Below are 54091 nucleotides of genomic sequence, written 5' to 3' on the forward strand. Positions count from 1 at the left end.
TCAACGGCATTTTCTTCCACGTGCAGGACGAAGGGACGCCGGTCCTCAAGGCGGCGGCGACCGATGGCCATCGTCTTGCCCGCGTCACCATCGCCCGCCCCGACGGCGCGGAGGCGATGCCCGACATCATCATCCCGCGCAAATGCATCGGCGAGCTGCGCAAGCTGCTCGACGAGGTTGACGGTTCGGTCGACGTGTCGCTGTCGTCGACCAAGATCCGTTTTGGCCTGGGTACCGCGATCCTGACCTCCAAGCTGATCGACGGCACCTTCCCCGATTATAACCGGGTGATCCCGACCGCGAACGACAAGCTGCTCAAGATCGATCCGAAGAGCTTCATGGAAGGCGTCGATCGCGTCGCCACCATCGCCTCGGAAAAGACCCGCGCGGTGAAGATGGCGCTCGACCGCGACAAGATCACGCTGTCGGTCACCAGCCCCGAAAACGGCACCGCCGCCGAGGAAGTCCCCGGTGACTATACCGCCTCGGGCTTCGAGATCGGCTTCAACGCGCGCTATCTGCTCGACATCCTCGGGCAGATCGACGGCGACATGGTCGAGGTCCACCTCGCCGATGCCGCCGCGCCGACGCTGATCCGCGAGAATGACAAGGCGCCCGCCTTGTATGTTCTGATGCCGATGCGCGTCTGAGGGCTATCCTCCGCTAGTTCTTGCCGTCATGCTGAACTTGGCTCAGCATCCACCCCGCCACAAGAGCGGCAGAGCAGGTGGAAGAGTGGATCCTGAAACAAGTTCAGGATGACGGTTTGGTGGGGTACCAGACTGGGGGTTTAGACATGCCGGTAACCGCCGCTCCCGATCTTCAGGCTCTTGTCGACCGGATCTGCGCGGAGATGTCGGCGATCGAGGCACGCGGCAAGGTCGCCGACTATATCCCCGGCCTCGCGCGGGTCGACCCGAAGCATTTCGGGATCGCGATCACCACCCATGACGGGCAGATGTTCGCGGCGGGCGACGCCGACACCAGCTTCTCGATCCAGTCGGTGTCGAAGGTCTTCGCGCTGACCATGGCGCTGGGCAAGGTGGGTGACGCGCTGTGGAAGCGGGTGGGACGCGAGCCGTCGGGCAATGCGTTCAATTCGATCGTCCAGCTCGAGGCCGAGCAGGGGATTCCGCGCAATCCCTTCATCAACGCGGGTGCGATCGTCGTGTCCGACGTCGTCCTGGCCGGGCACGAGCCCAAGGAGGCGATCGGCGAGATATTGCGCTTCATGCGCGAGGTGGCCGGCGACGACGGCATCACTATCGACAATGAGGTGGCGCAGGGCGAGGCCGACACCGGTTTCCGCAACACCGCGCTGGCCAATTACATGCGCGCCTTCGGCAATATCCATCACCCGGTCGAGCAGGTGCTGGGCGTCTATTTCCACCAATGCGCGCTGGCGATGAACTGCCGACAGCTCGCCCGCGCGGGGCGCTACCTGATGCTCGAGGGGCAGCATCCCGACACCGGCTTCAACATCGTCTCGCCGATGCGCGCGCGGCGCATCAACGCGCTGATGATGCTGTGCGGCCATTATGACGGATCGGGCGAGTTCGCCTTTCGCGTCGGCATTCCCGGCAAGTCCGGGGTGGGCGGCGGCATCCTCTGCGTCGTCCCCGGCATCGCCTCGATCGCGGTGTGGTCCCCCGGGCTCAACGAGCGCGGCAATTCGACGCTCGGCTCGCTCGCGCTGGAACGGATCGCGGTCGCGACCGGATGGTCGGTCTTCAACCAGCGCGAGCCTGGGTGATAAAGATCCGCTCATCCTGAGGAGCCACTGAGCTCGGCGAAGTGGCGTCTCGAAGGACGCGCCGGACCCTTCGAGACGGGTCCCTTCGACTGCCTGCCAAGGCAGGCGCTCAGGACATGCTTCGCCACGCTCAGCCCCTCCTCAGGATGAGCGGACATTGCTCACTTCGTATAGGGCACGAACCGGCCCAGCCCGCAGGCGCCGTAGGTGATCGGCGAGCTCGGCTCGGCGATGGTCAGCAGGTCGTTGCTGCACAGCTGGCCGGTGCTGGTGGTGGTGACGAGCATGCGGTTTGGCCGCAGCAGGGTGCAGCGGCCATTGTCCGGCTGGTTCACATACCAGAGCCGGGCCGATTGCTTGTAGATCACCGCCGTCGCGTCGACGATGCGGGTCGCGCCGATCCGGCGAAGCTGGACGCAGGAGACCGGCGCGCCGGCGGTCCGCCCGCTCAGCTCCTTCTGCGCTTTGGCCGACAGCGGAACGGGCGCGTCGGTGGCAGCGACGGCGGGAACGCAAAGCAAGGCGACAGCGGCGGCGAGGGGGCTGAAGCGCATGGCACGACTCTCCTGTTGTGGAGTGCGTATAGCCTGTTTCAGCCGCGGAACACATCCTTGGCCGCGCGGCGCTCGGCGAGCTGTTCGACGCTGGCGGCTCGCAGGAAGGGGTTGGTGGCGCGTTCGAGCGCGATCGTGGTCGGGACGGTCGGTTCGCCCTGCGCGCGCGCGGCGTCGACCGCCGCCATCCGATCGCGGATCGCGGCATTTTCGGGCTCGGCAACCAGCGCATAGCGGCCATTGCTCTGGGTATATTCATGCGCGCAATAGACGCGGGTCTCGGGCGGAAGCGCGCCCAGCCGCTGCATATTGGCGAACATCTGCGCCGGCGTCCCCTCGAACAGCCGGCCGCAACCCATCGCGAACAGCGTGTCGCCGACGAAGACGACATCCTCCTGCGGAAGGTGAATCGCGATATGCCCGGCGGTGTGGGCGGGAACCTCGATCACCCGGCCCTCGATCGCGCCGAGGCGGACGGTATCGCCTTCGGCCAGCGCGACGTCGAGCGAGGGGATTTTCGCGGCCTCGGCGGCGGGGGCGCTGACCACCGCCCCGGTCGCCGCCTTGATCGCGTCGTTGCCGCCGATATGGTCGGGGTGCCAGTGGGTGTTCCAGATCTGGCCGATCGTCCAGCCGCGCGCTGCCGCGGCGTCGAGCACCGGCTGCGCCTCGGCCGGATCGATCACCGCGGTCTCGCCCGAGGCGGGATCGTGCGCGAGCCAGATATAATTGTCGCTGAGCGCCGGGATGCGGACGATCTCGACGCTCACCTCACCACACCCCGGTGTTGGGCATCGACGCCCAGGGCTCGGCGGGGTCGAGGCGGCCGTCCTGAAGCAGCTCGACCGAGATATTGTCGGGGCTGCGGACGAAGGCCATGTGCCCGTCGCGCGGGGGCCGGTTGATCGTCACCCCGGCGTCCATAAGCCGCTGGCAGGTCTCGTAGATATTGTCGACGCGATAGGCGAGATGGCCGAAATTGCGCCCGCCGTCATAGCCGCCCTCATGATCCCAATTGTAGGTGAGCTCGACCTGGGCGTCCTCGTCCCCCGGGGCGGCGAGGAAGATCAGGGTGAAGCGGCCCGCCTCATTGTCCATCCGCTCGATCTCGCGGAGGCCGAGCAGTTCGAAGAAGCGGACGGTGGCGGCCGGATCGGCGACGCGGATCATGGTGTGGAGATATTTCATGGGGCGAGATGTAGGGGGCTGGCGCTCCACTCTCAACCTCCTACGTCACCCCGGACGTGATCCGGGGTCCCGCTTCTTTGCGGGCTCTGGCTGAAGAAAAGCGGGATCCCGGGTCAAGCCCGGGAGGACGATATTGGAGAAGGCCCTCAGATCTGGAAGATCAGGGTTCTGGAGCTTCCCCGCCCTTCAGCGCCAGCGCCGCCGCCTGGCCTGCCGGGCTGTCCGGAGCGGCCTGCGCCGCGCGGGTCCACGCTGCCCTGGCGTCGTCCATATTGCCCGAGGCCGCGGCGATATTGCCCGCTTCATAGGCGATCGAGGCATCACCGGGGGACAGCTTGGCCGCCTCGCGGATCGAGGCGAAGGCGGTGGGCAGATCCTTGGATTTCCGGGCGAGATTGGCGCGGAGCAGCCAGCCGAGCGGATCGCGCGGGACCAGCGTCGTCGCCCGATCGAGATCGGCGCGCGCCGCGGCACTGTCGCCGAGCGCGACCGAGGCGCGGGCGCGGTCGAGATGGACCTCGCCCTCCATCTCCTTCGACAGGCCGGGCAGCGCCAGCGCGCGATCGAAATTGCCGCGCGCACGCGACGCCTCGTCCCCCGCCAGCGCGGCGTTGCCCGCCTGCATCCACAGCACCACCGCCATCGGGTCCTGCGCGATCTGCGCCTCCTTGGCGGCGGCTTCGAAGGTGGTGGCCGACGCCGCCCATTGTTCGAGACCCGACTGGGCGATGCCGAGGCATTGCCGCGCCGCCATCCCGCCATTAGCGGCAAGCCAGGCGCGCGCCTCGGCTTCGGCCTTGGCCGGATCGCGATCGGCCAGCGCCGCACATTTCGCGCCGCGCGCGCTATGCTCGGCCTGCGAGAGGGCGGGCGGCGGGGGTGACGCGACGGCGACGGCGGCGGCGGCGGCGGCGAGAAGGACGAACATCAGGACTCCATCAACGCGGCGACGGTGCCGATTAGCAGGGCGATGTCGCCAGGCCGCGACAGCCGGTGGTCGCCGTCCTTGACGAGGATCGTCTGCACATCGGCTGAACGAAGCGCGCGGCCGAGGCGCATCGCCACCGACACCGGAACCGTCTCGTCGCGCTGGCCCTGCAGCAGCCGCACCGGCCCGTCGAAGGCGATCTCGCCGTCGAGCAGGAGGTTCGCCTGCCCCGATTCCCAGAAAGCGAGCGTGGTGAGATAGGGCTCGTCCGAATAGTCGCTCGGCGCCTCGATCCTGCCCTCGCGGCGGAGCAGGGCGACGACATCGTCCGAAAAGCCCCAGGCGGTGAAATCGGGCGCGGCGGCGATGCCGACGATCGCCTCCACCCGCCCGGGCAGCGCCAGCGCGACGAGCAGCGCGAGCCAGCCGCCCATCGACGAGCCGACCAGCAGCAGCGGGCCGCCAGCGGCAAAGGCGTCGATCGCGGCGAGCACGTCGTCACGCCAGTCGGCGAGGGTGAAATCGGCGAAGTCGCCCTCGCTCGCGCCGCAGCCGGAATAGTCGAGCCGCAGCATCGCCCGCCCCTCGCGCCCCGCCCAGGCATCGAGCGCGGTCGCCTTCTCGCCCTCCATGTCGGAGCGGTAGCCGGGCAGGAAGACGATCACCGGTCCGCGCCCGGGACGATAGCGATAGGCGAGGGCGGGCTTGTCGGGGCGGGTCAGATAGGCGGTCATGCGGTCTCTATAGCCGAGGTCGCCGCCGGGGCCATGGCGGTTATGCGCGGTGGCGGTGGATCGTCTTTCCAGCGCCTAATGCGTCCAGTCGAGGGTCAGTGTCGCGAAGTGCCATCGCAGCTGCTCCGGAGACGCGCCATCGACGTCGTTGACCCGCCGCAGCGTCGCGGTGCCCTCCATCCGTACCGGGCGGCCGTCACGATCATCGGCGGTGATGGTGACCGGCGCGGTGTAGTAGAGCGAGCCTGCGGCCCCTTCGGCCGTTCCGTCGGGGATCGCGACGCTGACCTGGCCAAGGCCGTCGAACATCGCGGCAAAGGCCGGCCTGCTCCACTTCTCCCGATCGGCTGCGCTGAGCAATGCCCACGCCTCGCCATATCGCTTCCGCTCGATCGCGCGGGCAAAGCTCAGCAGGACGTCGCGCGCGCCTTCTATTCCGTGGGCGGCCTCGTCGGTAAGACGGGGCGGCGCTTCGGCCGCGGGGATCCTGTCGGGTGCGCGGCGCGTCCCGGACATGGGGGCCACCGCGGACGTAGCCGAGTTCGCCTGTCTGCCTGGCTCTTGCGGCTGGCCGCATCCGACGAGCAGCAGGGCAGGCGCCAATGCGGCATATAGAGCTGGTCTGACCATGGTTTCGAAACTCGGAAGCCAGGCGGTACGTTCCCGCGCCCAACCGTGAACGGCCTTACGCGCCGTCCTTCGCTTTCGCATTGCGGCACATGGCGCGCACCGCCGCCCAGCCCGCCGGATCGAGCGCGGGGGCCGGATGTAGCACCCGCTTCACCGCGGCCTCGAAGCGTTTCCTGCGGTCGGCGGAAGGCGGGTGGCTCGCCATATAGGCGAAGACTCCGGGCATCCCCGCCTCGTCGCGGCCGAAGCGGGCGAACATCGCCGCGGTCGGCGCGGTGCTGATCCCGGCGCGGACGAGATGGTCGATCGAATAATCGTCGGCCTCGCTCTCGGCGGCGCGGCTGTAGCGCGATTCGACGAGTGCCTGGCCATATTCGGCGGCGCTGCCCCCCGATCCGATCAACAGGCCGATGCCGAAGCGGCGCAGCAGTGCGGTCAGGACATGGCGATGCTCGACATGGCCGATCTCATGCGCGAGCACGCCGGCGACCTCGTCGGGCGACTTCGCTTCGTCGATCAGCCCCCGGAAGATCAGGATGCGCCCGCCCGGCAGCGCGACCGCGTTGACCACAGGCAGGTTGACCACCCCGACCCGCATCGGCCGCCCCGCCGGCGACAGCCGCCGCGCGAGGCCATCGAGCGCCTTCTGCCCCGCCGGGCCACGGCAGGCATGCTCGCCGAAATCGCCGCTGATCGCGTCGCCGAGCTTCTGTTCCCAGCTATAGGGAATGGCGCGCGCGACGAGATCGACACCCTTGATCATGCCGACGATCACGACCGCCGACAGGACGGCTGCAATCGCCGCCGCGCCCCACATCCCGATCCGGTCGATCGGCCCGCCATAGCGGGCGGCGGCAGGGAGCTGCCACAGGATCGGGCCGGGGGGCTCGACGTCGAAGCCGAGCCGCCAGCCGGGGATGTCCTTGCGGCCGAAGATAATCGCCGACGAGTCCAGCCGCCGCAGCCGATCGACCGGTACCGGCGCAAATCCCTCGATCGTCAGCGCGCCGCTCTCAAGCGCGACGCTTACCTCATGGCGGACCGCGCTTTGCCCGTCGTGCAGCCAGGCCGCGGCGCGCGGCGGCGGATCAGAAGGCGCCGACATCGAACGTATCGAGCAGTCCCTCGCCCTGGCGCGGTACCTCGGTGGTCGACTGGGTGAGCGTGGCGAGCTCGACCTCACCGGTCGCCTCGAGATGGCGGATGAAGAAGGACCAGTTGCGATAGCCGATGAAGATGAAGCCGACGCCCAGCGTGACGAGGAGGAGTGCGATATGGCCGAGGATCAGCATGATCCAGTCGGTCGTGCGCGCGGTGAAATCGAACCCGATCTTGTTGAGCCGGAGCGATCCGATCGCCTCGCGCAGGAAGGCGGCATAATAGACGATGGCGATCAGACCCATAGCGGCGTAGGCGGCGATCGCGCCGAGAATGAAGGTGCCGAAGGCCGCCGGGCTAGGCGGCCTGCCGTCCGCCATGCTGCCCGCGACCAGCCCTATTCCGCCGACGCAGCCGACGACCGGCAGCAGGTAGAAGAGCAGGAAGTGTCCGATGACCCGCCGCCAGTCGGCATCGGCCTCGAAGCGATGGCTGCCGAAGCTCAGCCGGCCCCAGCGGTCGTTCCACAGGCTGGTCATCGACCAGGGGATGAAGATGCCGAGGACAAACGCGCCGATCGCCGTCTTCCACAGCGCGGTCAGCGCATAGCCCCAGCCCTTGTCGTCGCTGCCGCCCCTTATGCCGTGCCAGAAGGTGCGGCTGAGCCGATAGCGCAACCCCCGGTAGCGGGCGAGGCCGTAAAGATAGAGCAGTGCGGCATAGGCCGTGATGATGAGCAGGATTGCGCCGCCGATATGGCCCCGCACCATCAGGCCCTGGGCCACGAACTGCAGCGCGAACAGCGGCAGGCCGAGGAAGATCAGGACGAGGATGAAGCCGATCAGCAGCTCAAGCCCGGTGCCGGTCCATTCGAGCGGCGCGCCGATGAAGCGGGTGCGATCCCACAGATAGCGGCGCGCCCGCGCCGTCGCCCAGAAGCGGTAGATTCCCAGCGTGACGATCATCAGCAGGAGGTTGGTGAAGGCGATCGGCGCGAATTCGCGCCAGCTTCCCTCGAAACGAAACGCGCTGCCCGCCTGACCGCCCGTCATGCTTGCCCCCCAAACTTTCCCGGCGGCAACGGACTATGGCGCGCCTCGCGGGTCAAGCGAATATCGGTCCGAAGTGACGGCCAAGCGCCTCTGCCGGAATGACGAAGGAGGGCATGACCGCAACGCTTGCCCCGCGCCCCTCTTCGCGGGCATAAGCCGCGCTCCGCAAATACAAGGATTTCGTCTTTCCCATGTCCGATCTTCTCACCATCACGCTTCCCGACGGCTCGGTGCGCGAAGTGAAGACGGGCACTACCCCCTATGAGATCGCCGCGGCGATCGGGCCGGGGCTGGCCAAGGCGGCGCTCGCGGCGCGGGTCGATGGCGAGCTGCGCGACCTGGGCCGCCCGCTGACGCAGGATTCGACGCTCGCGCTGGTGACCGCGCGCGACGAGGCCGATGCGCTCGATCTCGCCCGGCACGATTACGCCCATATCCTCGCCGAGGCGGTGCAGAGCCTGTTCCCGGGAACGCAGATCACCTTCGGGCCGTCGACCGACGACGGCTTCTATTATGATTTCGCGCCCAAGGATCGCCCCTTCACCGAGGAGGACCTGCCCGCGATCGAGGCCGAGATGCGCAGGATCATAGCCGCCGACAAGCCTCTGCGCCGCGAGGAGTGGAGCCGCGAGCAGCTCATCTCGCGCTGGAAACAGCAGGGCGAGAGCTTCAAGGCCGAATGGGCCGCCGAGCTGCCCGGTGACGAGGCGCTGACGGTCTACTGGTCGGGCGACGACTGGCTCGACATGTGCCGGGGTCCGCATCTGCCCTCGACCGGCAAGCTCGATCCGCAAGCCTTCAAGCTGACCCGCGTGTCGGGCGCCTATTGGCGCGGCGACCAGAACAACGCGATGCTCAGCCGCATCTACGGTACCGGCTGGCTCAACAAGAAGCAGCTCGATGCGCATCTGACCCGGCTGGAGGAGGCCGCCAAGCGCGACCATCGCCGCATCGGCCAGGACATGGACCTGTTCCACCTCCAGCCCGAGGCACAGGGCTCGGTGTTCTGGCATCCCAAGGGCTTCCGCCTGTGGCGCGAACTCGAGGCCTATATGCGCCGCAAGCTCGACGCCGCCGACTATGTCGAGGTGAAGACCCCGCAGCTGATGGACGCGCGCCAGTGGGAGCAGTCGGGCCATTGGGGCAAATATCGCGAGAATATGTTCGTCGTTCCCGACGAGATCCCCAACACAGAGGAGGAAGGCCCGGTCCTGACCGGCGAGGGCGACCTGATGGCGCTCAAGCCGATGAACTGCCCGGCGCATGTCCTGATCTTCCGCCAGGGGATCAAGAGCTATCGCGACCTGCCGATCCGCATGGCCGAGTTCGGCTGCTGCCATCGCAACGAGGCGCACGGCGCGCTGCACGGCATCATGCGCGTCCGCCAGTTCACCCAGGACGATGCGCATATCTTCGTGCGTGAGGACCAGCTGATCGGGGAGGTGCGCGACTTCTGCGAGCTGCTCGACAGCGTCTATCGCGATCTCGGCTTCGAGGATTATGCCGTCAAGCTCGCGCTGCGCCCCGACAAGCGCTTCGGCTCCGACGAGACGTGGGACAAGGCCGAGAGCGAACTGCGCGAGGCGGTGCTGAGCTCGCAGCTCAGCGACACGATCAAGGCGAAGTTCGAGGAATTGCCCGGCGAGGGGGCCTTCTACGCGCCCAAGCTCGAATTCCACCTGACCGATGCGATCGGCCGCACCTGGCAGGTCGGCACGATCCAGTCGGACCGGGTGCTGCCCGACCGGCTCGACGCCTCCTATGTCGGCGAGGATGGCGAACGGCACCGCCCGGTGATGCTCCACCGCGCGATCCTCGGCACCTTCGAGCGCTTCATCGGCATATTGATCGAGCATCATGCCGGCCGTTTCCCGCTCTGGCTGGCGCCGGTGCAGGCGGTGGTCGCGACGATCGTGTCGGACGCCGACGACTATGCTCACAACGTCGAGAAGAAGCTCGCCGCCGCCGGGCTGCGCGCCGAGAGCGACCTGCGCAACGAGAAGATCAACTACAAGGTCCGCGAGCATAGCCTGGCCAAGGTCCCGGCGCTGCTGGTCGTCGGCAAGCGCGAGGCCGAGGAGGGCACCGTCGCGATCCGCCGCCTGGGCGAGCAGGCGCAGACCGTGCTGCCGCTCGACGAGGCGATCGCCGCGCTGGTGGCGGAGGCGACCCCGCCCGACCTGCGCCGCTGATCGCGCCGCGGCGGGCCGGCGATGTGCAACGAAGTCTCCCGCCGCGTCGATCTCGATCTGCTCCGCATCGCCTATGAGCAAGCGGCAATCGGCCTCGTCTTTCCCGAGGGGCTGCCCAACATGGCCTCGCTGGAAAGCGTGCGGATCACCGATCCGACGGTGATCGTCCGCGCTGCCGCTGGTGTGCCGTCCGAGGCCGAGTTCGGCGCGCAAAGTGCCCCCAGCACTTTGCTGACCGCCGAACTGGTGACCCGCCGCTGGAGCTGGCCGGGGCCGTCGGGCAAGCCGGTCTATAATTACCGCAGCGAGGGGCGCGACTTCCGCAATTCGGCGAAGCAGGGCCGCTGCCTGATTCCGGTCGACGGCTTCTACGAGTTCACGCCGCCCGCCGATCCGGCCAAGAAGCGCAAGGACAAATGGCGCTTCGGCTGGGCGGGCGAGGACGTCTTCATGATCGCCGGATTGTGGAAGCGCGACGAAGCGGCGATTCCCGACACGCGTCACGAGGCCTTCACCCTGCTGACCTGCGCGCCGGGGCCGGACATCGCACCCTATCACAGCCGCCAGGTAGTGCTGATGCCGCGCGCGAACTGGGCGGCGTGGCTCGATGGCTCGGTGCCGGCGCGGGATCTGATCGGTCCGGCTCCGGCAGGGACGCTGACGGTGGAGCAGGTGGGATGATCGCTCCATTTTGGCACTGACCAATATTGCGACGAGGCAGGCCCGGTCTATGACTTGGGCAAAGGGGACGGGCCAATGCGTCGATCACTACCAACGGTAGCCATTCTGGCGTTGGCGCTGGCCGTCCCTTCCGGTTTTGTCCGCGCCGAATCGTTGATCCCGGCGCTGGCAAAGCTCGCCGCTTCGCCCTGGGCCTTCCCTGCCCCATCGACCGCGCCACCGACCCGGGAGCAGGTGATGGCGCGCATCTCCGCTTGTGGGTTGCGGCCGCCGCGTGCATCGATCGGCAAGGACCCGGGCATGGGGGGCGAGGATGTCGTGCGGATCGGCCGCGGCCCCGCCATCTCGCTCCGGCAACGGGTGTGCCTCGTGAAGGCTTCGGCGGATATGATCACCTTCGTGATGTTCGACGATCCCGACGAACAGCGCGCCTTCGTCAAACTGGAAGCGGAGAAGCAGGCGAAGCGGGAGCCGCGCGAGGCCCGCAGGCGGCTGCGGCAGGCGGGCCTGCTGGACAAGCTGCCCCGCTACGATCCCCACCGGCAGACGCTCGAAAGCTATATGCGATCCTTGGAAGCGCTGTGCGGCGTCACGTCGGGCAGCGTAGTGGAATCCTTCCACAACCCCCGCAAGCCGAGCCTGCTCACGCCCCAGCCGACGTCCCTCGACCTCAGCCCCGGAGGCGGCGAACGGCTCTTCTGCGTGCAGGATGCTATCGCCGCAAGCAATCTCGCAGACCACGGCATCCACTTCGGTTTCGTCGGCAACGAGATCATCGAGGAGCCGGCAAAGGCGAAGTGAAGGCGAAGCGGGTGGCGCAGACCGTCGGCTCGTGCCCTCGGCCTCAGATGATCTGGCTGCGGTCGCTCATCGGTTCGAAGCGGCGCATCACGACGCGGATTTCCGGGCGCGCCTCGCCGCCGGCGCGGTGGACGATGCGCCCCTCGAAAAGATCGGCTGTGATCGCGTCAGCGACGACGTCGAGCTGGAACATCGGCGCGAGCGTGCCGAAGACCCCAGCATAGCCGGTTCCGCTGCCATGGCGGACGACCGAAAGCGACGCGGTGAGAGTGGTGCCGTCGAGGGTGAACCGGCCATGGAAGATCAGCTGGCCGTCGCCCCCGGCCATCCGGTCGCCTTCGACATGGAGGACGCCGCCATGGGTCTCGTCGTCGCGGCAGCCGAACAGCCCGAAGCGCAAGGTCCACAGCCCGGCGAGCGCCGCGCCGTCCAGCATGAGGGGCATGGCGTCGACATCGTAACGGGACAGGTTCTGCCGGATCATGGCCTGATCAACTATATGCGATTCATGGATAAAATATGAACCGGCGTGAAGATGCGGGCTTAGGAAAACCACCTAATCGGGCGGTCGGACTCCATGGACAATAAGCTGACTCGCATAGGCCGAAGTTATCCTATTCTTCCGGCCGCCTGGAACGGTATTTCGCCAGCCAGCGAATGACCGTGCCCCCCAAGGCTGTGGCGGTAGCAAGGTAAAGAGGTAGGATTGCTATCGCTAAGGCTGCCGTCGAATTGCCGCTGCGATCAATATTCGCAAACAGAGTGATCTCCCCTACGGTCACCGCGATCGAAATCATGAGCAGGACTGTTCGCGATCGTCCAGGCAGCGAATTCCGGATGAAGATCAGCATCACGATCTGCGCCGCGCCGATGATCGCGATATATACCGGCAGCAGCAGAATGATGAACGCCAGCTCCCCGGTGCTCATGCGACCGGCATAGGGGAGCGTAAAAGCGGCGAAAGCCACCGCCGAAGGCACTAGGCACAGCAGACCGGCAGCTTGCGAAACGCGATCCCAGTGGAGGATGCGTCTAGCCAGGTTCACCGGCTCAGCTTCCCCGCCGGTTCAGGAAGGCCAGCCGCTCGAACAGCATGATGTCCTGCTCATTCTTGAGCAGCGCGCCGTGGAGCGGGGGGATCGCCTTCTTAGGGTCGCGAGACTGGAGGACGTCGAGCGGCATGTCCTCGGCGAGCAGCAGCTTGAGCCAGTCGAGCAGCTCGCTGGTCGACGGCTTCTTCTTGAGGCCGGGCACGTCGCGGATCTCGTAGAAGATGTCCATCGCCTGGGCGACCAGCGCCTTCTGGATGCCGGGGAAGTGGACGTCGACGATCGCCTGCATCGTCTCGCGGTCGGGGAATTTGATATAGTGGAAGAAGCAGCGCCGCAGGAAGGCGTCGGGCAGTTCCTTCTCGTTGTTGCTGGTGATCACGACGATCGGCCGCTCCTTGGCCGCGATCGTCTCGCCGGTCTCGTAGACGTCGAACGACATGCGATCGAGTTCCTGGAGGAGGTCGTTGGGGAATTCGATGTCGGCCTTGTCGATCTCGTCGATCAGCAGCACGGGAAGCTGGGGCGCGGTGAAGGCGTCCCACAGCTTGCCGCGCTTGATGTAGTTGCGGATGTCGTGGACGCGCTCGTCGCCGAGCTGGCCGTCGCGCAGGCGGGCAACCGCGTCATATTCGTACAGGCCCTGATGCGCCTTGGTGGTCGACTTGATGTGCCACTGGATCAGCGGCGCGTTGGCGGCGGCGGCGATCTCGTGCGCCAGCACCGTCTTGCCGGTGCCGGGTTCACCCTTCACCAGCAGCGGGCGGCGCAGCGTGACTGCGGCGTTGACCGCGACCTTGAGATCCGCCGTGGCGATGTAATTGCTGGTGCCGTCGAAACGCAACGCCTGTCTCCCGCTGAAAATCGCATGAGCCTGATCGCCGATGGCGTGAATCAGGCTCCAACCTTTGTCCGAGACCTTGATTCACGCCCGGTTCCCCGGGCGATCAAGGTCTGGGCGATAAGGGGAGGCGGTAAGGAGGGCAAGCGCCAACTCCCCCTCCCTGCCAAGGGAGGGGGTCGGGGGGTGGGTCACGCCGAGGGTTGTGGCAGCCATTTCGCCGGACTAACCCACCCCCGGCCCCTCCCTTGGCAGGGAGGGGAGAGTTACGTCCCGATTCTGGCTTCCGCCCGTGCCTCCAGCAGCCCCCACAATCCGCGATGCTGGACGAGCAGCTGCTGCGCGCCGAACACCATCGCGCGCTCGACGCCGGGGTATTCGGCGGCGTCGGCAAGCGCCATCGTCCGGCGTGGCGAAGGGAGGGCAGGCGGGGTGAGGGCGACGCCGAAGCGTTGCGCCGCGGCGTCGATCACCGCGCGGATCGAGCGCCAGTCGAGTACCAGCGCCATCGCCGCGCCGAGCGCGCAGCCGTTGCGATCCGACCGGGCGAGCATTTCGAGCGCGTGGCGCTGCCCCGCGACCGCGGCTTCGGACTGGGCCTGGCCCGGGGTGCTGGGCAGCGGCCCCGCCGCGACGACGACCTGGGTCAGATAGAGGCGCTCCTCGGCGAAACCCTGCGCGGCGGCGTCGAGCCAGGCGCGTGCACCATCGCTTGCCGGCTTCTTACGGGCAAGGTCGATCACGCCCGGCTGGCGGCCATGAAGATTGGCGATGAAATGAACGGCATCGGCCAGGTCGCGGCCGGCCTCGCGGCCCCGCGAAAAGATATGACAGGCGATATAGGGATGGCTCTTGCCACCATCGTCGCAGATCAGCGCACCGATCGTCCCGGCCGCGCTGGGACGCGCAGCCGCCTGCTGTAGTTCATACGCCATACGCAACACACCCCGAATACAACCGGACCATAAGCACGATCGGCATAAACGCTGCCTCTCGTGCGAATCGCTATAGCCAGATGCGGTAAATAGCCCGTTACGCCGTCGAAAAATTGGTGGTTAACAAAGCGCCTACGCCGCTATGTCCGGTGTCGGCCCGCAGCGGGAGCCGATAATTTCCCGTAAAACATCCATTTGCCGTTCAGCCTGATGGCGCTAGAGGGGACCGCTTATGGCGCGTTCATCCTCCCGTTCGAACGACTGGGGTTTCCCCCGCTGGCGCGGCTATGGCAGCGAGCGGGGGGCGACCCAGGTGCGGATGTGCGACCGCCATGGCTGCGACCAGCCGGGCGACTGCCCTGCACCCAAGGCGCCGAACAGCCGCGAGCGCTGGTATTTCTGCCCGCGCCACGCCGAGGAATATAATCGCAACTGGGATTATTTCGCCGGCCTGTCGGCAGAGGAAGCCGCGGCGCGCGAGGCCGACGAGAAGCGCTCGGCCTCGGGCTATGCCGAGCAGGCGCATTATGGCTGGGCGGGCCCCGGCGACGGCCGCTGGTCGCGCGACGAGATGCGCGCCTTCGAGACGCTTGAGCTCGAAGTCGACGCCGGCTTCGAGGCGGTGAAGGCGGCGTGGCGGCGGCTGGCCAAGGCCAACCACCCCGACGTGAAGCCGAACGACGCCGAGGCGGCAGTGCGCTTCCAGGCGGTGCAGGCGGCGTTCGAGATATTGCGCCGCGCCGAGGAACGCCGCCCCCGCTGATAGGTGATTTCCGCTACGGCAGCTTAATGTGGATCAAATTCCGGCCCGCGTCGTTCCGTAACCATATGAACGCCGGTGACCTGCAACTTCGCGTGCATGGCCCCCGTAGTTGCTAGGGGCTTGCGCCGCGGAACGCATGGGAGAGCCGGGTGCGGATTTTATGCGTCGACGATGACGGGCTGGTGCGGGCGGTGACTGCCGATCTGCTGCGTGAACTGGGCCATGACGTGATCGAGGCCGGCGGCGGCAACGACGCCGCCGGTATCATCGCCGCCGCGACACCGATCGACATGCTGGTCACCGACATCCACATGCCCGGCGGTCCCGACGGCCTCGAACTGGCTCATTATGCGCGCACGCAATTGCCCGGCCTGCCGGTTATCTATTTCAGCGGACTCGCCCATGTCGTGCCGCGCGACGTTGAGGGGGTGGTGCTGGCGAAACCGTGCAGCCTGGGCCAGCTGCAGCAGGCGATCGACGGCTGGCACTGACGGGGCTTTGTGGCTTCAATCGCGCGCGTTGATCTTGGCGCGGCCGGTGAGCACCGCGAGGCTCGCGCGTTCGTTGGCGCGCAGCGCGCGGGGATCGGCGGGAACCGCCTCGATCCATCGGCCGCCCTTGGCCATGTCGACAAAGGCCGGGGCGACATAGGATTTGCGGCAGACGGCGGGGGTGTTGCCGAGCTGGCGGGCGACCTCTTCGAGCAGCGTCTTCACCGATGTCCGCCGCCCGCGTGCGAGCATGCCCGCCGCGACCGCGCAGGCGCGCCAGGTCCGGAAGGTCTTGGCGGTGCCGGCGCCGTCGGTCAGCTCGCAGATCCATTCGTTGATGTCGGCGGCGCGGACACGCAGGCCCGATCGGGTCGCGAACAGCGTGCCGGCGCCCGCGGTCTTGAGCTCGGCGAGCGCGGCGGCGAGCGCGGCGTCCTTCCCCGAGAGCTCGGCGCGGATGCCATGCTTGCCGTAGAAGCAGAGGTGGATTTCGTCGCCATTGATCCGCGCGTGCCGGTTGAGCAGCGTGGTCGCGCCGAAGCTGCCGCGCGCCGCGGAATCGGCCGATCCCACCCGGATCGCGAAACCGTCGAGCAGCCGCACCGCAGCGGCGCGCGCGCGTTCCCACGGGTCTTCGCTCTTCAGCGCGCGGCGGACTGCGGCGCGGAGCTGCGGCAGATGCTTCGCGAACGCGGGCAGTCCGGCGAATTTCTCCTGGTCGCGCGCCTCGCGCCAGCTGTTGTGGTAGCGATATTGCTTGCGCCCCGCCGCGTCGAAGCCGGTGGCCTGCACCGGCGCCTGCGGGTCGGGATTGATCCACACCTTGCGCCAGGCGGGCGGGATGCCAAGGCCGAGGATGCGCATCCGCTCCTCTACATCGCTGACCGTCGACCCGTCAGGCGCGACGAAGCGCCACCCCCGCCCGCGCCGGGTGCGGCTGATCCCGGGGGCGGAGTCGATCGTGTCGAGCTGTTCGATAGGGCGATGTTGCATGGGAATGCACAACGCAGGAGGCAGAGATCTGTGCCCGTCACGTCTGACGGATTAGCGGAGCCTACTCCGCGCCGAGATCGTCGGGGAGCGGGTCGCGGCCGGATATGCGGCGGGCGAGGGCTTCGGCGTCGGTCAGGTTCCAGCGGCCGGGAATCTCGATCACCCCGCCGGTCAGCGGCTTGCGGATCAGTTCGGTGGCGAGCGTCTTGCCGTCGAGCGCGATCTGCATCGGCTTGCCGATCAGCGATTCGGTGATCTCGCCGAGGCGCTTCGTGGCGGCCGGGGTCAGCGTCACCATGATGCCGACTTTGCTGTTTATGTCGGGCAGCGCGCGGGCGTCGAGGATATCGGTAGCGGCGAAGCTTTCGCCGGCGATGGTCAGTCTGCCGGTCGCGAAGCTGGCGGCGGGCGGCGCGGCGGGGGCGGGCGCGGCGAGCGGCGCGACGGCGAGCAGCAGCAGGGCGAGCCGCCGGGTCATGCGTAGCGCTCCGCGGTCGCCTGGATCAGCGCGATCATGTTGGGGATTCCCTGGGTGCGGTTCGAGCTGAGCTGGTTCTTCAGGTCGAAGGGCGCCAGCGCGGCAGCGATGTCGGTGTCACGGATCTCCGCGGCCGGCTTGTCCTGCACGGTCAGCAGCACCAGCGCGATGATGCCCTTGGTGATCGCGGCGTTGCTGTCGGCGAGGAAGTGCAGCGAGCCGTCTTCGCGGACGGTGGGATAGACCCACACCGCCGCAGAGCAGCCGCGCACCAGCGTCGCGTCGGTCTTCAGCGCATCGGGCATCGGCTCCAGCGCCTTGCCGAGATCGATCAGCAGGCGATAGCGGTCGTCGGCGTCGAGAAATTTATATTCTTCGACGATGTCGTCGAAACGGGCGGGCTCGGTCATGCAAGCGAGCTAGAGGATTTCGGGGCAGATTTGAACCGACTTCCCCTTTTCAACCGTCATCCTGAACTTGTTTCAGGATCCACCCATGATCTTGGGGCATGCCCCTGCGGAAGAGTGGATGCTGAAACAAGTTCAGCATGACGGCTTGCGGACGTGATTACAGATCGACCCCGGCCGCGATCGCCTCAAGCTTGCGGACGCGTTCCTTGAGGTCGGCGAGTTCGATGCGGGCGGCGGGGGAAGGGGCGCTGGGGGCAGACGGGGCGTGATGCTGGCCCTGGAGCTTCATCCGCTCGAGTTCGAGCCAGCCGCGCCAGCCGCTCAGCGCGGTCCAGGCCAGGACGACGACGCCGATCAGGCTCGCGCCACTGATGGTCAGCCAGAAGATGGGATCCTGCATGGTCAGGTTTCCTTTCGTCTTCGCTCAGTCGCGGTGGCGGAGCGCTTCGATCTCGCGATCGAGGGTCAGGCCGCGGTCGTTTTCGGTGGCGATCCGCTCGAGCACCGCGACCCGCTCCTTGAGCGCGCGCAATTCGTCACGGAGCCGCTGGTTCTCGGCATCGTCGGCAGGGCGGACATAATCCTCGCCCTTGTGGCGGCGGACAACGCCATATTTGGCGCGGAAGATGCTGGCGATCGCGGTGATCGCGACGATCAGCACCACCATTTCGAAGGGATTCATCTGGAGTCTCCGAAACTCGGCTTGGGATCAGTTGATGGGCTGGTCGCGCAGCCGGTCGATCTCGTCGGCCAGCACCGTCGACCGGTCGGTCAGGATGCGTTCGAGGACGGCGACGCGCTGTTCGAGCCGCTCGGTCTTCGCCGCATATTGCGCGGCCTTCTCGGCGGTGTCGGCGGAGATCGCGGCGAGCTTCTTTTCCTGGAAGCGCATCCAGTCGGTGGCGACCCAGGCGGCGATGCCCAGGATCGGGATGCTCAACACCATGAAAGGGAACCAGTTCATCGTTCAAACCCCTAAACCATGCTGCGATCACTGTTTACACTTTTGTTTGTCCATTTTTTTCGACAAACAGCATCCTGGCTCGACGAAAATCGTCAAGACGGTAATCTTCCGTCGGTGTTGGCGGCGCCCTGCGAAATATTCGGTCGCGACGCCGGCAGGGCCGTCAGCGCAGTGCGTCGATCTCGCGGGCCAGTGCCGAATTGTGGCTCGTCACATGGGTCTCGATGTCGGCGATGCGGCGATCAATGTCGCGGAACTTGGCGCGGACGTCGCGGACCGACGCGCCGGGCCGGGCCCGCACCGTCTGCCAGAACTTCTCGTCCTCGCGGCTCTCGCCATAGAATTCGCCGGGCTTGTCGCTGGCCAGCCAGTTGATCACGAGATAGGCGACCAGCGCCCAGGGGAAGGTCATGATCGTCAGGATCACCACGCCCACCCGGATCAGCGTCACGTCGACGCCGGTATAGTCGGCCAGCCCGGCGCAGACGCCCAGCCATTTGCGGTTACGCTTGTCGAGGTAGAATTTGGTGCGGCGAGCGGACATTTCGAACTTCCCTTCCTGTTGCAAGCGGCTGCCAGCGGTCAATTGTCGCGGCGCCAGTCTTCATCATGGCTGCGCTCGGCGGCCTGGCGGGGGCGCCATGCCGGGTCCTGGCTGTCCAGGATCTTCTCCAGCGTGCCGAGCCGTTCGTCGAGGCGACGCGCCAGGACGTGCATGTCGTCGAGCAGCTTCTCATCCTCGACCGTCAGGCCGCCATTCTTCTTCCACTGGGTGACATAGTGGAAGATCAGCCATGGCAGCCCGAGGAAGAGGATGCCGACGACGACGATGGGGACGAGCGTGTCTTCCATCGGATCAGGCTCCCTTGCCCGAGGCCTTCGCCTTCAGCGCGGCGAGTTCGGCGTCTACCTTGTCGCTCGAGCGCAGCTCGGCGATCTCTTCCTCGAGGGTCTTCGGCGCGGCCCCCATGCCCGCCGCATCGGCGCGGCCCTCGGCATAGTCGACCCGGCGCTCGAGCAGCTCGAAGCGCGAGAAGGCGTCGTCGATCTTCGGACCGGCATACATCTCGCGCATCTTCGCGCGGTTGTTCGCCGATTCGAGGCGGGTGACGATGCTGTTCTGGCGCGCGCGTGCCTCGCGCAGCTTGCCCTGCAGCTTGGCGATGTCGCCTTCCGAGGACTTCAGCGACTCGTCGAGCAGGGTGATCTCGTCCTGAAGCTGCTCGGCCAGGTCGGCGGCCTTCTGCTTCTCGATCAGCGCGGCCTTGGCGAGGTCTTCGCGGTCCTTCGACAGCGCGAGTTCAGCCTTTTCGAGCCAGTTTGCCTGAACGGTCTCCAGCTTGGCGATCTGCCGGCGGAGTTCCTTCTGGTCGGCGATGGTGCGCGCGGCGGAGGCGCGGACCTCGACGAGGGTTTCCTCCATTTCGAGGATGATCATGCGGATCATCTTCGCCGGGTCTTCCGCCTTGTCGAGCAGGTCGGTGACGTTGGCGGCGATGATGTCTCGGGTGCGGGAGAAAATCCCCATCGTCTGGCTCCTTGGAATACGCTCGATACTGTTGGTTGGGGGGAGCGTCCGGCCCGGCAGCTTATCCGCTTCGGGCCTGGACGCCATGCTTTACTTGACGATCTGGACAACCTTGGCGGCGGCCACATCGGCGCGGGCCGGGGCGACGGCGCCCAGCACGCAGATGGTGGAAAGAACGACCGCACCAATCGTCGAAACGGTGATGCGCTGGAGGTCGATCTTGTCGAGCTTGAACATGGTCGTGGTCCTTGATGACATTGGCGTTCCCGGCATCGGCCGGTGTTGCCAGATATATTGCAGGGACCGTGCCAATTTCGAAAATGGCTTAAATCCGGGCTTTTTCAGCTATGGCCGGCTGGCCCGCACATTTTGCTGTTGCCAAGACTTAGGAAAATTTGCCAACTCTCAGGCGTGGAACGCGAAGCGCAATTCATCGGCCAGTCCTATGCCTTTCTCGACTCGGTCGAGCGGGCCAGCCGCGCCGCCGGGCTCAACCGCCCGGTGCTGGTGATCGGCGAGCGCGGCACCGGCAAGGAGCTGGTCGCCGAGCGCCTCCACCGCCTGTCGCCGCGCTGGGACGGGCCGCTGGTGACGATGAACTGCGCCGCGCTGCCCGAGACGCTGATCGAGGCCGAGCTGTTCGGGCACGAGGCGGGGTCTTTCACCGGCGCGACCAAGGCGCGCGTGGGCCGCTTCGAAGAGGCTCATGGCGGCACCTTGTTCCTCGACGAGCTGGCGACGCTGTCGATGGGCGCGCAGGAAAGACTGCTCCGCGCCGTCGAATATGGCGAGGTGACCCGGATCGGATCGTCGCGCGCAGTGCGCGTCGACGTCCGCATCGTCGCCGCGACCAATGAGAATCTGCCCGAGCTGGTCGACAAGGGCCGCTTCCGGGCCGACCTGCTCGACCGGCTGTCGTTCGAGGTGGTGACGCTGCCCCCCTTGCGCGTCCGCGAGGGCGACGTGCCGGTGCTCGCCGATCATTTCGCGCGGCGCATGGCGTCCGAACTGGGCTGGCCCCATTGGCCGGGCTTCAGCGCCGCCGCCGCGCAGATCCTCGCCGACTATCAGTGGCCCGGCAATGTCCGCGAGCTGCGCAACGTCGTCGAGCGCGCGGTCTATCGCTGGGACGATCCCGAGACCCCGGTCGACGCGATCCAGTTCGATCCGTTCGACAGCCCCTGGCGGCCCGCCGCCTCGCCGGCAGCCGCTCCCGCCGCTGCGTCTGGCGACGCTGCGCTCCCCGCGCCCGCCGCGGTTCCGGTTCCGGCGGCGGCCCCGAGCCATCTCGACTGCGACGATTTCCGCGCTGCGGTGCTGGCGCATGAGAAGGCGCTGCTCGAAGCCGCGCTGCGGCGCTGCCGCTTCAACCAGCGCGCCACCGCGGTCGCGCTCAAGCTGAGCTACGACCAGCTGCGCCACGCGCTGCGCCGCCACGACCTGCTCGACAGGCAGGCATGACCCCCGCCGATCGGCTCTTCGCGAGCTTCGACCGGCTCTACATCCTCAACTTGCCGGGCCGCGCCGACCGCCGCGACGAAATGGCGGGCGAACTGGTCCGGATCGGCACGTCGCTCGGCGATCCGCGCGTGCGGCTTTTCCCCGCGATCCGCCCCGCCGACGCGGGCGGCTTCGCCAATATCGGCGCACATGGCTGTTTCCTCAGCCATCTGGCGATGCTGCGCGAGGCGCGCGACCTCGGCTGCCACGCGATCCTGATCCTCGAGGATGATTGCGATTTCGCCGCGGGGATCGAGCGGCTGCTGCCGCCCGCGCTCGACCAGCTCGACGTCCTCGGCTTCGACATCTTCTATGGCGGCTATGCGCTGCCCGAGGGGGTCGGCGCCGCCGATCCTGCCGCCACCCCGCTGATGCTCGCCGATGGCGCGGCAGCGGTGCGGACGACCCATTTCATCGGCTTCGGCCGCACCGCGATCGCGGCGCTGATACCCTATCTGGAGGCGATGCTCACCCGCCCGCGCGGCAGCGCCGAAGGCGGGCCGATGCATGTCGATGGGGCCTATAGCTGGTTCCGCGCGAGCCGAAGCGACCTGTCGACCTGGCTCGCCCGCCCGCCGCTCGGCCATCAGCGGCCATCGCGCACCGACATCGCCCCGCCGGGCCCGCTCGACCGATTGCCGGGGCCGCTGCGCCGGCTGGCCCGCGCGGCGAAGCGCGCGTGGATGCGGCATCGCCGCTGACGGACGCCCAAAAGAAAAAGGCCGGAGGCTTGCGCCCCCGGCCCTTTCTTCATGATGTCAAACAACCATCAGGAGAAGTTTGCCATCGCGTAGAGCATCGGAATCGAGAGCAGCGTGTTGACGCGCGAGAAGATCATCGCGGTCTTTGCCGACTTCGCCTTGGTGTCGGCGTCGGCCTCGACGATGCCCAGCGCCTTCTTCTGGTTCGGCCAGATGATGACCCAGACGTTGAACGCCATGATCAACGCCAGCCACATGCCGATGCCGATCAGTTCGAAACCAGCCGTAAAGGTAAGCGCCTGGTGGAGATAACCGCTGACATGCGCGACGGCGAGACCGGTCAGCACGGTGAAGGCGGCGCCCCAGCGGAAGAAGAACAGCGCGTTCGGCGCGATATATTTGGAAACGCCCGGCTTCAGCTCGGCCGGCACCGACGGCATCGTCGGGATCTGCACGAAGTTGAAATAATAGAGCAGGCCGATCCAGGTGATGCCGAAGAAGACATGCAGCCAGCGCAGCACATAGCTGAGCAGCAGCGTCTGATCAGGGCCCAGATAGGCGATCAGGGCGATAGCGGCGACGAGGCCGGTAAGCAGCACCAGATGTAGATTGCCGAAAAACTTGTCCATGGCGGTCCCCTGCATTTTGCGTCCGCACCCTTGCCACGCGGATCGCTTCAGGATGCACTTTAGGAATCCGGCGATCGTTTGTCACACAGAATGATGCTGCGGGGCAGTTTTGCGGTGGAATTCCAGCAAAAGGCGGAGCTTAGCGGGAGCCCGCTCGTTAAGCGGCGGACTCACTACCCAATGGAGACTTCCGACATGGCCTTCCAGCTTCCCCCGCTCCCCTTCGACCGCGCCGCGCTGGAGCCGGTCCTGTCGGCCGAGAGCTTCGACTATCATCATGGCAAGCATCACAAGGCCTATATCGACAAGGTCAATGGCTGGATCGGCGAGAAGGGGCTCGAGGGTAAATCGCTGGTCGAGGTGATCCGTCTCGCCAAGGACCAGGGCGACAAGCCGCTCAGCAACAATGCCGGGCAGATCTGGAATCATGATTTCTTCTGGCAGTGCCTCGCCCCCGAAGGGTCGACGCAGCCGTCCGGCAAGCTCGCCCAGATGATCGAGGCGGCGTTCGGAAACCGGCAGGGGCTGGTCGAGAAGCTGGCCGCTGAAGCCGTCGGCCATTTCGGCAGCGGCTGGGCCTGGCTGGTGCTGGCGGGCGACGCGCTCAAGATCACCTCGCTCCACGACGGCGAAACCCCGCTCGGCCAGGAGGGGATCAAGCCGCTCCTCACCCTTGATGTGTGGGAGCACGCCTATTATATCGACTATCGCAACGCGCGGCCGAAATTCGCCGAGGAAGTGCTCGGCAAGGTGATCAACTGGGACTTCGTGTCGCGGAACATCGAGGGCGACGCGGTGGCGCAGGGCGATCTGGCGCAGGCGGCGTAAGACCCTCCAAATCCATTCGTCATGCTGAACTTGTTTCAGCATCCACTCATCCGCACGGGGATGATCTGGAAGGGGCGCGGCGTCGCCACGCTCTATCTCTGGATTCGCCCCTGCCGCCCGGTGGATGCTGAAACAAGTTCAGCATGACGGTTGAGGAAATATCGCGGCGACGTTCTAAGCCGCGCCGATATCCTCCAGAAAGACGTTCAGGCGCCGTTGCAGCCGGTCGGCGCCGGTGCCGAGCGAGCGGGCAATGCTGATCATCGCCTCCGAGCCGGTGGCGGCGTCGCTGGCGGTGGCGCTGATGTCGGCGGCCTGGAGGCGGATATGGTCGTTGGCGTCGGCGGCGTCGCGCACCTTGGCGCTGATCCGCTGGCTCGCCGCGCCGTTGCGCGCCACCGCCTCGTCGATCGAGGAGGCGAGCCCGTCGAGGGTCGCCACCGCCGCTTCGATTCCGGCCTGGCCGGCGGCGACGCTGCCCACCCCGTTGCGGACGTTCAGTATGCGCTGGGCGACCTGACCCGCGGCGTCGCGAGTCTGCTGGGCAAGCGCCTTCACTTCGGACGCCACCACCGCGAAGCCGCGGCCCGCCTCGCCCGCCCGCGCCGCCTCGATCGTCGCATTGAGCGCGAGCAGGTTGATGTGGCGCGCGATCCTGTCGATCGTCTCGACCACCTCGCCGATCTCGCGGGTGGTTTCCGAGAGCTGGCGGGCGCGGATGCCGCCATCCTCGATCAATTCGCCGACCCGCATGGTGGAGGCGCGCGCCTCGGCGACCTCGCGGCCTAGGATTTCGAGTTCGCCCGCGAGCTGATGCCCCTGCGCGGCGATGTCGCCCACATTGTCCGCCGCCTGGGTCGCCGCCGCCATGACCGACAGGCCCTTGGCCCCCGCCTCGCCCGCGCGCGCGCTCATGTCCTGCGCGGCATCCTGTAGCCGGGCGGAGGCGCTCGCGATCTCGTGCGACATCTGCGCAGCCTCGGCACGCATCGCTTGGGAGGCATCGGCGATCCGCCGCAGCCGCGCGGCGCGGCGCGCGCCCAGCACCGCTTCGCGATCGGCGGCCATGCGCAGCAGGGTGCGGCCATTGACCGCTCCGGCGAAGCGGCCCTGCCGGGTCAGGATCAGCGCTTCATAGCCCTGCCCCTGCGAGATCAGCGCGAAGAAATGGCCGAGTCCCGCATCGATCTCGGCGATCGGCAGCGGGCGGACGAAATCGTCGAGCTGGCGGTAGAGGCTGTCATTCTGGAGCAGCGCGTGGCCGAAGGGGTTGAGCAGCAGCGCGCGGATATCGCGTTCGAGCACCGCGCCGACCGGATGGCCCTCGGCATCGACCACCGGCAGCGCCTCGATCTCGGGCGTCGCGCGGAACAGCGCGATCGCCTCGCGCAGTTCGGCATCCTCGCGGATCGTCTGGGTCGTCAGCGCGCGGTCGGGCAGCGCGCCGTTCTGCAGATCGGGGACTATCGCGGCAAGGCTGGTCATCATCGGCTCCTTACGGGTCCGATTAGACTTAAGGCGTAAACAGCCGGTAAGCCGGGTGTGACAACTCTATGAAAGTTCGATGAAAAATCTCTCTCCCTGCAGGGGAGAGGGGGGACCGCCGCGAAGCGGTGGTGGGTGAGGGCACGCGCCCTATCCGGCCGTTATACCGTGGATAGGGCGCGTGCCCTCACCTTCCCACTGGCTTCGCCAGCGGGCCCCTTCCTCTCCCAAATGGGAGAGGAGCTTTTTGCTCACCCCTGCGGCGGCAGCGCCGCGTCCTCGGCCTTTTCGGCGTTGAGACCGTGCTTCATCAGCATCGGGACATTGGCGAAGGCGAACAGGATCGTCGCGGGCATCGCGCCCCACAGCTTGTAGCCGAGCCAGAATTCCATGCTGGTCGAGCGCCACACCGCCTCGTTCGCCACCGCCATCGCGACGAAGAACAGCGCCCAATTGCGGGTCAGCTTGGTCCAGCCGGTATCGGTGAGGCCGGGATAAGCCTGGCCCAGCACCAGCTTGAGCGTGGGGCGGTCGCTCCACAGGCCAAAGCCGAGGATTGCGGCGACCATCAGATAATAGACGGTCGGCTTCATCTTGATGAAGGTTGCGTCGTGCAGCCAGACGGTGAGCCCGCCGAACACCAGCACCATCGCGCCCGAGAACCATAGCATCGCCGATATCCGGCGTGTCGTGAGCCAGGAGGTGACGATCGCGGCGAGGGTGGCGGCCATGAAGACGCCGGTCGACAGCACGATATTCTTGGTGAACCAGTAGACCGCGAGATAGACGAGCAGCGGCCCGAGGTCGATCGCCAGCCGCATCGCCGGGCCGGGCTCGCGGGCCTTGTCGCCGGACTTCAACGCAACGTCACCCATTATCTGCTGATCCTCTCCAGGCCCGCGATCGCGCGGGCCACTTCGGCGGGGTCGAAGGGCTTGAGGTCGTCGACCCCTTCGCCCAGCCCGATCGCATGCACAGGCATGCCATAACGCTCCGCCGCCGCGACCAGGACGCCGCCGCGCGCGGTGCCGTCCAGCTTGGTCATGATCAGGCCGGTCACGCCCGCCGTCTCCTTGAATATCTCTATCTGGCTTAACGCATTCTGTCCGGTCGTGGCGTCGAGCACCAGCAGCACGTCATGCGGCGCCGCCGGGTTCAACCGCCCGAGAACCTTCCTGATCTTCGCCAGCTCGTCCATCAGGCCAGTCTTGTTCTGCAAACGACCGGCGGTGTCGACGATCAGCACGTCGATGCCCTTCGCGGTGCCCTGCTTGACCCCTTCATAGACGAGGCCCGCCGCATCGCCGCCCTCGGCGCCGGTGATGATCGGCACGTCGACCCGCTCGGCCCAGACCTTGAGCTGGCCGATCGCGGCGGCGCGGAAGGTGTCCCCCGCGACGAGCATGACCGCATAGTCCTGCTCCTTCAGCCAATGCGCGAGCTTGGCGATCGTCGTCGTCTTGCCCGATCCGTTGACGCCGATCACCAGGATCACCTGCGGACGCGGAAAGGCCTCGATCTCAAGCGGCTTGGCGACGGGGGCCAGCACCTTCTCGATCTCCTGCGCGACGATCTCGCGCAGCGCGCGTTCGTCGAGCCCCTTCTCGAACATCTCGCCCTTCAGCCGCTCGCGGATGCGGCCCGCGGTGACGGGGCCGAGGTCCGACGCGATCAGCGCCTCCTCGATCTCGTCGAGCGTCTGTGCGTCGAGCGCGGCCTTGCCGAACAGGCCGGTGAGATTCTCGCCCAGCTTGTCGGATGTCTTGCGGAAGCCGCCGAACAATTTGTCGCGCCAGCTCGTCTCGCTCATGCGGTCATGCCTGTTGCTGTTCCCTTGAGGCCATCGCCATCGAGGCCGGTAATGGTGGTGGTGACGATCCGCCCGGGTTCGGGCGCGGCACCGTCGAAACGCACATGCGCGAAATTCGCCGCATGGCCGCCGCCGCCGCGTTCGGCCAGCACCTCCTGGCGGCTGCCGACCAGGGTCGAGAGCCAAGCTGCGCGCCGTGCGGCCGCGCGCTCACGCAGGTGCGCGGCGCGGCGGCGGATGGTCGCCTTGTCGAGCTGCGGCATCCGCGCGGCGGGGGTGCCCGCGCGCGGCGAATAGGGAAAGACATGGCCGAAGACGATGTCGCAATCGTCGATCAGCGCGGCGCTGTTCGCGGCCATCGCCTCGTCCTCGGTCGGGAAACCGGCGATCAGGTCCGCGCCGATCGCGATATCGGGCCGGGCGGCCTTGAGGCGTTCGACCATCGCCACGGCATCCGCCCGGCTGTGGCGGCGCTTCATCCGCTTGAGGATCATGTCGTCGCCGGCCTGTAGCGACAGATGGAGGTGCGGCATGATCCGTGCCTCCTGGGTCAGCAGCGCGAAGAGGCGATCGTCGATTTCGACCGAATCGAGCGACGACAGGCGCAGCCGCTTCAGTCCGGGGACATGCGCCAATATGCGCTCTACCAACATGCCCAGGGTCGGCGCACCGGGAAGGTCGGGGCCGTAGCTGGTCAGGTCGACCCCGGTCAGCACCACCTCGGCATGGCCCTGGTCGACCAGCGTCCGGATACGGTCGATCACCAGTCCGGCGGGGACCGAGCGGCTGTTGCCCCGGCCATAGGGGATCACGCAGAAGGTGCAGCGGTGGTCGCAGCCATTCTGCACCTCGACGAAGGCGCGGGCATGATCGGTGAAGGCGGCGGCCATGTGCGGCGCGGTCTCGCGGACGGCCATGATATCGGAGACATGGATGTCAGCGGTCTGCCCCGCCGCGAAGCCGAACAGATCGGCGCGGCCCTTGTCGGCATTGCCGATCACCCGCGCCACCTCGGGCATCGCCGCGAAGGTGCCGGGCTCGGTCTGCGCGGCGCAGCCGGTGACGACGATGCGGGCATCGGGGCGGCGGCGCGCGGCCTGGCGGATCGCCTTGCGCGCCTGCTTGACCGCCTCGGCGGTGACCGCACAGCTGTTGACGATGATCAGGTCGCCGGCCTCGCGGGCGAGGTCGCGCATCGCTTCGCTCTCGGCGATGTTGAGCCGGCAGCCGAGGGTGATCAGCTCGGGGCCGCTCATCCGAAGCTGCCCAGCTCCGCTTCCGCCGTGAAGACATGGGTGGCGGGCCCCGCCATGCTGATGCGATCGCCCGGGCCCCAGCCGATCACCAGCGGGCCGCCCGGCAGGGTGACCGTGACCGGCGAATCGACCAGCCCGGCGCGGATCGCCGAGACGGCGGTCGCGCAGGCGCCGGTGCCGCAGGCGTCGGTCAGCCCGACACCGCGCTCCCAGACGCGCAGGCGGATGTTGGCACGGTCGTCGACCGTCGCGACATTGACGTTCACGCGGGCGGGAAAGAGCGGATCGGTCTCGATCAGCGGGCCCAGCCGGTCGAGCTCGACCGCGTCGGTATCGGGCACGAAGAAGATGACATGCGGGTTGCCGACATTGGCGGCCGTCGGCGTTGTGAGATCCTCCCAGCCGACCGGCATCGACCGGGTGTCCATCGCATAGGCGAGCGGTATGGCGTCCCAGTCGAATCGCGGGGCTTCGAGCTCGACGGTGACCCGATCGCCCACGCTGGTGCCGCTGAGCATGCCGCCGAGCGATTCGATCATAGCGTCGCCGCCGAGCAGGCTGACGACGCAGCGGGTGGCGTTGCCGCACGCCTCGACCTCGCCGCCGTCGGCGTTGAAGATCCGCATCCGCGCATCGGCAATGGCAGAGGGTTCGAGCAGGATCAGCTGGTCGCAGCCGATCCCGGTCTTGCGGTCCGCCATGGCGCGCGCGCGCGCCTCGGTCATCTCGACCGGCTGCTCGCGCGCATCGATTACCACGAAGTCGTTGCCGAGACCGTGCATCTTGTGAAAACGGACCATCATTGCCCGCGCGACTTAGGGATTTGGGGGCTGGAAGTCCACTATCCTCCCCGGCACGGGGAGGATCAGGTCAGGCGCGTTTGCGGCGGCCCTGCCGGATCGACACCGTCTCGCCGGCCACCGCGCTGGGCGAGGCGGCGATCAGCAGGCCGCGTTCGGCGAGCAGCGCGCGGGTCGAGCGGGCGGGCGCGGCGCGCCCGAAATGCCAGCCCTGGCCGGTCGCGCAGCCATAGGCCCGCAACATCGCCAATATCTCATCATTCTCGATGCCTTCGGCCATCGCCGCGACGCCCAGGCTGTCGGCGAGCGAGACGATCATCCGCACCAGCGCGGCGGCGTCGGCATCGGCCGCCATCCGCGTCACGAAGCTGCGGTCGACCTTGATCCGGTCGAGCGGGAGCGCGCGCAGATGGGTCAGGCTCGAATAACCGGTGCCGAAATCGTCGAGGGCGATGCGAATGCCCTGATTCTTGAGGCTCGAAATGATTGCGCTGGCAAAGCCGAGATTCTCGAACAAGGCCGCCTCGGTGATCTCCACCTCCAGCCGTTCTGCGGGGAAATTCATCTCGGTCAACAGCTTGACGATCTTCTGGGCGAGCCAGGGATCGCGCATCTGGCTCGGGCTGATGTTGACCGCGAGCAGCAGGCGCGGGTCCCAGTGCCGGGCCTCCTCGATCGCGCTGCGCATCACCGACATCGACAATTCGCCGATCAGGCCCGATTCCTCGGCGACGGGGATGAAGCGCGCGGGTTCGATCACGCCATGGTCGGGATGTTCCCAGCGGGCGAGCAGCTCGAAGCCGATCAGCGCGCCGCTGGCGAGATCGACCTGCTGTTCGAACCAGGGGACGATCTGGCCGCTGGGGATGCCGGCGCGCAGGCCGAGTTCGACCTCGTTGCGCAGTTCGAGCTCGCGCTCCATCGTCGCGTCGAACCACAGCCGCTGGTTCCGCCCGGCGCGCTTGGCGGCGTAGAGGGCGATATCCGACCGGCGCATCAGCGTGTCGATCGTCCGGCAACCGGCCTCGGTACGGGCGATGCCCATCGACGCGCCGATATGCGCCTCCACTCCGGCGATCAGGAAGGGCTGCGCCATCCGCGCGATGATCGCGTCGGCGACGCTGTCGACCGATGCGGGCTGGGCCGGATCGAAGGGAAAGGCGCAGGCGAATTCGTCGCCGCCCAGCCGGGCCGCAACGGCGGAGGCCGGCAGCGGCGCGGTGATCGCGGCGGAGGCGGCGCGGAGCAGCTGGTCCCCGGCGATATGGCCGTGGAGATCGTTGACCGACTTGAAATGGTCGAGGTCGATCAGGAACATCGCGATCGCGCGATCATGCTTCAGCGCGGCGTCGATCAGCCGGGCGCCGCCGTCGCCGAGCGCGCGGCGGTTGAGCAGGCCGGTCAGCGGATCGCTGGTCGCCAGTTCGCTGGCGCGCGCCTCGGCGGCACGGCGAAGCGACACTTCCTGCTTGAGCGCGCGGAAACGCCGCCAGCCGAGCAGCGACAGCGCGACGTTGAGCAGCAGCACAGAGACGAGGAGATTGTCGCTGATCGACAGGCCGCCGTTGATCGAGCGATAGACCGACTTCACCACCGTCCAGCCCGAGGCGATCACCAGCAGGGTGGCGGCGATGCTGATCCCGGCGGTGAGCAGGTCACGGCGATCGTCGGGCGTGCCCGTGGAGGCGCCCTCCATGATCGACCTGCCCTCCATTGCCTTCTCCGGTGCTTCAGCGAGCGGGCAATCTAGGGGGTTGAGGTTGCCAACTGTTTAATGGCACACCCTTACGCAATCGATTTTAGGCGGAATTTAGCGCCATTTTCGATCGAGTTGGGCGCTAGCCGTCACGCTTCTTCCTCGAAGGTGACGGCGACATCGGCATTTGCCGACAGGCGGACCGCTTCACCCTCGACGGCGGCGACAAGCCCGCCCGCAATATAATGATGGTGGCCCTTATGCTGGCCTTCGCCCGCATCGGCCTTGGTCAGCTTGATGCGGCCGCCTTCGACGGCGTCGACGGTGCCGACATGGACGCCATCGGCGCCGATGACGTCCATATGCTCACGGATGTTCGAAAGATCGGCCATCATAGTCTCCTTAGCTGTCCGGGCCGAACGCATGAGCGACCGAGAAGCCCCATCGAGATTTTGTAAACTTCTTACAAGTTTGCATGATCTGTGATGCTATGGTTGACCGCTCGACCTTCTTTTCAGGCCGAGAGGGGCTGACATTCCAGCGTTTAAGGCGCTTTCCCGACTCATCAATTTGTCGAGTCAGGGAATCGTGTCATGACGAGCTATCAAGACCATATCGGCCAGACCAGCCAGCTGATCCGCAGCTATAACGGCACCTGGGACGGGATAGACGCCGAGTCGGTCGCGCGCATGCGCCTCCAGAACCGGTTCCAGACCGGCCTCGACATCGCGCGCTACACCGCCGCGGTCATGCGTAAGGACATGGCGGCCTATGACGCCGATCCGTCGCAGTACACCCAGTCGCTCGGCTGCTGGCACGGCTTCATCGGCCAGCAGAAGATGATCTCGATCAAGAAGCATTTCGGATCGACCAAGCGCCGTTACCTCTATCTCTCGGGCTGGATGGTCGCCGCGCTGCGCTCCGAATTCGGTCCGCTGCCCGACCAGTCGATGCACGAGAAGACCAGCGTTCCGGCGCTGATCGAGGAGCTCTACACCTTCCTGCGCCAGGCCGACGCCCGCGAGCTGGGCATGATGTTCCGCGAACTCGACAAGGCGCGCGAGACCGGGAACCAGGTCGAGGAGCAGCGCCTGCTCCACGCGATCGACAATTATGAGACGCATGTCGTGCCGATCATCGCCGACATCGACGCGGGCTTCGGCAATGCCGAGGCGACCTATCTGCTCGCCAAGAAGATGATCGAGGCCGGCGCCTGCGCGCTGCAGATCGAGAACCAGGTGTCCGACGAGAAGCAGTGCGGCCACCAGGACGGCAAGGTCACCGTGCCGCACGAGGACTTCCTCGCCAAGGTCCGCGCCTGCCGCTACGCCTTCCTCGAGCTGGGCGTCGAGGACGGCATCATCGTCACCCGCACCGACTCGCTCGGCGCGGGCCTGACCAAGCAGATCGCCTTCTCGAAGGAGCCGGGCGACATCGGCGACCAGTATAACAGCTTCCTCGACTGCGAAGAGATCACCGACCTGTCGACCGTCAATGGCGACGTGATCATCAACCGCGACGGCAAGCTGATGCGCCCGAAGCGTCTTCCCTCGAACCTGTTCCAGTTCCGCGAAGGCACCGGCGCGGACCGTTGCGTGCTCGACTGCATCACCTCGCTCCAGCATGGCGCGGACCTGCTGTGGATCGAGACCGAGAAGCCGCATATCGAGCAGATCGCGTCGATGGTCGACAAGATCCGCGAAGTGATCCCTAATGCCAAGCTGGTCTACAACAACTCGCCGTCGTTCAACTGGACGCTCAACTTCCGCCAGCAGGTGTTCGACGCCTGGGCCGAAGCCGGCAAGGACGTGTCGGCCTATGACCGCGCCAAGCTGATGAGCGTCGATTATGACGGCACCGAACTGGGTCAGGAAGCCGATGAGAAGATCCGTACCTTCCAGCGCGACGCCGCCAAGCGCGCGGGCATCTTCCATCACCTGATCACCCTGCCGACCTATCACACCGCGGCACTGTCGACCGACAACCTCGCCAAGGAATATTTCGGCGAGGCCGGCATGCTCGGCTATGTTCAGGGCGTGCAGCGCCAGGAGATCCGCCAGGGCATCGCCTGCGTGAAGCACCAGAACATGTCGGGTTCGGACATCGGCGACGACCACAAGGAATATTTCGCCGGCGAGGCCGCGCTGAAGGCGGGCGGCGTCCACAACACGATGAACCAGTTCGCGGCATAAGCGCACGGTTCAGTCCTCTCATGGAGAGGATCGGGAAGGCCCGGGGCGAAAGCTCCGGGCCTTTTCTTTTTGGCTGCGGCCCCACACCCAACACCGTCATGCTGAACTTGTTTCAGCATCCACCAAGACGCTGGGGACGAACCTTCAGGCCCGTGCTCACCGGCTGCCAAACACTTCGGGTTCGCCCCTGCCGCCCGGTGGATGCTGAAACAAGTTCAGCATGACAATGTGAGAGGGGAGGAGGGTAGGCCCTACTCCGCCGCCAGTCCCTCGCACATCCAGTCGGGGACCAGTGCGTCGCCGAGCTTGTCGACCGAGCGGCGCTCGACGCTGCCGTCGGGCAGGACCACCAGCCGCCGGTTGACCTTGTTGCGCCAGTTCATCCGCGCGGTGTTCTCCTGGCCGACATAGCAGCCCTTGGTGAAGCTGACCCCGCGAAGCAGATCGGCATTGCATTCGAGCCAGAGAGTCCTGTCCGAGCCGAGCTCGTCGACGCCCTCCGCAACGCCGAGCGAAAGGCGGTGCTCGCGCCAGCCCTGCGTCGCACCGTCGGCGGGAGCGATCCAGCGCCGGCCGAGCGCGGGCAGGCGCGGGTCGGGCACGCCCTCGTTGCCATCCTTCGCCCAATGCACCGCGAGATCGGGTTCGCGCGTGATGGCGATCGGCCTGCGCAGCCGGTAGAGCGTCAGCCGCCGCGCCAATGCGTCTGCCTGGCTTTCCTCGCAGTCGATCAACAGGTCTTCCCCATCGGCCCAGACGAGGAAATCGAACAGCGCCTTGCCCTGCGGGGTCAGCAGTCCGGCCCAGACCGGCAAGGGCCCGGCGACGTCGTTGGTGACGAGACCCTGGAGGAAATCGCGCACCCCTTCGCCTGAAAGACGGATGACGGCACGGTCGGTGAGGGTGGTATCGGTCATGGCATGAAGGTAGGAGCAAGCTTGTCCAAAGTTAACCCACCGGGTGAGAAGCCATGACCTATGACCTGATCCTCAAGAACGGCACCGTCTGGACCGTGGGCGGCCCCGTCCAGACCAGCGTCGGCGTCAAGGACGGCCGGATCGCCGGGATCGGCGTGGCGGGTGACGCGGGCGAGACGATCGACTGCACCGGGCTGGAGGTGCTGCCGGGAGTGATGGACAGCCAGGTCCATTTCCGCGAGCCGGGGCTGGAAGCCAAGGAAGATCTCGAATCGGGCAGCCGCGCGGCGGTGCTCGGCGGGATAACCGCCGTCTTCGAGATGCCCAACACCAAGCCCAACACCGATTCGGCCGAAGCGGTGAACGACAAGCTGGCGCGCGCGAAGAACCGGATGTGGTGCGACCATGCCTTCTATGTCGGCGCGACCGCCGAGAATGCCGAACAGCTCGCCGAGCTGGAGATGATGCCCGGTACCGCGGGGGTGAAGATTTTCATGGGCGCGTCCACCGGCAGCCTGCTGGTCGCCGAGGACGCGAATCTCGCGCGGGTGCTGCGCTCGGGCAAGCGCCGCGTCGCGATCCATGCCGAGGACGAGGAGCGGATGATCGCGCGGCAGGGCGAGCGGATCGAGGGCGATCCGTCGAGCCATCCGGTGTGGCGCGACGACGAAAGCGCGCTGCTTGCCACCCGCCGCATCATCAAGCTCGCGCGTGAGACCGGGCGCAAGATCCATATCCTCCACATCACCACCCCCGCCGAACTCGCGCTGATCGCCCAGAACAAGGACATCGCGACCTGCGAGGTGACGCCGCAGCATCTGACGCTGGCGGGCGAGGAGGCCTATCCCAAGCTCGGCACCTATGCGCAGATGAACCCGCCGATCCGGTCGGCCGCGCACCGCGCCGGGCTGTGGGATTATCTGCGCCAGGGGGTGCCCGACGTGCTCGGCTCGGACCATGCGCCGCACACGATCGAGGAAAAGGCCAAGCCCTATCCCGCCTCACCCAGCGGCATGCCGGGGGTGCAGACGCTGTTGCCGCTGATGCTCAACCATGTCGCCGAAGGGCGGTTGACGCTCCAGCACCTGATCGAGCTGACCTCAGCCGGACCGCAGCGCGTGTTCGGGCTGCGCAACAAGGGCCGGATCGCGCTCGGCTATGACGCCGATTTCACGCTGGTCGATCTCAAGGCGCGCTGGACGATCGAGGACAGCTGGCTCGCCTCGCGCTGCGGCTGGTCACCCTTCACCGATATGCAGATCACCGGCAAGCCGGTCGCCACGATCATCCGCGGCCATCAGGTGATGCGCGACGGCGCCCTCGCCAATGCCGCGATCGGCGAGCCGGTGCGCTTCGATAGCGTGCCGCTGGGGTAAGCGCGCCCGACTTTCCCACATCGTCATCCTGAACTTGTTTCAGGATCCAACAGGACGCTTGGACGAGCCGGGAGGCTCAGGCTCGCAGGTCGCAGGACTCTCTGCATTCGCTACCGCCGCCCGGTGGATGCTGAAACAAGTTCAGGATGACGGTTGGGGCTTGGGGCTAGCGGTTCACACCAGGCTCTTGCTGACCTGCTCGAAAACGTCCTTCGACAGGCCGGGCGTGTCGATCATGCGCTGCAGCTCGGCCTTCATCAGCGCGGCGCGGGCGGCATCGAAGCGGCGCCAGCGGCCGAGCGGCGGGACGAGCTTGGCGGCGGTCTGCGGGTTGAGCTTGTCCACCTTGAGCAGCATGTCGGCGAGGAAGCGGTAGCCGCGCCCGCTGGCGTCGTGGAAGATGAGCTGGTTGCCCGACATCGCCCCGACCACCGAGCGCAGCCGGTTCGGGTTGTTCAGCGTGAAGTCGGGGTGCTTCACCAGTTGCTCGACCCGGTCGAGCGTGTCAGGCCGGATCGAGAAGGCCTGGGTCGAGAACCATTTGTCCATCACCAGGCCGTTGTTGCGGAAGCGATCGTAGAAGGCGGCGATCGCGATGTCGCGCTCGGGGGTCATGCTGTTCGCCAGCGTGCCGAATGCGCCCTGGCGGTCGGTCATGTTGTCGGCTTCGTTGAACTGGCGCAGCGCGAGCTGCGGCGCGTCCTCGGCGCCGCTCGCCATGATGAAGCCGAGCGCGATCGAGCGCAGCCGCCGCGCGCCCTTTGCGTGCGGGCTCAGCTCGAAGCGGTTGGCCTTGCTCCGCTCATAGGCGTCGCGCCATTCGCTCTCCAGCTCTGCGCCGAGATCGCGGCGTAGCGCCTCGCGCGCCTTGTGGATCGCCTCGGGGGCGACCACCGGCATCTGGTCGCCGATGAAGCCTTCGGAAGGCAGCAGCATCGTCTCGCCGATGAAGGCGGCGTCGAGCCGAGGATCGGTGAGCGTGTTGCGCACCGCCTCGATCACCGGGCCATGATCGGCAGCACCTGTCGCGACCTCGCCGATCATCGTGTCGAGCATCAGCTGCTGCATCGCCTCATAGCGGGCGAAGGGATCGTCGTCATGCGCCGACAGGAAGGCGAGGTCGGCGGGCGACCGATCCGACTCGATCACGACGGGCGCGGAGAAGCCGCGGTTGATCGACAGCACCGGGCGCTCGGCGATTCCTTCGAACAGGATTTCGGCGCGATCGCCTTCGAGCACCACCAGCCGCTCGGGCTCGAAGGGCTTTTCCGAGCGTTCGCCGAACAGCGCGATCTTGAGCGGGATCGGCATCGGCTTCTTGGCCGGCTGGCCCGGGGTCGGCGGTACGGTCTGTTCGAGGGTGAGCAGCGCGCGGCCGCCCGCCGGTTCATGGGTCAGCGTCGCGCGGACGCGCGGCGTGCCCGCCTGACTGTACCAGAGGCGGAAGCTGGTCAGGTCGATCCCGCCGCCATCCTCCATCGCCACCACGAAATCCTCGCAGGTCGCCGCCGTCCCGTCATGGCGCGAGAAATAGAGGTCGCAGCCGGCGCGGAACCTCTGCGGCCCCAGGAGGGTGTGGAGCATGCGGATCACCTCGGCGCCCTTGTTGTAGACCGTCGCGGTGTAGAAGTTCGACACCTCCATATAGCTTTCGGGCCGGATCGGATGGGCGAGCGGTCCCGCGTCCTCGGGGAACTGCGCGGCACGGAGCAGGCGGACTTCCTCGATCCGCTTGACCGCGGCCGATCCCTGGTCGGCGGTGAAGCTCTGGTCGCGGAAGACGGTGAAGCCTTCCTTCAGCGACAGCTGGAACCAGTCGCGGCAGGTGACGCGGTTGCCCGACCAGTTGTGGAAATATTCATGCGCCACGACGCCAGCGACGCCGTCATAGTCGATATCGGTCGCGGTTTCGGGATCGGCGAGGATATAGCGCGAGTTGAAGATGTTGAGGCTCTTGTTCTCCATCGCGCCGAAATTGAAGTCGGCCACCGCGACGATGTTGAACTCGCCCAGGTCATATTCGAGACCATAGACCTTCTCGTCCCAAGCCATCGATGCCTTGAGCGCGGCCATCGCGTGACTGGTCTTGGGCAGGTCGCTCTCGACCACCCAGATGGCGAGCTTGACCTCGCGGCCGCTCTTGGTGGTGAAATGGTCGACATTGGCGGCGAGGTTGGCCGCGACCAGCGCGAACAGATAGCTCGGCTTGGGGAAAGGATCGGTCCACACCGCGAAGTGGCGCCCGCCGCCAAGGTCGCCGCTATCGGTCAGGTCGCCGTTCGACAGCAGTACGGGGAAGCGCGTCCTGTCGGCCTCCAGCCGCACCGTATAGCGGCTGAGCACATCCGGGCGGTCGAGGAAGAAGACCATCCGGCGGAAGCCTTCGGGCTCGCACTGGGTGCACAGATTGCCGCCTGAGGCATAGAGCCCCATCAACTGCGAATTGGCCTCGGGGCTGATCTCCACCGTGGTTTCGACGCTATGGGCATCGCCGGGCAGGTCGATCACCAGATCGGGTCCGTCCATCCGCCAGGCATCGGCCTGCGGCGCACCGTCGATCAACACGGTGATGGGGGTCAGGCCGTCGCCGTGGAGGCGCAACGGGCGGTTGTGCGCCCCATTCCGGGTGACGTCGAGCCGGCCGGTCACGCGGGTCTTGCCGGGGTCGAGATCGAAGCTCAGGTGCACGTCGGGCATCAGCCAGTCGGGCTCGTGATAATCCTCGCGGCGGATCACGGGCGGGTTGGCGGCGGCGTTCTGGATATCGAGCATGGCCCCGGTCTAATCCTCTCGCAGATGACAAACAATGCCGGTGGCGGCTAAGGCGAGGCCATGGCGCGGCTATTGATCTTCGGTCCCGGTTACACAGCATCGCATATCGCGACGGCCTTTCAAGCCCGGGGATTCGCGGTCGAAACGATCGATCGCGCCGCGTTCGCGCGTGATGACGCGGTGCTGGCGGCGATCGGTCGGGCGACGCATATCCTGTCATCGGTGCCGCCCGAGAACGATCAGGATCCGGTGCTCGTCCGCTACGGGGCGGCCATCGCCGCCTGCCGGGCTGATTGGATCGGCTATCTCTCCTCGACCGGGGTCTATGGCGACACCGGCGGGGCGTGGGTCGACGAGAGCGCGCCGACCGGCGCGGGCCGCCGTACCGCGCGCGCCGCCGCCGACGCGGGCTGGGCGGCGCTTCATCCCCAGGTGCGCGTCTTCCGCCTGCCGGGCATCTATGGCCCTGGCCGCTCGCCGCTCGACCGGGTGACGGCGGGGATCGCGCACCGCATCGATTTGCCCGGACAGATGTTCAGCCGCGTCCATGTGGCCGATATCGCAGGCGGGGTGCTGGCGAGCACCGATCGCGGCCCGCCCGGCATCTACAACCTCGCTGACGACCGTCCGGCCAGCCAGAACCGGGTGATCGAGGCAGCCTGCGCGCTGCTCGGCCTGCCGCTGCCCCCGCTCCGGACGCTCGATCAGGCGGGCCTCTCTCCGGCGGCGCGCGGCTTCTATGCGGAGAACCGCCGGGTCGCGAACGGCAAGATGAAGCGCCTGCTACAATGGCGGCCGATCTACCCGGATTACCGGGCGGGTTTGCGGGCTCTGGTGCCCTAGCCCGCCGCCTTGCCGCGCAGCGCGAAGACCAGCCCGGCCAGAGCGAGCACCGATCCCGCGATGGCCGACGGCGCCCAGTGATAATCCTCGAGGACGGTCGAGAAGAGCATCGCGACGATCGGGATCAACACGCTGGTATAGGCAGCACGGCCAGGGCCGATCTGGCGCATCAGCGACAGATAGACCGGGAAGGTGATCGCCGACCCGAACAGCGCGAGATAGAGGGTCGAGAGCCAGTAGCCCGGCCGCGGATCGAACAGCGGCGCGCCCGACAGGATCAGCGCCAGCACCATGTTGATCAGCGCGCCGAAGCCCATCCCCCAGAACAGCAGGGTCGCACCCGGCAGCCGCGCCGCGCGCGGGCTCGCCTGAAGCAGGTTGCCGATCGAGGCGGACAGCATCGCCACGAGCGACAAGCCGATGCCCAGCGCCGCGCGGCCGCCACCGGCGGTGGCGGCGGCGATCTCCTGCCGGAAAAGCAGCGCCATGCCGGCCATGGCGAGCAGCGATCCGAACAGGAAGCCCGCGCCGAGCCGGTGGCCCAGGAACAGCCGGCCGAGCAGCGCATTGGGGATGATCAGCAGCGCGAAGATCATCGCGACGAGCCCCGAGGTCACATAAGCCTCGGCATGGTAGATGAGCAGGAAGTTGAGGGTGAACTGCATCAGCCCGACCGCCGTCAGTAGCGGAAGGTCCGCTGCGCCGATGCCGAGGCTCACCCCCTGCCAGCGGGCATAGATCCCGATCGCGAGCGTCGCGATCAGGAAACGGAAGGCGACAGACCAGCCCGGATCGGTGACGCCCAATTGATAGCGGATCGCGGTCCAGGTCGATCCCCAGATCAGGATCGCGAGCAGCAGCAGCGACAGCGCCCGGAGCCCGAACCCGCCGGGCGCGGCGGCGGGCTTCATAGCGCGCCGATGGCCGCCGCCAGTGCCTCGACCTCGGCGGCGGGCTGATCCCAGCTGCAGACCAGCCGGGCGACGCCGGGCACCCAATCATAGAATTCGAAACCCTGCGCGCGCAGCGCCGCCGCCTCGGCACCGGTCAGCCGCAGGAAGACCTCGTTCGCCTCGACCGGGTGGAGCAGCCGGTCATGGGCGGCGTTGGCGATATGCGCGGCGGCGGCGTTGGCGGCGCGGGCGTTGCGCAGCCAGACATCGCCGTCGAGCATCGCCAGGATCTGCGCGGCGGCGAAGCGGCCCTTCGACAGCAGATGCCCGGCGCGCTTGCGGCGATAGCGGGTCGCGGCGGCGAGATCGGGGCGGAAGAAGATGATCGCCTCGGCTGTCATCCCGCCATTTTTCACGAAGCCGAAGCTGAGCGCGTCTACGCCCGCGCGCCAGGTGAGGTCGGCGGGGGCACAGCCGAGCGTCGCCACCGCATTGGCGAAACGCGCGCCGTCCATGTGGAGCGCGAGGCCGCGCCGTTTCGCCAGATCGCCGATCGCGGCGACCTCATCGGGGGTGTAGACCAGCCCATATTCGGTCGCGTTGGTGATCGAGATCGCGGCGGGCTGGACCTGATGGACGTTCTGGCGCAGCGACGCGGCGAGTGCCTCGATCGCATCGGGTTTGAGCTTCGCCCCCGCGCCCTGGGCGAGGAGCAGCTTCGCCCCGCCGGTGTAGAATTCGGGTGCGCCGCATTCGTCGGCCTGGATATGCGCCTCGGCATGGCAGATCACCGCCTGGTGCGGCTGGACCATCGCGGCCAGCGACAGCGCGTTGGCGGCGGTGCCGCTCGAAATCCACAGCGCCGCCACCTCGGTGCCGAACAGGGCGGAGAAGGCGGCGTCGAGCGACTGGCTCAGCGCATCACCGTCATAGGCGGTGTCGGGATGGTTTGCGGCGGCGAGTGCGGCCATCACCTCGGGGCAGACCCCGGCGGCATTGTCGGAGAAGAAGCGCATGGGGGGGATAGGAGCCCATGGCGCGCGCAAGTCAACCCGCCCGCCCCCCGTCATCCCCAATCGGGCGGCAGATTACCCATCGCGCCACTGCGGTAGCGGCTGACCGCCGCCTCGATCGCGGCGGGGGAGGAGAGGACGAACGGCCCGTTGCTGACGCTGGGCGCCGCAAGCGGCACGCCCGCCATCACCAGCAGCCGCGCCGTCCCGTCGGTCACGGTCAGGCCGAGCGCGCCGTCGCCGGGGGCGAAGACGACGATTGCGGGGGCGGTGACCGGTTCGGCCAGCCCGTCGATCGCCAGCGCCCCTTCGAACAGGTAGAGCGCGAGCGAGCTCTGTCCTGCGGGCGGAGCCCAGTCGAAGCGCGCGCCTTCGGCCAGGGTCACATCGAGCATGGTCAGCGGGCTCGGCGTCGCAAAGGGCGCGTCGCCGCCCGCGATCACCCGCGCCGACCCGCCGGGAAGCGGCAGGACCGGCACGGCGGCGGACTCGACATGGGCTATGTCGGGCGGCAGGCCCTCCTGCGCGACCGGCTGGCGGATGAAGATCTGGAAGCCTTCGGTGACCGTCCCTTCGACCGCCGGTATCTCCTCATGAACGATGCCGCTGCCCGCCGCGGTCCAGTGGATCGCGCCGGGGCCGATCAGGCTGCGGTCGCCCCGGCTGTCGCGGTTGGCCATCGCGCCGGGCGATTCGGGCAGGATATAGGTGACCGCCGAAAAGCCGGCATGCGGATGCGGCGGAAAGGTCGGCCCGGCCATGCGGAAATGGTCGAGGTTGAGCCAGGGGTCGGCCTCGGCCCCGAAAATCTGCCCGCCGATCCGTAGCGCCTCGAACTGGCTGCCGTGACGGGCGGGGACGGGGCGGGCGGCACGGACGACGGGGCGGGGGCTGGGCATAGTGGATGCACTTATGCCCGGTGCGGCGGCAGAAGGATAGCCCGTCCAAAAGCCCCCCTCGTTTGCGACAGGGAGGATTTCAGGTAGCGCTCACCCGGCCCGATCGCTCCAGCTTGCCCCAGCCGACGCGGGGGCCGCGCAGCGCCTGGGCGATCGCCTTCAGCACGACATAATACATGATCTGGCGATAGCCGATCCGCTGCGGGATCAGCAGCCAGAGCAGCCGCCACTTCTCGCGCCGTTCGAGCGCGAAGGCGATGACCGCGGCGAGCAGGTCGATCGCGGTGAACACCAGCCAATAGGTCAGCATCCGCCCGACATCGCCCTGGGTCTGGTCCCAGCCATGCGCCTGCACCTCGAACCAGGTGCCGATCAGACTGAGGACCAAAGCGAGATCGATCACCGGGGAGATCATCGCCAGCAATATCTGGAACAGCACCGCCTGGGGCAGGCCGATGCGGGCGAGGCCCTTCGGCTGGCCTGCGCGGATCGCGCCGCGATGCTTCCACAGGCATTGCAACGTGCCATAGGCCCAGCGGAAGCGCTGCTTGGCCAGCGCGGCGACGCTCTCGGGGGCTTCGGTCCACGCCACCGCATATTGGTCATAGCCGACCGTCCAGCCGGCGCGCTGGATCGCGATCGTCAGGTCCTGGTCCTCGGCGAGCGTGTCAGGCGGATAACCGCCGACCGCGTTGATCGCGGCCAGCCGCCACGCCCCGACCGCGCCGGGCACCACGGTGATCGCGTCGAGCCGGGCCAGCGCTCGCCGCTCGAGATTCTGGGCGCTGATATATTCGAGCGCCTGCCAGCGGGTGACGAGGTTGACCCGGTTGCCGACCTTGGCGTTGCCCGCGACCGCGCCGAGCTTCGGGTCGGCGAACCAGCGCGCGAGCCGGGCGATCGTCGCCGGTTCGAACTGGGTGTCGGCGTCGAGCGCGATGACGATGTCGCTGCGTACCAGCGCCAGCGCGCGGTTGAGCGCGCGCGCCTTGCCACCATTTTCCAGCGTCAGCAGCCGGACGCGCGGGTCGTCGGCGAAAGTCTCGGCGACGATCGCGCTGGTGCGGTCCTTCGAGCCGTCGTCGATCACGATGACCTCGACTCGGACGTCGCGGCTGTCGAGCACGCGGCGCACCGAGCGTTCGATCACCCGCTCCTCGTTGAAGGCCGGAATGAGGACGGTGACGAAGCGATCGGGATCGATCGGCGGGAAGATCGTCCGCCCCTCGCGCCGCGCCTGCGCCAGCGCGAGGCCGGAGAGCAGCACCGCGCGGGCGATGCCGAGGCTGATCGCGACGAGGAAAAGCCATTTGAGCGCTATCGTCAAGCCGCCGAGCGTGCTGAACAGCGCCAGATCGGTCTCGGCGGCGAGGCGGTCGCTCTTGGAGATCGGCGGATTGACCGCCGATGCAGGCAGGCCCGCGAGGTTCGAGACGGTGACCAGCTGATAGCCGCGCGCGCGCAGTTCGCGGATCAGGATCGGCAGCGCCGCCACGGTCTGCGCGCGATCACCGCCCGAATCGTGGAGCAGGACGATATTGCCCGAATAGTCGGGCCCGCCACGTTCGACCCCGGCTATGGTGCGGCGGACGATTTCGCTCACGCCGGGCCGCTTCCAGTCGTCGGGATCGACATGCAGGCCGACCGAGAGATAGCCGCGCGCCTGCGCCTCGGCGACGGGGCCGATCTCGTCGGCGGTGGTCGGCTCGGCATCGCCGAAATAGGGCGCGCGGAACAGCCGCAGCGAATGGCCGGTATAGGCCTGGAACAGCCGCTGGGTGGCGTTGAGCTCGAGCGCGGTCTCCCGCGCGTTCGCCTCGGCGAGATTGGGGTGGGTGTAGGTGTGGCTGCCCACCTCATGCCCCTCGGCGATCTCGCGATCGAGCAGCGCGCGCTGGGTCAGCGCGTTCTCGCCGACGATGAAGAAGGTGGCGGGCGCCTTCTCGGCTTTGAGGATGTCGAGGATCTTCGCGGTCCATACCGGATCGGGCCCGTCGTCGAAGGTCAGCGCGATCTGACGCGGGCGATAGCCGGTGCGCTCGATCGTCCAGGGGGTCGGCAGCTGGTCGAAGCGGACGGCGGTGATCGCGCCGCTGCGATCGGTGGTGACGCTGCGGTGGCCGGGCACCGGCTGCGCGCCGATCCGCAATATCTCGCCCGAGCCTTCGATATCGACATTGGTGCCCGCCGGGATCTTCTCGATCGCGCTGGCGGCGGGCAAGGCGCGGTGGCGGCCGAACATCGTCCAGACCGACGGGTCCTCGGTGCCGAGCCGCCACAGCGCGACGGCGTGAAGCCCCATCAGGTTCAATGCGGCAATCTGGCCGTGCATCGCCGCGGCGTCGAGCAGCCAGACGTCGTGGCGGACGCCGCCATCCGAATAAGCGAGGCTGCTGTTGCCGCTGAGCCGGTCGAAGCGCGGAGTCACCCCGCTCTCGCGCGCGGTCAGCCACGCTTCCTCGATCGAATGCGCGTCGACGCCGCCGCCCTGCTTCCAGTCATAGGCATAGGCGCCCAGCGCGACGACGATCTTTTCGGGGGGCAGGCCGCGCGCCGTTCGCGCGACCATGTCGGCGAACCAGGGGCGCGAGGCGATCGGGCCGGGGTCGCCGGCCTCCGAATGCTCGTCATAGGCCATCAGGAACAGCCGGTCGACGACCCGGGCATAGGCCTTCAGGTCCCAGGACGGATCGCCGACGGGCACCGCGATCGCGATCGTCATGCCGGGCAGCCGGGCGCGGGCGCGGGCCAGGAAAGCGCGATAGGCGGAGTGCGCCGAGGGCGGCAGCTGTTCGAAATCGAACATCACCCCGCTCGCCTGGTCGCGGGCGAGCAGCGCTGCAATCCGGCCGATCGCCGCGTTTGACGCCGCCGGATCGGCGAGCATCGCGGCGATCCCGTGCCCGTCCCAGACGCCGTTCTCGGCATTCTGCACCATCGGCATCAGCTTCGGGCGGTGCGGTGTATGGCTGATGATCGATCGGCCACGTGAATCGGCGATGAGACGGACCTGATGCGCGGAGCCGGTGATCGATATCCAGCCGGGGATCACCCAGTCGACATCGCCGGCATGGCGCGCGAGCGACGCGGCGGAGGCGTCGTCCCACGGGGCGTGAAAGGCATAGCTGACGGACGGCTGGCCATGCACGGCGCGGCCCGCGCCGATCAGGTGGCGGAAATCACGCCAGAGATGCCCGACATGGCGTGCGCTTTCCGCCGCGAGGCCGCGACCCGCACGGTCATGCGTCAGCGGTGAGATCGCCGGCCGCTCGACCTCGAAGGGAAGCGGCGGCTGGGGCGCCACCGCGACGATCGACCCGAAAAAGGCCGCCGCGGACAGGATCAGGAGCAGGATGAAAGCCCCGACCGCCAGTGCGAAACGCCGCCGCCGCCGGCCCGAGGCATCGAAGAAGATCGGCTTTTCGTGCATGCGTCCGGCCCGTCGAAACGGCTGCGCAACGGCAGCCGCTCGCGCCTTGCGCCCGTAATGCTTTCGGAAAGCTGACTATATTCAGGACTTTTGACGAAAGTCCATGGCCGGAACCTACGGGGCAACCGGCGGTTGGACAAAATATCCATAGGGAACAGGGACATCCGCCATGCTGACCACGGCGCTGCAATATTATGGCGCCGCCGCCGGGGCGATCGCCGCGCTGATCGTTTCGCTCGACCTGGGCCGCCGCTGGACGGGATTCGGCTTCGTCATCTTCGTGACCTCGTCGATCGCGCTGATCGCCTGGGGTTTCCTGAACCCCGAGGCGAAGGGAATTGGCTGGCAGAATGTCCTGCTGTTCGTGATCAACGTGGTCGGCGTCTACCGTTATCTGATCCGCAAGAAGGGCGCGGACTGAGTCCGCGCCGCAACCGATCATCGCTTGCGATCGCCCCTGTCGCCCTGTCCGGGCTTCGCGGCGGTCTTGGCCTGCCGCCGCTGGTCGGCCGACAGCGACCGGCCGACATCGTCGGATTCGGCGAACCGCCCCTGCTCGTCGCGCCGCACATAGCGCTTGTCAGTGCCGGTATCGATCAATTCGCGCTTGGACATCGTCCTATCCTATCCTCTTGAGATGCCAGCAAAACGCATCGCGATTCGTTAGGTTGCCGACGGTCGATCAGCAGGATGTAGCATATGCTACATCGCCGTCCGGCCGGGCCAGCACGGCGCGGACGGCCGGGGCGAAGGCGCGCGCGATGCGGTCGACGCCGAGCGCATTGGGGTGGATGCGGTCCGGCAGGCACAACGCCGGATTGGCGAACACGCCCGGCGGGAAGAAGGGATGCACGCCGACCCCGTGGCGCGCGGCGATCTCGCCATAGATGGCGCTGCAGCGCTGACCGAAGCGGCCGAGCAGCGCGGGCGCCTCCATTCTGGCGAGCAGCACCGCGATATCGCAGCGGACGATTTCGCCGACGATCGCGTCGAGATTTGCGGCGGTGCGCGGGAGCGGGATGCCTCGGATCAGGTCGTTCGCGCCCAATTCGACGATGGCGAGATCGGGCTTCGCCGTGAGGCCGCTCAGCACGCGCGGCAGCCGGGCAAGCGCGCCTGCGCTGATGTCGCCTGACAGGCCGGCATTGTCGACCCGCACGTCGGGGAAGTCCGGGCACAGCGCTGCCTGGAGCCGGGCGGGAAAGGCTTGTTCACGGCGCAAGCCATAGCCTTCGACGAGGCTGTCGCCGAACGCGAGGATATAAGGTGTCCGCATGGCGCGGATATGGGAGGCGGTGTGGCATTTTACAGCATCTTCGCCGTAACCATCTGCAACGGCTCGACCAGGCGCGAGCCGATTTCGTCTGCATCGAGCGTCTGACCGACGCGAAGATCCGCGCGATCCGCGACGCGCTCGGAAAGGACATTGGCCAGCCGGATAGGGCAGCGCCCACAGCTCGGTAGAGAGATTGCTCAGGCGCTACTTACCGTACCGGACGCCGCGGTCAGTCCCCGGCTCGCCAGCGCTCCAGCGCGGCGTCGTAGGCGGCCCTGGCCTTCCCGGCGGCCGCCTCCGCCTTCGCGCGCGCCCTGTGGTGCCGCGCTTCAAGATCATGGCGCTCGCGACGCAGCGCCGCCTCGCGATCGGCCAGTTCGGCAAGCGCAGCGCGCTGATCGCCCACCAGCCGATCGATCGCGGCTTCGGCGCGGTCGAGTCTGGCGCGGCTTGGCCGCGGCCTGGGCTTTTTCGGCCTGGTTCCCGGCCGGGGGCTGGGCGCTGCGCTCGGCGCCTCCGCGATGGACGCGGCGGGTTTCGGCCGGGGTCGGTCCTCCGGCAGGGCGGCGAGCTGATCTTCGAGCGATCCGCGCGACGTGCGGATCACCACGCCCGGATGGGCCAGCGGTTCGGCCATCAGGCGCGGATCGTCGATCTGCTCGGCGGCGCCGCGCGCAAACAGGTCTTGATCGCTGCCCCATGCGCGGAGCGCCGCCGCCCGGCTCGGCGCGGCGACATAGGCGTCGTGGAAACCGGTCGAGGTCCGGAAGACTTTCAGGGCGCGTGCCATGGCGCGATAACGCGGCACCGCCGATCCGGAGCCATGACCCCGCCGATTTGCTAATCGAGCCTGGGACGATCCCGTTCGAGCATGAGCCGGACGCGCTCGACCAGGCCGTCGACGGCGAAGGGTTTGGTCAGCATCGCCATCCCCGGCATCAGCCATTCGTCATCGCCGGTCGCGCGATGGGCGTAGCCGGTGACGAACAATATCCGGAGCGACGGATCGATCGCGCGTCCGGCCTCGGCGAGCTTGCGGCCGTCGAGACCCGGCAGGCCCACGTCGGTCAGCAGCAGATCGACATGGCCGATATCGCGCAGCAATGCGAGGCCGGACGGGCCGTCGATGGCCTCGAGCACCTCATAACCGGCTTCCTGCAATGCATCGACGATCACCGCGCGGACCGAGGCCTCGTCCTCGACGACGACGATCCTGCCGCCCCGCGTCGCACGGCCGAAGTCCGCATCCTGGCGCCGCCCCGTTGCCGCCGCTTCGCCCGATGCCCGCGGCAGGCAGAGCGTGACGGTGGTGCCCGCGCCGACCATGGTCTCGATCGTGACGAAGCCTGCCGATTGCCGCGCGAAGCCATAGATCATCGACAGGCCCAGCCCCGTGCCCGCGCCGATCGCCTTCGTCGTGAAGAAAGGTTCGAACACCTTGTCGGCCACGTCGGCGGTCATGCCGTGGCCGGTATCGCGCACGGCGATGGTGACGTAATCGCCCGGCGCGGCCGGTTGGTCGATCGGGGCGTCGCCCGGGCCGATCGCAATGGCGCCGACAATGATGCTGAGATCGCCGCCGCCGGGCATCGCGTCGCGCGCGTTGATCACGAGGTTGAGCACCGCGCTTTCGAGCTGGTGCGGGTCGCACCGCGTCACCCAGCGGTCCGCCGGCGGATCGAGCCTTACCCTTATCGTCTCGCTGACCGACTGGTGGATCAGATCGGCCATGCCGGCGATGAGCGCCGCCGGTTCGACCAGCTTCGGATCGAGCGGCTGGCGGCGCGAAAAGGCGAGCAGCCGCTGGGTCAGCGCGGCGGCACGCTCGGCGGAGACGGTGGCGGCTTCGGCGTAACGCTCGACATCGGCGGTCAGCCCGCGCGCGGCCTTGCGCCGCATCAGTTCGAGCGAGCCGATGATGCCGGTCAGCAGATTGTTGAAGTCGTGCGCGATGCCGCCGGTCAGCTGGCCCACCGCCTCCATCTTCTGCGCCTGGCGCAACGCGTCCTCGGCGGCGGCGAGCGCCGCGGCGTTGTTCTTCTGATCGGTGATGTCGCGCCCATAGGCATAGACCAGACCATCCTCCATCGCGGTGTGCCAGGAGAGCCAGCGGAAGCCGCCGTCGATGGTGCGGAAGCGGCTTTCATAACCGGTCAGGTCGGCTTCGCCGAGCGCCTTCGCCAGCGCCGCGAGGCTTCCGGCGAGATCCTCGGGAACGACGAAGTCGGCGAAACGGCGGCCGACGACGTCTTCGGGGGCATGGCCGAGGATCGTGGTCCAGGACGGTGTGACCGCGCGGAACACGCTGTCGGCGTCGACGACGATGATCAGATCGCGGCTGTGCGACCAGATGCGGTCGGCGCGGCGGCGTTCGGCATCGAGCGCCGAGACATTGGCGAGCGCGCCGCTGAGCTGTCCGGCGATGAGGCGGGCGAAGTCCGCAATCTCCGGATCGCCGCGGCGATGGGGATTGAGCGCGAAGATCAGCGTCCCGAAAGGCGGCTGATCGCCGATGCCGGGCACGGGCAGTGCCATCGCCTCGCACGGCGCGACCGACCAGCCGCCGCGCGGCCAGTCATGTTCGGGATCGAGCGCGAAGCAGACCGCATGTTCGGCCGGAAGCAGCCCATCGGGCCAGCGATGATCGGCGAGCGGAACCGCAGCTGCGGAGCATGCCAGCATCTCGGTTTCGCCGCCATGGTCGAGCGCGAGCAGCACGAAGGGAAAATCATAGGGATTATCTTCGAACACGTCGCACAGGGCACGGCGCACCTCGTCCCGGCTGCCGACGCCGACCAGCCGCATGCCGAGCCCGCGCAGCGTTTCGAGGCGGCGCTCGCCGATCACGCGCTCGGTTTCCTCGCTCACCACGCACAGCATGCCGCCGACCCGGCCCGGACCGTCGTAGAGCGGGCTGTAGGAAAAGCTGTGATAGGTCTCCTCGGGATAGCCGCTGCGTTCGAGCAGCAGGAGCAGCGCCTTGTTCCATGTCGCTTCGCCGGCGCGGACATGCGCGACCTGGTCGGCGACGTCGGCATAGACCTCCGCCCATACCTGGTGAAAGGGCTGTCCGAGCGCGCCGCCATGCTTGAGGCCGAGGGTCGGGATATAGGCGTCGTTGTAGAAGAAGCGGAGATCGTCGCCCCAGCCGAGCCACATCTCGAAACGCGAGGTGAGCAGCATGCGCAGCGGGATTTTGAGGCCATCGGGCCAGAGCAGCGGATCGCCGAGCGGGGTGGCGGCCCAGTCATGCGCGCGCATGCGCTGCGCCATCTCCGAATGGCCGGGAAAGATGCTCTCCAATGTCTCCTGCTGGAGATGCGCCATATGGCCCCGGTATCCGAACGGTTCGACCGAACCAAACGCACTATTTGCCGTTTCGATGCAAGGCGCTTCCGCATGGCTTCGGCGCGGCAAAGAAAAAAGCCCGCCCGGATCGCTCCGGACGGGCGTAGATCCGACAATGCGGGATCAGATCACATCGCGGCGTGCGCCAGCGCTGCGAGCAGCAGCAGGGCGACGATGTTGGTGATCTTGATCATCGGGTTCACGGCGGGGCCGGCGGTGTCTTTATAGGGATCGCCGACGGTATCGCCGGTCACGGCTGCCTTATGGGCTTCCGATCCCTTGCCGCCATGGTTGCCGTCCTCGATATATTTCTTGGCGTTGTCCCATGCGCCGCCGCCCGAGGTCATCGAGATGGCGACGAACAGGCCCGAGACGATCACGCCGAGCAGCAGCGCGCCCAGGGCCGCGAAGCCGTTCGCCTGGCCCGCGACCTGGGTGATGACGAAGTAGACGACGACCGGCGCGAGCACCGGCAGCAGCGACGGGACGATCATCTCCTTGATCGCCGCCTTGGTGACGAGATCGACGGTGCGGGCATAGTTGGGACGGCTGGTACCGGCCATGATGCCCGGATTATCCCGGAACTGCGCGCGCACTTCCTCGACCACCGCGCCCGCCGCGCGGCCGACCGCGGTCATGCCGAACGCCCCGAAGATGTACGGCAGCAGCGCGCCGAGCAGCAGGCCGACGATGACGTACGGATTGCTCAGCGAGAAATCGACCGCGAGATCGGGGAAGTAGAGGTTGAGGTCGGTCGTGTAGGCGCCGAACAGCACCAGTGCGGCGAGGCCCGCCGAACCGATCGCATAGCCCTTGGTGACCGCCTTTGTGGTGTTGCCTACCGCGTCGAGCGCGTCGGTCTTGACGCGCACGCTATCGTCGAGGCCTGCCATTTCGGCGATGCCGCCGGCATTGTCGGTGACCGGACCATAGGCGTCGAGCGCCACGACCATGCCCGCCAGCGCGAGCATCGCGGTCGCCGCGAAGGCGATGCCGATCAGGCCGGCGAGCTGATAGGCGACGACGATGCCGACGCAGATCACGATCGTCGGCAGCGCGGTCGACTCCAGGCTGATCGCCAGGCCCTGGATGACGTTGGTGCCATGGCCGGTTTCGGACGACTTCGCGATCGAGCGGACCGGGCGATAGTTGGTGCCGGTATAATATTCGGTGATCCACACCAGCAGGCCGGTGACGGCCAGGCCGACGAGTGCAGAATAGAAGAGGTTGATCGCCGGGAAGCTGGTATCCCCCACGCCGATCAAGCCATCGACGCCGCCGAGCACCCAGTCGGTGGCGAGGTAGATAGCCGGGATCGACAGGATCGCGGTGGTCCAGAAGCCCTTGTACAGCGCGCCCATGATCGACTGGTTCGCGCCGAGGCGGACCATATAGGTGCCGATGATCGAGGTGACGATGCAGACGCCGCCGATCAGCAGCGGCAGCGACATCAGCTTGCCGATCCACGCGGCGTCGCCCGCGACGAGCAGCGCGGTGAGGACCATGGTGGCGCCGACGGTGACGACATAGGTCTCGAACAGGTCGGCCGCCATGCCGGCGCAATCGCCGACATTGTCGCCGACATTGTCGGCGATGGTGGCGGGGTTGCGGGGGTCGTCCTCGGGAATGCCGGCTTCGACCTTGCCCACCAGATCGGCGCCGACGTCGGCGGCCTTGGTGAAGATGCCGCCGCCGAGACGCGCGAAGATCGAGATCAGCGACGCGCCGAACGCCAGCGCAACGAGCGCGTCGATGACGATCCGCTCATTGGGCGCATGACCGCGCGGGCCGGTCAAATACCAGAAGAACACCGCGATCGCGAGCAGCGCGAGGCCGGCGACGAGAACGCCGGTGACCGCGCCCGCGCGGAAGGCGACGGTCAGGCCGCTCTGCAGGCTGGTGCGCGCGGCCTCGGCGGTGCGCACATTGGCGCGGACCGAGATGTTCATGCCGACATAGCCCGCGACGCCCGAAAGCAGCGCGCCGATGACGAAGCCGACCGCCGAGGTCAGACCGAGGAAATAGAAGACCAGCGCCGCGACGATCACGCCGACGATGGCGATGGTGCGATATTGGCGGCCGAGATAGGCGCTCGCGCCTTCCTGGATGGCCGCGGCGATATCCTGCATCTTCTCGTTGCCGGCCGATGCGGCCAGCACCTGACGGCTAGTGAACAGCCCGTATAATATGGCGAGCAGGCCGCAGCCTATCGCTACCTGTATGATCAGCATCCTAACTCCCTTCGCTCCCCGAAGCGCCGTCCTCGTGCGGATCGGCGCTCCAGCCAATAGGCCGTGATCCCCGCGCCGCGGCATCCCCTTGCCGCTCGCGAAAACCACCCTAAAAGCGCCGGAATCGAGCTTTTCCGCCCTTTTTCCCCCGACACCTGGCCGCAATGTATGTCTTGCTTGTCGGCGGGCCGCAAGGGCCCCGTTTTTCCGGGGGTTTGGCCGCGGTTCAGGCGGCCGGCGCGCGCAGCCGCGCCACCAGCGCTGCCGGGTCTGTGCCATCCGCGCGCAGCGATGCAAGCGTCGGCGATCCCGCGCGCTTGGCGAGGCGCTCGCCATTCTCGCCGGTGAGCAGGCGATGATGGTGGTAGCGCGGCGTCGGCAGGCCGAGCAGCGCCTGAAGCAGCCGGTGGACATGGGTGGCGGCGAACAGGTCCTGCCCGCGCACCACGTCGGTCACGCCCTGCGCGGCGTCGTCGACGGTGACGGCGAGATGATAGCTGGTCGGCGCGTCCTTGCGGGCGAGGACGACGTCGCCGTGAATTTCGGGGGTCGCCGCGACCGAGCCTGCCGCCGCGTCGTGCCAGCGCAGCGCGCCCGCCGCCGCCGCCGCCTTCGCGACGTCGAGCCGCCATGCATGCGCTTCCCCCGCCGCGATCCTGCTTTCGCGTTCGCCTTCGCTCAGGGTCCGGCAGATGCCGGGATAGATGGGACCGTCGGGCCCGTGGGGTGCGGCGGCGCTCGCGGCGATCTCGGCGGCGATCCGGGCGCGGGTGCAGAAGCAGGGATAGGCGAGCCCCGCTGCCTTCAGCCGGCCCAGTGCACCAGCATAGAGCGGCAGGCGCTGCGACTGGAAGACGGGCTCGCCGTCCCAGCCAAGCCCGAGCCAGCGCAGATCCTCGACGATGCCGGCGACATGCTCGGGGCGGCAGCGGGTGGGATCGATGTCCTCGATCCGCAGCAGGAAGGCGCCATCCGCCGCCCGCGCCAGATCGTGCGCGCACAGCGCCGAAAAGGCGTGGCCGAGGTGGAGACGCCCGGTCGGGCTCGGCGCAAAGCGGGAAATTACGCTTTCGGGCATTCGGACTCTTGACGAGGAGTCAATGGAAATGCTGTCATGCCCATGTCACGCTTTCAGGCGAAAGAGTGGCCACGAGGGCGCGGCCGGTTCGGCCATAGGCGTTCCGGTGTGCGAACGGAAGGTCGGCTGGACCAGGTTGGGGCTCTCCATCTCGTGCGGGAGGCCCTGGTTCGTCCATGTACCACTCCGATCTCATGCGACATCCGGACAGTTGTCCGGCGCTGGTGCTCAACGCCGACTATACGCCGTTGAGCTATTACCCATTATCGCTGTGGAACTGGCAAACCGCTATCAAGGCGGTTTTTTTACAACGGGTCGATATCGTCTCCGAATATGACCGCGAGGTGCGCAGCCCCAATTTTGCGATGCGGCTGCCATCGGTCATCGCGCTCAGGCAATATGTGAAGCAGTCGGAGCATCCGGCCTTCACGCGCTTCAACCTGTTCCTGCGCGACCGCTTCTGCTGCCAATATTGCGGATCGCCGTCGGACCTGACCTTTGACCATGTCATCCCGCGCGCGCAGGGCGGGCGGACGACCTGGGAGAATGTCTCGACCGCCTGCGCGCCGTGCAACCTGCGCAAGGGCGGGCGCACCCCGGCCCAGGCGAACATGCGGCTGTTCGAACCGCCGATCCGGCCGACAAGCTGGCAGCTTCAGGAAAATGGCCGCAGCTTCCCGCCACATTATCTCCACCAGAGCTGGCGCGACTGGCTCTACTGGGACATCGAACTGGAAGCCTGATCGGCGGATTCGTTACTTCAGCGAAACATGCGCAATTACGCAATCGATAGCAATTGCCCGTTGATGCGCGCATCCAACGCGACTAAGTATTTTCCCGGATCACGACCTAGAGCATCAGCCATAGCCGCGTTCGGTAAATGGTCGTGTGGGGAGGTAGCGTATGTTTTCGTCGGAAGTCGTCGTACGGGACGGCAGCAATCGACGGGCGTCGCCGCGGGTCGGCAGCGCCTTCGATACCGATATGCGCGGGCGCAAGGGCATGGGGCGCTCGCCCTGCCGGGTCATCGACATATCGAGCGGCGGCGCACGCCT

General features: G+C 67.3%; 59 protein-coding genes (2 of these 59 cut by a window edge). 17 read left to right on the forward strand and 42 right to left on the reverse strand.

The window, feature by feature from the left end; genetic code table 11:
- Positions 1 to 650: the 3' portion of a DNA polymerase III subunit beta gene (gene dnaN / locus ASE00_RS19015; RefSeq protein ID WP_056383251.1), read on the forward strand. 463 nt of this gene lie to the left of the window's left edge; 650 of the gene's 1113 nt are visible here — the last part of the coding sequence; its start codon lies off the left edge, out of view; the stop codon is at positions 648 to 650.
- Positions 651 to 796: 146 nt separating this feature from the next.
- Positions 797 to 1753 carry a glutaminase gene (locus ASE00_RS19020; RefSeq protein ID WP_056383253.1) on the forward strand — a complete coding sequence of 319 codons (957 nt, stop codon included), beginning with the start codon at positions 797 to 799 and terminating at the stop codon, positions 1751 to 1753.
- 161 nt (positions 1754 to 1914) lie between these two features.
- Here ASE00_RS19020 and ASE00_RS19025 read toward each other — a convergent pair whose 3' ends face one another.
- The 8 genes from ASE00_RS19025 to ASE00_RS19060 all read right to left on the reverse strand — a co-directional run bounded on the left by ASE00_RS19025 (position 1915) and on the right by ASE00_RS19060 (position 7937).
- Positions 1915 to 2307, reverse strand: coding sequence for a hypothetical protein (locus ASE00_RS19025; protein ID WP_056383254.1), 393 nt, complete (start codon positions 2305 to 2307; stop codon positions 1915 to 1917).
- 38 nt (positions 2308 to 2345) lie between these two features.
- Positions 2346 to 3077, reverse strand: a complete 732-nt coding sequence (gloB, locus tag ASE00_RS19030; RefSeq protein WP_200957970.1) for a hydroxyacylglutathione hydrolase — start codon at positions 3075 to 3077, stop codon at positions 2346 to 2348.
- Position 3078: 1 nt separating this feature from the next.
- The gene (locus ASE00_RS19035; protein ID WP_056383258.1) at positions 3079 to 3495 is read right to left on the reverse strand and encodes a VOC family protein; all 417 of its coding nucleotides are present in this window, start codon (positions 3493 to 3495) and stop codon (positions 3079 to 3081) included.
- Between the two features lie 160 nt (positions 3496 to 3655).
- On the reverse strand, positions 3656 to 4423 hold the full coding sequence (locus tag ASE00_RS19040) for a tetratricopeptide repeat protein (RefSeq protein WP_235538745.1): 768 nt from the start codon (positions 4421 to 4423) through the stop codon (positions 3656 to 3658).
- Complete coding sequence (locus ASE00_RS19045; RefSeq protein ID WP_056383261.1) at positions 4423 to 5157, reverse strand: alpha/beta hydrolase; 735 nt, start codon at positions 5155 to 5157, stop codon at positions 4423 to 4425. Before ASE00_RS19045 ends, ASE00_RS19040 begins: the two co-directional genes overlap by 1 nt.
- Positions 5158 to 5232: 75 nt before the next feature.
- Complete coding sequence (locus ASE00_RS19050) at positions 5233 to 5673, reverse strand: hypothetical protein (protein ID WP_235538746.1); 441 nt, start codon at positions 5671 to 5673, stop codon at positions 5233 to 5235.
- Between the two features lie 169 nt (positions 5674 to 5842).
- Positions 5843 to 6892: a M48 family metallopeptidase gene (locus ASE00_RS19055; protein ID WP_056383265.1), complete on the reverse strand. Its 1050-nt coding sequence runs from the start codon at positions 6890 to 6892 to the stop codon at positions 5843 to 5845.
- Positions 6876 to 7937 (reverse strand): YjgN family protein, encoded by a 1062-nt coding sequence (locus tag ASE00_RS19060; RefSeq protein ID WP_056383267.1) that lies wholly within the window; start codon positions 7935 to 7937, stop codon positions 6876 to 6878. Before ASE00_RS19060 ends, ASE00_RS19055 begins: the two co-directional genes overlap by 17 nt.
- Positions 7938 to 8128: 191 nt before the next feature.
- Between ASE00_RS19060 and thrS the strand changes: the two genes are divergently transcribed.
- The 3 genes from thrS to ASE00_RS19075 all read left to right on the forward strand — a co-directional run bounded on the left by thrS (position 8129) and on the right by ASE00_RS19075 (position 11611).
- Positions 8129 to 10129: a threonine--tRNA ligase gene (thrS, locus tag ASE00_RS19065; RefSeq protein ID WP_056383268.1), complete on the forward strand. Its 2001-nt coding sequence runs from the start codon at positions 8129 to 8131 to the stop codon at positions 10127 to 10129.
- A 21-nt stretch (positions 10130 to 10150) separates the two neighbouring features.
- The gene (locus ASE00_RS19070; protein ID WP_056383270.1) at positions 10151 to 10810 is read left to right on the forward strand and encodes an SOS response-associated peptidase family protein; all 660 of its coding nucleotides are present in this window, start codon (positions 10151 to 10153) and stop codon (positions 10808 to 10810) included.
- Positions 10811 to 10885: 75 nt separating this feature from the next.
- Positions 10886 to 11611 carry a hypothetical protein gene (locus ASE00_RS19075; RefSeq protein ID WP_156405513.1) on the forward strand — a complete coding sequence of 242 codons (726 nt, stop codon included), beginning with the start codon at positions 10886 to 10888 and terminating at the stop codon, positions 11609 to 11611.
- A 43-nt stretch (positions 11612 to 11654) separates the two neighbouring features.
- On the opposite strand, the gene ASE00_RS19080 is transcribed toward ASE00_RS19075, so the two are convergent.
- The 4 genes from ASE00_RS19080 to ASE00_RS19095 form a co-directional block, all read right to left on the reverse strand.
- Positions 11655 to 12095, reverse strand: a complete 441-nt coding sequence (locus ASE00_RS19080; RefSeq protein WP_056383273.1) for a hypothetical protein — start codon at positions 12093 to 12095, stop codon at positions 11655 to 11657.
- A 130-nt stretch (positions 12096 to 12225) separates the two neighbouring features.
- Entirely contained in the window at positions 12226 to 12540 is a 315-nt protein-coding gene (locus ASE00_RS19085) for a hypothetical protein (protein WP_162256503.1), read from the reverse strand.
- A 121-nt stretch (positions 12541 to 12661) separates the two neighbouring features.
- Complete coding sequence (locus tag ASE00_RS19090) at positions 12662 to 13504, reverse strand: AAA family ATPase (protein ID WP_056383278.1); 843 nt, start codon at positions 13502 to 13504, stop codon at positions 12662 to 12664.
- A gap of 263 nt (positions 13505 to 13767) precedes the next feature.
- Positions 13768 to 14436, reverse strand: a complete 669-nt coding sequence (locus ASE00_RS19095) for a DUF6975 family protein (protein ID WP_056383280.1) — start codon at positions 14434 to 14436, stop codon at positions 13768 to 13770.
- Positions 14437 to 14668: 232 nt separating this feature from the next.
- Between ASE00_RS19095 and ASE00_RS19100 the strand changes: the two genes are divergently transcribed.
- Together ASE00_RS19100 and ASE00_RS19105 are read left to right on the forward strand one after the other, a co-directional pair.
- Positions 14669 to 15199 (forward strand): J domain-containing protein, encoded by a 531-nt coding sequence (locus tag ASE00_RS19100; RefSeq protein WP_056383282.1) that lies wholly within the window; start codon positions 14669 to 14671, stop codon positions 15197 to 15199.
- A gap of 149 nt (positions 15200 to 15348) precedes the next feature.
- Entirely contained in the window at positions 15349 to 15690 is a 342-nt protein-coding gene (locus ASE00_RS19105; protein ID WP_056383285.1) for a response regulator, read from the forward strand.
- A 15-nt stretch (positions 15691 to 15705) separates the two neighbouring features.
- Here the strand turns inward: ASE00_RS19105 and ASE00_RS19110 are convergent, their stop codons facing one another.
- The 10 genes from ASE00_RS19110 to ASE00_RS23630 form a co-directional block, all read right to left on the reverse strand.
- Positions 15706 to 16683 carry a DNA topoisomerase IB gene (locus tag ASE00_RS19110; protein WP_056383287.1) on the reverse strand — a complete coding sequence of 326 codons (978 nt, stop codon included), beginning with the start codon at positions 16681 to 16683 and terminating at the stop codon, positions 15706 to 15708.
- Positions 16684 to 16744: 61 nt separating this feature from the next.
- Positions 16745 to 17161: a SecDF P1 head subdomain-containing protein gene (locus ASE00_RS19115; RefSeq protein ID WP_056383289.1), complete on the reverse strand. Its 417-nt coding sequence runs from the start codon at positions 17159 to 17161 to the stop codon at positions 16745 to 16747.
- Positions 17158 to 17571, reverse strand: a complete 414-nt coding sequence (locus ASE00_RS19120) for a SufE family protein (RefSeq protein ID WP_056383290.1) — start codon at positions 17569 to 17571, stop codon at positions 17158 to 17160. Before ASE00_RS19120 ends, ASE00_RS19115 begins: the two co-directional genes overlap by 4 nt.
- 157 nt (positions 17572 to 17728) lie before the next feature.
- The gene (locus ASE00_RS19125) at positions 17729 to 17971 is read right to left on the reverse strand and encodes a hypothetical protein (protein WP_056383292.1); all 243 of its coding nucleotides are present in this window, start codon (positions 17969 to 17971) and stop codon (positions 17729 to 17731) included.
- A 24-nt stretch (positions 17972 to 17995) separates the two neighbouring features.
- The gene (locus ASE00_RS19130) at positions 17996 to 18253 is read right to left on the reverse strand and encodes a hypothetical protein (RefSeq protein WP_056383293.1); all 258 of its coding nucleotides are present in this window, start codon (positions 18251 to 18253) and stop codon (positions 17996 to 17998) included.
- A gap of 27 nt (positions 18254 to 18280) precedes the next feature.
- Positions 18281 to 18535 (reverse strand): hypothetical protein, encoded by a 255-nt coding sequence (locus tag ASE00_RS19135; RefSeq protein ID WP_056383295.1) that lies wholly within the window; start codon positions 18533 to 18535, stop codon positions 18281 to 18283.
- Between the two features lie 163 nt (positions 18536 to 18698).
- A complete protein-coding gene (gene pspC, locus ASE00_RS19140; protein ID WP_056383394.1) occupies positions 18699 to 19079 on the reverse strand; it encodes an envelope stress response membrane protein PspC in 381 nt (126 codons plus the stop codon).
- A gap of 38 nt (positions 19080 to 19117) precedes the next feature.
- Complete coding sequence (gene pspB / locus ASE00_RS19145; protein WP_056383297.1) at positions 19118 to 19387, reverse strand: envelope stress response membrane protein PspB; 270 nt, start codon at positions 19385 to 19387, stop codon at positions 19118 to 19120.
- Positions 19388 to 19391: 4 nt separating this feature from the next.
- Positions 19392 to 20063: a phage shock protein PspA gene (gene pspA / locus ASE00_RS19150; protein WP_056383298.1), complete on the reverse strand. Its 672-nt coding sequence runs from the start codon at positions 20061 to 20063 to the stop codon at positions 19392 to 19394.
- Positions 20064 to 20153: 90 nt separating this feature from the next.
- Positions 20154 to 20300, reverse strand: a complete 147-nt coding sequence (locus ASE00_RS23630) for a hypothetical protein (protein ID WP_156405515.1) — start codon at positions 20298 to 20300, stop codon at positions 20154 to 20156.
- A 174-nt stretch (positions 20301 to 20474) separates the two neighbouring features.
- Here ASE00_RS23630 and pspF point away from each other — a divergent pair, with 174 nt between their 5' ends.
- Together pspF and ASE00_RS19160 are read left to right on the forward strand one after the other, a co-directional pair.
- Positions 20475 to 21524: a phage shock protein operon transcriptional activator gene (gene pspF / locus ASE00_RS19155; RefSeq protein WP_056383300.1), complete on the forward strand. Its 1050-nt coding sequence runs from the start codon at positions 20475 to 20477 to the stop codon at positions 21522 to 21524.
- Positions 21521 to 22264, forward strand: a complete 744-nt coding sequence (locus ASE00_RS19160) for a hypothetical protein (protein ID WP_056383301.1) — start codon at positions 21521 to 21523, stop codon at positions 22262 to 22264. Before pspF ends, ASE00_RS19160 begins: the two co-directional genes overlap by 4 nt.
- Positions 22265 to 22332: 68 nt before the next feature.
- Here ASE00_RS19160 and ASE00_RS19165 read toward each other — a convergent pair whose 3' ends face one another.
- The gene (locus tag ASE00_RS19165) at positions 22333 to 22893 is read right to left on the reverse strand and encodes a urate hydroxylase PuuD (protein WP_056383395.1); all 561 of its coding nucleotides are present in this window, start codon (positions 22891 to 22893) and stop codon (positions 22333 to 22335) included.
- A gap of 195 nt (positions 22894 to 23088) precedes the next feature.
- Here ASE00_RS19165 and ASE00_RS19170 point away from each other — a divergent pair, with 195 nt between their 5' ends.
- Both ASE00_RS19170 and ASE00_RS24265 read left to right on the forward strand, forming a co-directional pair.
- Positions 23089 to 23721 carry a superoxide dismutase gene (locus tag ASE00_RS19170; protein WP_056383302.1) on the forward strand — a complete coding sequence of 211 codons (633 nt, stop codon included), beginning with the start codon at positions 23089 to 23091 and terminating at the stop codon, positions 23719 to 23721.
- Positions 23722 to 23742: 21 nt separating this feature from the next.
- The gene (locus ASE00_RS24265) at positions 23743 to 23868 is read left to right on the forward strand and encodes a hypothetical protein (RefSeq protein ID WP_268801366.1); all 126 of its coding nucleotides are present in this window, start codon (positions 23743 to 23745) and stop codon (positions 23866 to 23868) included.
- A 27-nt stretch (positions 23869 to 23895) separates the two neighbouring features.
- On the opposite strand, the gene ASE00_RS19175 is transcribed toward ASE00_RS24265, so the two are convergent.
- The 7 genes from ASE00_RS19175 to ASE00_RS19205 all read right to left on the reverse strand — a co-directional run bounded on the left by ASE00_RS19175 (position 23896) and on the right by ASE00_RS19205 (position 31160).
- Positions 23896 to 25206 carry a methyl-accepting chemotaxis protein gene (locus ASE00_RS19175; protein ID WP_056383396.1) on the reverse strand — a complete coding sequence of 437 codons (1311 nt, stop codon included), beginning with the start codon at positions 25204 to 25206 and terminating at the stop codon, positions 23896 to 23898.
- A gap of 251 nt (positions 25207 to 25457) precedes the next feature.
- Entirely contained in the window at positions 25458 to 26081 is a 624-nt protein-coding gene (locus ASE00_RS19180) for a septation protein A (protein WP_056383303.1), read from the reverse strand.
- Positions 26081 to 27016 (reverse strand): signal recognition particle-docking protein FtsY, encoded by a 936-nt coding sequence (ftsY, locus tag ASE00_RS19185; RefSeq protein WP_056383304.1) that lies wholly within the window; start codon positions 27014 to 27016, stop codon positions 26081 to 26083. The genes ASE00_RS19180 and ftsY overlap by 1 nt, the downstream gene beginning before the upstream one ends.
- Entirely contained in the window at positions 27013 to 28272 is a 1260-nt protein-coding gene (mtaB, locus tag ASE00_RS19190) for a tRNA (N(6)-L-threonylcarbamoyladenosine(37)-C(2))-methylthiotransferase MtaB (protein WP_056383305.1), read from the reverse strand. The genes ftsY and mtaB overlap by 4 nt, the downstream gene beginning before the upstream one ends.
- Complete coding sequence (gene dapF / locus ASE00_RS19195; RefSeq protein WP_056383306.1) at positions 28269 to 29075, reverse strand: diaminopimelate epimerase; 807 nt, start codon at positions 29073 to 29075, stop codon at positions 28269 to 28271. The genes mtaB and dapF overlap by 4 nt, the downstream gene beginning before the upstream one ends.
- A 67-nt stretch (positions 29076 to 29142) precedes the next feature.
- Positions 29143 to 30768: a putative bifunctional diguanylate cyclase/phosphodiesterase gene (locus tag ASE00_RS19200; protein WP_235538748.1), complete on the reverse strand. Its 1626-nt coding sequence runs from the start codon at positions 30766 to 30768 to the stop codon at positions 29143 to 29145.
- A 149-nt stretch (positions 30769 to 30917) separates the two neighbouring features.
- Positions 30918 to 31160: a DUF2171 domain-containing protein gene (locus ASE00_RS19205; protein ID WP_056383397.1), complete on the reverse strand. Its 243-nt coding sequence runs from the start codon at positions 31158 to 31160 to the stop codon at positions 30918 to 30920.
- 201 nt (positions 31161 to 31361) lie between these two features.
- Here ASE00_RS19205 and ASE00_RS19210 point away from each other — a divergent pair, with 201 nt between their 5' ends.
- Positions 31362 to 32960, forward strand: coding sequence for an isocitrate lyase (locus ASE00_RS19210; RefSeq protein WP_056383308.1), 1599 nt, complete (start codon positions 31362 to 31364; stop codon positions 32958 to 32960).
- 251 nt (positions 32961 to 33211) lie between these two features.
- On the opposite strand, the gene ASE00_RS19215 is transcribed toward ASE00_RS19210, so the two are convergent.
- A complete protein-coding gene (locus ASE00_RS19215; protein ID WP_056383309.1) occupies positions 33212 to 33877 on the reverse strand; it encodes a YgfZ/GcvT domain-containing protein in 666 nt (221 codons plus the stop codon).
- 53 nt (positions 33878 to 33930) lie between these two features.
- Between ASE00_RS19215 and ASE00_RS19220 the strand changes: the two genes are divergently transcribed.
- Entirely contained in the window at positions 33931 to 35253 is a 1323-nt protein-coding gene (locus ASE00_RS19220) for a dihydroorotase (protein ID WP_056383310.1), read from the forward strand.
- Between the two features lie 174 nt (positions 35254 to 35427).
- On the opposite strand, the gene pepN is transcribed toward ASE00_RS19220, so the two are convergent.
- A complete protein-coding gene (pepN, locus tag ASE00_RS19225; protein WP_056383311.1) occupies positions 35428 to 38025 on the reverse strand; it encodes an aminopeptidase N in 2598 nt (865 codons plus the stop codon).
- Between the two features lie 60 nt (positions 38026 to 38085).
- Here pepN and ASE00_RS19230 point away from each other — a divergent pair, with 60 nt between their 5' ends.
- Entirely contained in the window at positions 38086 to 38868 is a 783-nt protein-coding gene (locus tag ASE00_RS19230; RefSeq protein WP_056383312.1) for a hypothetical protein, read from the forward strand.
- Here the strand turns inward: ASE00_RS19230 and ASE00_RS19235 are convergent.
- The 4 genes from ASE00_RS19235 to ASE00_RS19250 form a co-directional block, all read right to left on the reverse strand.
- Positions 38865 to 39779 carry a DMT family transporter gene (locus tag ASE00_RS19235; protein ID WP_056383313.1) on the reverse strand — a complete coding sequence of 305 codons (915 nt, stop codon included), beginning with the start codon at positions 39777 to 39779 and terminating at the stop codon, positions 38865 to 38867. The two genes, ASE00_RS19230 and ASE00_RS19235, sit on opposite strands and share 4 nt — an antisense overlap.
- The gene (locus ASE00_RS19240) at positions 39776 to 40777 is read right to left on the reverse strand and encodes a threonine aldolase family protein (protein ID WP_056383314.1); all 1002 of its coding nucleotides are present in this window, start codon (positions 40775 to 40777) and stop codon (positions 39776 to 39778) included. The genes ASE00_RS19235 and ASE00_RS19240 overlap by 4 nt, the downstream gene beginning before the upstream one ends.
- Before the next feature lie 50 nt (positions 40778 to 40827).
- Positions 40828 to 41673, reverse strand: a complete 846-nt coding sequence (locus ASE00_RS19245; RefSeq protein WP_056383315.1) for a pirin family protein — start codon at positions 41671 to 41673, stop codon at positions 40828 to 40830.
- Positions 41674 to 41752: 79 nt separating this feature from the next.
- Positions 41753 to 45103 (reverse strand): glycosyltransferase, encoded by a 3351-nt coding sequence (locus tag ASE00_RS19250; protein WP_056383316.1) that lies wholly within the window; start codon positions 45101 to 45103, stop codon positions 41753 to 41755.
- Between the two features lie 169 nt (positions 45104 to 45272).
- Between ASE00_RS19250 and ASE00_RS19255 the strand changes: the two genes are divergently transcribed.
- The gene (locus tag ASE00_RS19255; protein ID WP_056383317.1) at positions 45273 to 45524 is read left to right on the forward strand and encodes a hypothetical protein; all 252 of its coding nucleotides are present in this window, start codon (positions 45273 to 45275) and stop codon (positions 45522 to 45524) included.
- A gap of 17 nt (positions 45525 to 45541) precedes the next feature.
- Here ASE00_RS19255 and ASE00_RS23915 read toward each other — a convergent pair whose 3' ends face one another.
- The 6 genes from ASE00_RS23915 to gluQRS form a co-directional block, all read right to left on the reverse strand.
- A complete protein-coding gene (locus ASE00_RS23915; protein WP_200957971.1) occupies positions 45542 to 45718 on the reverse strand; it encodes a hypothetical protein in 177 nt (58 codons plus the stop codon).
- Between the two features lie 67 nt (positions 45719 to 45785).
- Positions 45786 to 46379 (reverse strand): arylesterase, encoded by a 594-nt coding sequence (locus ASE00_RS19260; RefSeq protein WP_056383318.1) that lies wholly within the window; start codon positions 46377 to 46379, stop codon positions 45786 to 45788.
- Positions 46380 to 46608: 229 nt separating this feature from the next.
- Positions 46609 to 47169, reverse strand: coding sequence for a hypothetical protein (locus ASE00_RS19265; RefSeq protein ID WP_056383319.1), 561 nt, complete (start codon positions 47167 to 47169; stop codon positions 46609 to 46611).
- 50 nt (positions 47170 to 47219) lie between these two features.
- Positions 47220 to 49706, reverse strand: a complete 2487-nt coding sequence (locus ASE00_RS19270; protein ID WP_056383320.1) for a PAS domain-containing protein — start codon at positions 49704 to 49706, stop codon at positions 47220 to 47222.
- Between the two features lie 149 nt (positions 49707 to 49855).
- On the reverse strand, positions 49856 to 51958 hold the full coding sequence (locus tag ASE00_RS19275) for a sodium-translocating pyrophosphatase (RefSeq protein WP_056383321.1): 2103 nt from the start codon (positions 51956 to 51958) through the stop codon (positions 49856 to 49858).
- 226 nt (positions 51959 to 52184) lie between these two features.
- Positions 52185 to 53036 (reverse strand): tRNA glutamyl-Q(34) synthetase GluQRS, encoded by an 852-nt coding sequence (gluQRS, locus tag ASE00_RS19280; protein ID WP_056383322.1) that lies wholly within the window; start codon positions 53034 to 53036, stop codon positions 52185 to 52187.
- A gap of 176 nt (positions 53037 to 53212) precedes the next feature.
- Between gluQRS and ASE00_RS19285 the strand changes: the two genes are divergently transcribed.
- Both ASE00_RS19285 and ASE00_RS19290 read left to right on the forward strand, forming a co-directional pair.
- Positions 53213 to 53779 carry an HNH endonuclease gene (locus tag ASE00_RS19285; RefSeq protein ID WP_056383323.1) on the forward strand — a complete coding sequence of 189 codons (567 nt, stop codon included), beginning with the start codon at positions 53213 to 53215 and terminating at the stop codon, positions 53777 to 53779.
- Between the two features lie 160 nt (positions 53780 to 53939).
- Positions 53940 to 54091: the beginning of a PilZ domain-containing protein gene (locus tag ASE00_RS19290; protein ID WP_056383324.1), read on the forward strand. The gene runs 169 nt beyond the window's last position; the window shows 152 of its 321 coding nt (coding positions 1–152); its start codon is at positions 53940 to 53942; the stop codon falls past the right edge of the window.

The sequence above is a fragment of the Sphingomonas sp. Root710 genome, assembly GCF_001429065.1.
In the GTDB taxonomy this organism is placed as follows: domain Bacteria; phylum Pseudomonadota; class Alphaproteobacteria; order Sphingomonadales; family Sphingomonadaceae; genus Rhizorhabdus.

Excerpts from the sequence above, each read along its gene's own strand:
- ASE00_RS19215 (WP_056383309.1), bottom strand. The coding sequence starts at position 33,877 with ATGACCGATACCACCCTCACCGACCGTGCCGTCATCCGTCTTTCAGGC.
- ASE00_RS19230 (WP_056383312.1), top strand. The coding sequence starts at position 38,086 with ATGGCGCGGCTATTGATCTTCGGTCCCGGTTACACAGCATCGCATATC.
- ASE00_RS19220 (WP_056383310.1), top strand. The coding sequence starts at position 33,931 with ATGACCTATGACCTGATCCTCAAGAACGGCACCGTCTGGACCGTGGGC.
- ASE00_RS19200 (WP_235538748.1), bottom strand. The coding sequence starts at position 30,768 with ATGGAGGGCGCCTCCACGGGCACGCCCGACGATCGCCGTGACCTGCTC.
- pspA (WP_056383298.1), bottom strand. The coding sequence starts at position 20,063 with ATGGGGATTTTCTCCCGCACCCGAGACATCATCGCCGCCAACGTCACC.
- ASE00_RS19275 (WP_056383321.1), bottom strand. The coding sequence starts at position 51,958 with ATGCTGATCATACAGGTAGCGATAGGCTGCGGCCTGCTCGCCATATTA.
- gluQRS (WP_056383322.1), bottom strand. The coding sequence starts at position 53,036 with ATGCCCGAAAGCGTAATTTCCCGCTTTGCGCCGAGCCCGACCGGGCGT.
- pepN (WP_056383311.1), bottom strand. The coding sequence starts at position 38,025 with ATGCTCGATATCCAGAACGCCGCCGCCAACCCGCCCGTGATCCGCCGC.
- ASE00_RS19110 (WP_056383287.1), bottom strand. The coding sequence starts at position 16,683 with ATGCAACATCGCCCTATCGAACAGCTCGACACGATCGACTCCGCCCCC.
- ASE00_RS19260 (WP_056383318.1), bottom strand. The coding sequence starts at position 46,379 with ATGCGGACACCTTATATCCTCGCGTTCGGCGACAGCCTCGTCGAAGGC.
- ASE00_RS23630 (WP_156405515.1), bottom strand. The coding sequence starts at position 20,300 with ATGTTCAAGCTCGACAAGATCGACCTCCAGCGCATCACCGTTTCGACG.
- ASE00_RS19055 (WP_056383265.1), bottom strand. The coding sequence starts at position 6,892 with ATGTCGGCGCCTTCTGATCCGCCGCCGCGCGCCGCGGCCTGGCTGCAC.
- ASE00_RS19080 (WP_056383273.1), bottom strand. The coding sequence starts at position 12,095 with ATGATCCGGCAGAACCTGTCCCGTTACGATGTCGACGCCATGCCCCTC.
- ASE00_RS19120 (WP_056383290.1), bottom strand. The coding sequence starts at position 17,571 with ATGACCGAGCCCGCCCGTTTCGACGACATCGTCGAAGAATATAAATTT.
- ASE00_RS19245 (WP_056383315.1), bottom strand. The coding sequence starts at position 41,673 with ATGCCCAGCCCCCGCCCCGTCGTCCGTGCCGCCCGCCCCGTCCCCGCC.
- ASE00_RS19075 (WP_156405513.1), top strand. The coding sequence starts at position 10,886 with ATGCGTCGATCACTACCAACGGTAGCCATTCTGGCGTTGGCGCTGGCC.
- ASE00_RS19100 (WP_056383282.1), top strand. The coding sequence starts at position 14,669 with ATGGCGCGTTCATCCTCCCGTTCGAACGACTGGGGTTTCCCCCGCTGG.
- ASE00_RS24265 (WP_268801366.1), top strand. The coding sequence starts at position 23,743 with ATGCTGAACTTGTTTCAGCATCCACTCATCCGCACGGGGATGATCTGG.
- ASE00_RS19160 (WP_056383301.1), top strand. The coding sequence starts at position 21,521 with ATGACCCCCGCCGATCGGCTCTTCGCGAGCTTCGACCGGCTCTACATC.
- mtaB (WP_056383305.1), bottom strand. The coding sequence starts at position 28,272 with ATGAGCGGCCCCGAGCTGATCACCCTCGGCTGCCGGCTCAACATCGCC.
- ASE00_RS23915 (WP_200957971.1), bottom strand. The coding sequence starts at position 45,718 with ATGTCCAAGCGCGAATTGATCGATACCGGCACTGACAAGCGCTATGTG.
- ASE00_RS19180 (WP_056383303.1), bottom strand. The coding sequence starts at position 26,081 with ATGGGTGACGTTGCGTTGAAGTCCGGCGACAAGGCCCGCGAGCCCGGC.
- ASE00_RS19130 (WP_056383293.1), bottom strand. The coding sequence starts at position 18,253 with ATGAATCCCTTCGAAATGGTGGTGCTGATCGTCGCGATCACCGCGATC.
- ASE00_RS19135 (WP_056383295.1), bottom strand. The coding sequence starts at position 18,535 with ATGAACTGGTTCCCTTTCATGGTGTTGAGCATCCCGATCCTGGGCATC.
- ASE00_RS19035 (WP_056383258.1), bottom strand. The coding sequence starts at position 3,495 with ATGAAATATCTCCACACCATGATCCGCGTCGCCGATCCGGCCGCCACC.
- pspB (WP_056383297.1), bottom strand. The coding sequence starts at position 19,387 with ATGGAAGACACGCTCGTCCCCATCGTCGTCGTCGGCATCCTCTTCCTC.
- ASE00_RS19175 (WP_056383396.1), bottom strand. The coding sequence starts at position 25,206 with ATGACCAGCCTTGCCGCGATAGTCCCCGATCTGCAGAACGGCGCGCTG.
- ftsY (WP_056383304.1), bottom strand. The coding sequence starts at position 27,016 with ATGAGCGAGACGAGCTGGCGCGACAAATTGTTCGGCGGCTTCCGCAAG.
- ASE00_RS19235 (WP_056383313.1), bottom strand. The coding sequence starts at position 39,779 with ATGAAGCCCGCCGCCGCGCCCGGCGGGTTCGGGCTCCGGGCGCTGTCG.
- ASE00_RS19070 (WP_056383270.1), top strand. The coding sequence starts at position 10,151 with ATGTGCAACGAAGTCTCCCGCCGCGTCGATCTCGATCTGCTCCGCATC.
- ASE00_RS19285 (WP_056383323.1), top strand. The coding sequence starts at position 53,213 with ATGTACCACTCCGATCTCATGCGACATCCGGACAGTTGTCCGGCGCTG.
- pspC (WP_056383394.1), bottom strand. The coding sequence starts at position 19,079 with ATGTCCGCTCGCCGCACCAAATTCTACCTCGACAAGCGTAACCGCAAA.
- ASE00_RS19255 (WP_056383317.1), top strand. The coding sequence starts at position 45,273 with ATGCTGACCACGGCGCTGCAATATTATGGCGCCGCCGCCGGGGCGATC.
- ASE00_RS19050 (WP_235538746.1), bottom strand. The coding sequence starts at position 5,673 with ATGTCCGGGACGCGCCGCGCACCCGACAGGATCCCCGCGGCCGAAGCG.
- ASE00_RS19250 (WP_056383316.1), bottom strand. The coding sequence starts at position 45,103 with ATGCACGAAAAGCCGATCTTCTTCGATGCCTCGGGCCGGCGGCGGCGG.
- ASE00_RS19045 (WP_056383261.1), bottom strand. The coding sequence starts at position 5,157 with ATGACCGCCTATCTGACCCGCCCCGACAAGCCCGCCCTCGCCTATCGC.
- ASE00_RS19115 (WP_056383289.1), bottom strand. The coding sequence starts at position 17,161 with ATGACCCGGCGGCTCGCCCTGCTGCTGCTCGCCGTCGCGCCGCTCGCC.
- ASE00_RS19165 (WP_056383395.1), bottom strand. The coding sequence starts at position 22,893 with ATGGACAAGTTTTTCGGCAATCTACATCTGGTGCTGCTTACCGGCCTC.
- thrS (WP_056383268.1), top strand. The coding sequence starts at position 8,129 with ATGTCCGATCTTCTCACCATCACGCTTCCCGACGGCTCGGTGCGCGAA.
- ASE00_RS19095 (WP_056383280.1), bottom strand. The coding sequence starts at position 14,436 with ATGGCGTATGAACTACAGCAGGCGGCTGCGCGTCCCAGCGCGGCCGGG.
- ASE00_RS19125 (WP_056383292.1), bottom strand. The coding sequence starts at position 17,971 with ATGCAGGATCCCATCTTCTGGCTGACCATCAGTGGCGCGAGCCTGATC.
- ASE00_RS19025 (WP_056383254.1), bottom strand. The coding sequence starts at position 2,307 with ATGCGCTTCAGCCCCCTCGCCGCCGCTGTCGCCTTGCTTTGCGTTCCC.
- ASE00_RS19270 (WP_056383320.1), bottom strand. The coding sequence starts at position 49,706 with ATGGCGCATCTCCAGCAGGAGACATTGGAGAGCATCTTTCCCGGCCAT.
- ASE00_RS19085 (WP_162256503.1), bottom strand. The coding sequence starts at position 12,540 with ATGAGCACCGGGGAGCTGGCGTTCATCATTCTGCTGCTGCCGGTATAT.
- ASE00_RS19240 (WP_056383314.1), bottom strand. The coding sequence starts at position 40,777 with ATGCGCTTCTTCTCCGACAATGCCGCCGGGGTCTGCCCCGAGGTGATG.
- ASE00_RS19205 (WP_056383397.1), bottom strand. The coding sequence starts at position 31,160 with ATGGCCGATCTTTCGAACATCCGTGAGCATATGGACGTCATCGGCGCC.
- ASE00_RS19210 (WP_056383308.1), top strand. The coding sequence starts at position 31,362 with ATGACGAGCTATCAAGACCATATCGGCCAGACCAGCCAGCTGATCCGC.
- dapF (WP_056383306.1), bottom strand. The coding sequence starts at position 29,075 with ATGATGGTCCGTTTTCACAAGATGCACGGTCTCGGCAACGACTTCGTG.
- ASE00_RS19060 (WP_056383267.1), bottom strand. The coding sequence starts at position 7,937 with ATGACGGGCGGTCAGGCGGGCAGCGCGTTTCGTTTCGAGGGAAGCTGG.
- ASE00_RS19265 (WP_056383319.1), bottom strand. The coding sequence starts at position 47,169 with ATGGCACGCGCCCTGAAAGTCTTCCGGACCTCGACCGGTTTCCACGAC.
- ASE00_RS19170 (WP_056383302.1), top strand. The coding sequence starts at position 23,089 with ATGGCCTTCCAGCTTCCCCCGCTCCCCTTCGACCGCGCCGCGCTGGAG.
- ASE00_RS19020 (WP_056383253.1), top strand. The coding sequence starts at position 797 with ATGCCGGTAACCGCCGCTCCCGATCTTCAGGCTCTTGTCGACCGGATC.
- ASE00_RS19040 (WP_235538745.1), bottom strand. The coding sequence starts at position 4,423 with ATGTTCGTCCTTCTCGCCGCCGCCGCCGCCGCCGTCGCCGTCGCGTCA.